This window comes from Desulfotomaculum sp. OF05-3 (assembly GCF_003435535.1).
GTDB classification, from domain to species: Bacteria; Bacillota; Clostridia; order Lachnospirales; family Lachnospiraceae; genus Pilosibacter; species Pilosibacter fragilis.
Genome location: NZ_QWGO01000004.1, coordinates 1 through 57,671 on the forward strand (window position 1 = coordinate 1; position 57,671 = coordinate 57,671).

Consider the following 57,671-nt stretch of genomic DNA (forward strand, 5'->3'; position numbering starts at 1 on the left):
GGGTTATCTTCGCACCCTTCCAGCACATCTAACCGTTCATATAATTCATCCTGTTTCTTCAATAATTTATCCAACATAAATATTCTCCTATAAATATCTCCAGGCTTTTACATCCAGATCTTTTGTTATCTTCCAAGTAAGATCCCCATCTTCATCACGCACCAGTTCATCTTTGCTGATGCTGTTGTCTTTGTGAAGGACTTCAACTTCATTATCGAATTTTGTAACACCTCATATGCCAGGTTCCACCCGGCACAATCACTCGTTGCTCCTTCAAATTGAGGCTTTTTATACGCCTCATCTATTTCTTCCTGTAGTGCTTCGCAAATTCTCATAATCTGTGAATAGCCGTCTGCCTGGCTCTCTGTACACCTTGAAGCAATCGCTTCAATATTATTTATTTCTCGTTTTACATAATCCGTCATATAAATGTTCCTTCCTTTAGGCTGGATATTAAATCAAGCTCGATCCAATCTTTCCTTCGATTTCTTCCAGTTCCTGTCAAATATTCTCAATCATTTCTTTGCATGCCGGATCATCTTCGCAACCTACCAGATCATCCAACATAGTATATAATTCTTCCTGACATCCTAATAATGCCTCCATCATGATTTCACCTTCTTTTCATTCCAAGCAAATTTTCTTCATCCTCAAGATACTTTTTGATTAAGCTTTCAGACTGCAAAAGTTTTTGCATGAATTCTATATCCTGGTACTCAGTACAGCAGAATTCATTATAACAAACGTACAAAGAACTCTCATATCCAAACTCTTCTCTATATGCCTCATAACCTATATAGCAGTGAGTATTATTTTCTAATGTCAGCAATCCATTTCTACAATGTGATTCAAAATCAACGTCATTAAGTTAAGAGAAATTTGAACAAACAATAACCCTCCCAAAACTCTGAAGAAGAGAAAAGGGAGGGTTGTTTTTATCCGATTTGCGCTATCAAAAGGATTACCAAAGCGATACTTCCGATGCCCGATACAACCATAATAAGTTTATCCAGTATGCATCCGAATGTTTCTGGTATTCCATGCGTTATTGCTTCTATAACGGACATTATAATGAGATAAACGATTGATACGGGTATCAACAACAGTGAATATATCACAATAAAGGCATATATAACAACTGTGAGGAACAATCCTAAAATTGACATGCCCGAACCAATCGTACTGCCAGACAATACACGCAGGTTATGTACTCCTGCGTACATATTGTACATTGTGACGCCTGTTGCATTTGCAAAAGCATCTCCTTCGTCCTGTCCACGTACAGCTTTGATGATGTAACCCATAACGATACCTATGCTTTCGCCACATATAATATACGCCAAACAGCCTATAGCATCAAAAGGCTCTTTAAAAACAGCATATATCAATATGTTCAGAATTAACGCTCCGATAATCCCACTCTTTAAGATTAAGAACAGTAAATCTTTAAGCATATACAGCAATGATAATAGGTATTTTCGGCTAGTTTTGTTATTTTGTTTTTGTTGCATTGTTATTTCTCCTTTTTCTATGTAAAGATTTGAAGATAGTCACATAGAATGGAGATTCGACAGCCTTATATCGCAAAAACTAATCTTTCTTTATAAACTTAATCCAAATACAATACGCACGTTTTGATAATTGGTATCAACTGAAAGCATATAAGGAATAGTTTCATTATAAAATTCACAAGCGATTTCGGAGTGCTTGCAATCTTCCTCAAAATAGTATACTTCCTTATCCCAGTCAAAATTTTGTATTTCATCTAATGATAAGTATGATGTAAAAGCTAAATCTTCTAACCAAAATGCAGTTTCTTTATCTATATCTAAAGGTAAACCTTTGCATTCACAAATCACAGAAAGTTCATTGAAATCGTTCTTGTTATAACCACACAAAATATGGAATAGACCATTATTTCTATCAATCGGAACCATATTATGGCTCCATTTAGAGTTTTTCACTAGATTCCACTTATTTGTCGCAGGATTTTTGTGTTCTATAAACATCCAAATATCAGCACCCATCAATCGCATCTCCTTTCTCTCATTATCTGCTCTGGATTTTGTTTCATAGTATCCATATACATTCGCAAAGCTCTCTCGGCAGCTACCGTTTTGGTTTGTCCAAGGCTTTCACAGAACTGCTCAAATTCCTCATGTAGAGTTCTGTCGAGATATAAGTTTAAATATCGCCCATCTTTCTTTGGTCTAGGCATCCATATCACCATCCTTTATGATTATTTGGATTTTCTTTCGGAACAATCCTTTTATACAGCAATCGCACACAGATTTATTCCATAGATTTTGTTTATTGGACAATTCCTCTATAGTGCCTATCCATAATGGTTCCCCCAGTAATGAGGAATTTGTTTTATTAACTTTTTGCTCTCCTTCCATTATAACTAATTTCTGTGCATCCTTATAAGCCATTCCTGCTTCATATAATAAATCCATTTTCTTGGACGCTATTCTATGTGAACGAAATCGCTTTGTTGTATGATTTGCATTTATGTATGCTTTTTGTGTCCAGAGTTCACACTTTTGAAATCCGCAACTTATTAACAAATAGACTATTTGTTTTATCGTAACATTTTCATCATATAGCATAATCTATTGGTTCTCCTTGTAGTAATGACATTTATATAACATATTATAACGCATAATTCGATATTATTCAACTCTTAAAAACAATAAAAAAATCAGTCTTTTCAGACTGATGAATAATATGTTATTTAGTTGATTTATGCGTTATAAAGCGGTATAATAATTATGTATAACTATAGACTAAGAGCGTCAGTGCTCCGACCAAAGATTACTGACGCTCCATTAACTCAACGATACTTACGTATCAATTCGTTATGTATTTTACAAAGATTATTCTAATACAGAGAAGTCTCTCTGTCAAGATGTTTCGCACCATCTGTACGTCAAAATTGCTCATAAATGAGTCGATTTGTCGATATTTTTCCTAAGCATAACCGATAAAACGTAAGACTATCTGTTGTTTCAGAAGGCAGGTGATGTTTTATGTCCTCTGATATACAACCATACATATTAGATGAATTAGATGCTGTTATCGACCAGACAGTAGCTAATATTGGTTTGTATACCAAAAATCCGAGTGACTTTACCAGAAACCGTAAGCTAAATGCTACGACAACCATTAAAGTCACTCTCAACATGCAGGGAAATTCTCTGAATGCGGAATTACTGGATGCGTTCCCTAATCTGGATGAACGTATGACTGCATCCGCCTATGAACAGGCGAAAGACAAATTAAAACCTGAAATCTTTGAGCATATCTTACAGGAATACAACACAACCATGCATAAGCCTAAGTTATTAGGTGACAAGTACAGAGTATTTGCCATAGATGGTTCTGATTTCACAACACCATACAACAAAGATTCTGCATTTGTGATGAATGTTCCAAACGGACGACCACGAAAAAACGGAGAACCTACGAAACCATATTGCCAAGTTCATGAAAATCTGTTGTATGACATTGAAAACCGTATTTATCAGGATTGTATATTACAACCAAAATCATCGGTAAATGAGCGTGATGCAGCCATTGATATGCTGAAACGATTAGATTGCGGAAAATACATTGTAATTATGGATAGAGGTTATGACGGATTTAATATGATTGAAACCTGTAACCGACTGTCAGATTGCTATTACATTATCCGTACAAAAGCAGGGAAGTTTGGTGGTATTCGTGAGATTACAAATCTCCCAGACAAAGAGTGTGATATGGAGATGACATTTAGAGTGACCACCTCTAATCATTATTATAATCAACATCATAATACGGATGAACCAAGCTTGCATCTTGTAAATCACTACAAAAGGCAATACAAATCTGTGCGTTCCAAGAATACCAAAGACCAGAGATGGGATTTTGAACAGTTTGTAAATGTTAAATGCCGTGTAGTGAAGTTTCGTATCAACAACTTCGATACTGGTAGGGAAGAATGGGAAGTGTTGCTTACGAATCTGAACCGTTTTGAGTTCCCTATTCTACGCATGAAAGAGATGTATCATAAACGATGGGATATAGAAACTTCGTTCCGTGAGCTAAAATATGCGTTAGGCGGCATCAACTTTCATTCTAAGAAGGATGATTTCATCAAAATGGAATTATTCGCACACTTCATTATGTTTAATGCGGTAAGTCGTTCTATTGCTTGTGTATCCGTACCACAGACCAATCACAAATATCCGCATGCGATTGATTTTAAAATGGCATGTCTGATTGTACGGAAATATTACAGGCTATACAACGAGAAACCACCAGATGCGATGTTTGCGGAGATATTAGCATACATGGCTCCTGTAAGAGCAGGACGCTCTGATAAGCGTAATCTCAAACCCAAATCGGCAGTCTGGTTCGTATACCGTGTAGCATAAGAATATTCGTAGCAGGAATATCAGTATTCCAAAACGAATAATGTAATTCCAAATAGAATAACTTTATTCAGACTGGCTGAGAAAATCCAGTTCTAAAAGCATGTGTATTTTTAGGACTAATGCAAATAAAAAATGCCTACCGAAGTTTTTATACCTCGATAGACATTTTCTTTTGATTTTATAATTCCTTAACTTAATGCCAGTTTTAAGATTTGTAGTCGTTTTTGAGTGTCAAGACCTCGAATGACTCTTATCTTAATGACATTGGATTCAAAATACTTTCTGTTGATTTTTACTGTTTTTTCCAGTTGCTCGGCATTTTGTGAATGGGTTTTCCCGGTTTGTAGGATTCATTGTTCTCAGAGATTCCAACGAACCGACTTCTATCTCCATTCAATTTTTCCTGAATGAAGTATTCTTTAGCCGTTTCTATATCGGCATCGGCATCAACAAGATTTGCGCAGCCAACTCCATTGCACATAAAGCTTACATTGTATACCATAATATTTTCCTCCTGTTTTTGTAGATCGGTCTTCTTTGACCAAATTCCATCATTATATTTTTCTTGTGTCAGGTTACACCTTCGGTGTTACTACCCTCCTTCTCGTTTATTTCAGCTTTTTATACAAAAAAGGTTCACAGTCCCTAATGAGACTATGAACCTTTCTTCCCTTAACATATGTACTGAAAAAACTGACATATACATTATAGCACTTGACTCACCGTTTGTCTACCATTTTGGCGAGAGTAACCTTAATCAATTTCTCCAGAATCATCATCCTGCCAATATTCTGTGAAATTTTTCAATTAGAAGTTTCTGATTTTTCTCGTACTTTTTAGCTTCCCCATTGGATAATTCTTTATTTGCCCTCTCAGGACGTTCTAAGCATACAATGTTATATTTATCTCTGATATCTTTTCTTGTCATGGTCTTAATCCTTTCGTGTCATTTTTCATATTATTTCACTGCATCCAATTCGGCAGCAGGAATTGCTAAGTGCCAGGCTGGGAACTGTATGCTGCATAGTCTGCCTTTATGTCTGGAAGATTTTCCTCCAGGACTTTAATATCCCAAATTCTTCTTCCGTGCTGTGCGCACCTGCATAATCCATTTTCAAAAACCCAGTCACTGGATCGTCCATATTCAAACCATCTGCCTTTAAAATCATTGGCGGCAGACACTTCACTGTTTGGCTTATCTTTTTCAATCGAGAAAAAACCGTCTCCATGAACGACCGTTGGAATTCTGATCTGTCCGTCACAGTTTGGGTGAATATAATGCTTAACAATTACAAATGTCATTTTTTTATCCATTGCGTCTTTTAACTGTATCAAATTATTGATCATATGCCTGCCCTCCATTTCATTGTTTCTTAGGCTTCACCATGTCAGCCTGTTCTTCGATTCATTTCATATAGAAAAAGGTTCATAATCTCTCCTGAGATTATGAACCTTCATCCTTTTACAATCAAACATGCTTTTCTGATAGCATCAGTATAACATTGTTTGACTTTCTTGTCCAGAACCTATTTTCTCAGGCATTCAATCGCCAGGGATCTCTATGCTCAAACCATCTTCCTTCATCTCCTCATACGAGGAAAAGCCATACTGACATGCCCTTATTTCTAAATAGTCTTCTAATGGCATACTTCCCATATTGGTTTGTACAAGTTTTTGAGTTTTTGTATTGTCCGTCTGGCTATACATATTCTTTTTCATATTCATATGAATTCCTTTCCTGTCTATTGATTTTTGGTTTGCGTTCTACGCTACTACCCTCCTTACCTTATTTTAACTGCACAAAAAATCCCCGGTACGATTGTCCGGAGATTTTCTCTATTCAGGGTACCAAATTGACACCCTGGCTTTTTGCTGATTCTCAGATATGTTTATTATAAGAGTACCAGTTTTTTTTCATTTTCTGGGTATGCTGTATATAAGATGAAGTCATCTTTGTCCGTTTTTAAAAACACCATGCAGACATACTTACATTCATTATACAGTATATTTTTTCCGTCCATCCGATAGCAATAGCCTATATTACTGTCCGATGGGTATGTCATGATGATTCTTCTCTGCTTATGGTATGCAGGAGAGGTCAACCATGTCTCCAGTCTTTTTCGTACAAGGCGATTTGTCAGTGCCTCATGAATAACGGCTTCTGGTGCTTCTTTTTCAAAAAAGACACTGATACACTTTTTTTGCGCAAGACTGGCTAGTGCGTCCTGTTCCGCCATAACGTGGTTTCGTATGTGTCCACCCATGGCATCATATTCTTCCAGGGTACAGCTTTGCAGCTGTTTTATTTTTTTCTCGATTTCGTTTCTCATTGATCTCCTTTCCAATATAGAAGGAGCCATGCATCTATATTGCATGGCTCTAAATATCAAGAAACGGACCATGCATTTTATCAACACAATGATCCGTAAACATTTTGTTCTTATAATCACTTTCCTTTATTATACCCAGAGCCGTATCAGAAATCAAGCATTTTTCTCATCTTGCGATCTTTATGTTGATATAATCACATGGGGCAAGGTCAAATGCCGCCACTGCTCTCTCGTATCTCTGCATCCATCTGCTTTCGACACCAATGTAGTCCGCAACTTCTTCTTTTTCCGCACCGCCTCTAAGCATCATCACAACAGCAAGGTTCCGGATATCCTGCAACGTAAATTTCCAGTTTTCTCCCTCCGATGCCTCAGTAACAATCCGCTGCATCCGGATCTGCAATACTCTTTTCGTAAGTGGATCATTCCTTCGGTTACAGAAAAGGAATTCCGATTTACTTTTTCTTATATGATTCACATAGTCATCGAGAATCATGCACACATCTTCCGGAATCTTGATATATTTATCGGCACTGCTCCGGAATGCAAAAAGCATCCCACATCGATTTTCTGCATCGATAAGAAAGTTTGCCAATTTTAATGAACAGATCTGCTCTACCGTGAGTCCACATTTGTTCACCAGGGAGATAATGCAATACATCATCGGATCCTCTGATGCAACTGTATAAATTTTATCCAGCTGTTCCAGGGTTGGCATGCTTTGCGGCTTGATATTTACAGATATCGCCGGCTTCGGGATCCTCACCAGGTGATTTTTATATCGCACTCCATACTTTGCAGCATGGGAAACGATATATGATGAAAAGCTGATAAGAACGGTATATTTTGCACTGATCGTTTTGTAGGATATATGTCCGGAGGCAGCCTTTTCCTCAAGCATTTCAAAATATTGCCGGAAGTCCTCATAATCTGCATCCAGATAATCCTTTCCAACGTCACGGCAGAAAGAGTTGATAATATAATAATAATCGTCACGGCTTTTTTGCTTCTCTAATGTTTTCGAAAAATCAGTAAAAATTTCAAGTGACTTTTCTGAAAGAACTGTCTTACTTTTCATATTATCTCCTCTCCTGTTTTCTGCCTTTATTATATCATAAAAGTAGGATCTTCTCAAGAAAAATATATACATTAAAAAATAACACTCTCGGTTGACAATCAAACAATCTCAATGATAAGATGGTAACGCAATGATTCAACATTTTGCAATCTTGCAGACTATATTTATTAGGAGGTTTTTCGATTGACTAAGAAATTATTGCAATCCGGTATCTTAGTTCTCCTTATTTTATCCATTTCCGGATGTCACAAAAAAAATCCAGATACGATAGAATCCTTGAGTGAGGCATCCGTTTCTGCATCCGATGAGACAGATGCTGCAGACTCTTCCGATTCTTCTGCTGATATTTCGTCTGAGAAAGAAACCCTTGAAACCACTGAAACAGAAACAGAACTTGTGCCGGAAACCACTCGCGTATCCAGTGAAAATCTGCCAGATACCGCAATCTATAATGATACCGTACTGGACAATTATACGCTGACGATCGATGCCGCACAGCGTTTTACAATCAACTATCCCAAGGACTTTTCTGTAGATAAAGAAGACGCATATAAGACTTATCTCACAAAAGATAATACACAGATTTTCATATACTGCGTCAATCAGGCTTTTGATAATTGCGATGAAGTATACTACTCGGATCAGATCCAGGATGCCTTGTACCGTATGCCCTATACAATTGATGGAGAAAACTATACCCTCTCCGTCATCGATCGGGATCCTGTGACCCATATCACAATCGGAGATAAAACGGTTGCGCGTGAAACTGCCACTGCCGAATTCTCATCTCATGATCTGAGTAAGCTTTCAAAACCTCTCTGTATATCCTACTTTACGGCTTATGATGATCGGGGATTTGCACTAATCGCATATAGCACAGATAAATCCTCTGAAGAGCTGGACAAAATTCTTACCGACATGATGTCTACCCTAGGGACTTATACGCCAAGCCGGAATGAGGCAGCCTTTGAATTTGCCAGTGATATATTTTCTCCGAATGATGGAACCGGAATCAAGCTTCCTTACCCGTCTGATTGGAGTATTTCTACCACTGCTGGATTTTCCGTTATCTCTGCTCCAGAAAATGATACCATCTATACCGGAGCCAAGATCATATATCGCTCGGATAAGGATCACAGCCTGGTAACGGATTATGCACAGTATGCAGGTATCACAGATGAAATCGCAAAAATATATATGAAGACTGGATATGAGCCAGATAAGATGAATAATGAATTCACGGTACTTTCCATGGACAGCAATGTTTCATTGAATGGTGCTCCGTGCTATCTCTTCCAGATAAAGGACAGTCTTCACCCACTCAATAAAACAAATGAATTGTTACTCCCCTCTTGCGGAGAAGACATCTACTCTTACCGCTATACATTTAACAGCAATGGGATCCCTGTCATGGTAAGTTTCCAGTACACAGAAGGAAACGAATACCAGGTACGTGACATGGCAGATCTTATTATGGAACAGATAGTTACAAAATAGTGCTTGAAAAAGACACACAGATACAGTATACTCGGAATATAGGTTTTTTTCTGTTGTGTAATTGGATGTGAGGTCATGGTATTATTTGCCATGACCTTTTTTGTTTATAAGAAAGGAGAAATGACATGACGTACTACAACAACGGAACCTTTGAAACCGAAGATGAAGAAACGATGAAGGAATTGCTTCGAATCATCGATGAGGTAGGTCTGGGAACTGCCACATGCGGTGAAGCTGATCAGTATCGGTTAGATGACAAATTTTATCTGGAACTTACCGACTGCATTGGTGATATCGAGGTTTCCTTAAAGGAAATCGTAGATGTCTGTGAAAAAGCAGATCTCAAAATCAGCTTCTTAATCACCTATTGTGGGGATGCTGAAGGAGCGTATTCCTATCTGAATGGAGTCTACGAAACGCTTGGTGAAGAAGAACTCCATCTGCGTAATGTGAGTAATGAATCATTGATCGCTGAAATCGCTCGGCGTGGATTGTTCCAGAGTGCTGAAATTATGAGAACAGATTATAACTGCGGATCCTTTGAAGCGGAAAGTGAAGAGGACCTGAAAAAGTTGATCCGGGTTATCAACGAGATTGGACTTGGTACTGCCCGGTACAGTGAAAATGACATTGATAACTGCGATGGTAAATGCCGCCTTAAGGTCTCCGGCTATATCGGCAACCTAGAGGAATCCTTAGCCAACATAACTGAGGTTTGTAAAAAAGCAGGTCTCAAAATCAGCTTTTATATCAGCTATTGTGGTGAAGCAGAAGGAGCATATTCTTATCAGAATGGTATCTATAAAGAAATCGCTGCGTATTAGCGAAGAAAGGAATTATATATGGAAAAGAAAATTTATGAGAGTAAAAGGAACGATTATATGGATCTGTGCGCTGCTTTTAGCGAGTTGCTGGAGAAATATAAAGACTACACCCCAGAATCCGCTACTGAGCTGGAGAAGACCATCACACGTGCATGTGCCAATAGTGCTGATATCCCAGGAGCCAATAAACTCTTCCGCCTGTTAAAGGGCTATATCCAGCACCGGTACAATGAGCTGGAGGAGTATCGGAAACGCCGGGAAACTTCCGAAAAAGAATTCTTTGGTGCATTACCTCAGCTGTGTGAACAGATCATAGTTGATGATGCCGATGGCGATAGCTGCACCATTATCTCCGATGCAGTGGACAAATATTGTCCACCTGACAACTATCAGCTGCTCGTCAGAGCATTCATCTCTGAACTTTCCACGCTCTAGGAGGTGTTCCAGATGGAAGAAAAGTTGAAGATGTTGGCAATCCAACTTAAAGAGACTGGCACCGATTTTGCAGCAGTAAGGAATTGCCTCGATGAGATCATTGGTGTGGCAAATTACTGTGTGGAATATTCGGATCCTCAAATCGTGAAAACAGAATCCAAAGAAAATTTTGTCGTCAAATGCAGAATCAGCATTCTTGACGATAACCGGTCAGTGATTATGGTTCGCGAATTATATTCTGCGAATGAAATCACATATAAGGACCAGGCTCCGGTAAACCTCACCAATGCGCTTGTCAGAGCGCAGGAAGAGGCTTTTAAACGCACCTGCCTTACTTTCTTTGCAGCAAAGGAAAGTGCTTCTAAAAAAGGCGTTCCGAAGCCCACGGCAAAACCAATTTCCACTGCCACAACAGCAGAGACAGCCAATGCAAATCAGTTTGTCCTGGTTTTTACTTCAAAGTTTGAACCAATGGAACATTATAACAATGCATTCAAGGCAGCCTGCCTGTATAATAGCAAACCAGCCGAAGCAATTTGCTGGTTCAAGTTGGTGCACAGCATGCGGGCAGAAGGGACCTGGGAAAACCTTATCGCTTCTCTCCCTGGTTCTACGCCGGTAACTGTACAAGCAAAGAAGGGCTTCTACCGCGGGGTCCTTCAATTCACAATTGAAAAATTCCTATAACATGAAGACCGGGCGATGATTTTATAATTGATCAACGCCCGGTCTTTTTTTGTTCACTCACTGCAATCAAAAAGGACTGCCTATAAGCAGTCCAGATTGGCTTGGGAAACAGACTAATGTTGTCTCTTGCGCTTGTATATATCGTATTATTATAGTAATTTCGGTTTTCCAAAATGTCAAGTGTCATTATTGCAGAAATCACGGAAAATATGTGATTTTTACAATTTTCGTTTTCTTTATTTCTCTCCCATGCTATAATGTTTACATCACACAAAAAACTGATGTTCGTATTTACTTGATAAGGAGAAAATTCATGAATTGTCCATCTTGCCATAAAATATTACCAGATAATACCGGTGTCTGCCCTTATTGCGGTACGCTTCTTCAAAATGCCGGTGACAGCGAAGCTCCACTTCCTAAGCTCACTCGCTTAAAAAAAATGCCCTCTCTCTCCAATGATGAGAGTTCATCCAGCAACAATGTAGCTCCGAAGCCACTTGGAACGATAGATCAGCCATTTATAGTTCCTGAGCAGCCGATTGCAAAGCCGCATAACAATAATGTTAATATTGCTAGACCCGTTACACCATCTGCCCCGGCAGCGGCTCCTGTGCGCTCTTTCCAGTCTGAACCACCTGCTGTTTCAGATAGTGCCAATACAGCCCGCACTAATCCAATTTCAGCTTCCGCTGACATCAAGCCGATAAACGAGGATATCACTGAATCAGTCAAAAAGGAAGACAAGGCTGGGAAAAAAGGATTTTTCTCTAAACCACTCTTCTCTTCTAAAAAAGGGGCAAAAAGCCAGGATTCCATTGAGGATTCACAGGCTGGAACTCCAGACTCAGCACCTATCGAGGAGAATCCGGAAGATATATACGACACGAATTATGACGGATATTATGACGATCTCATTCCGGATCTTGCGAAGCAGATCAACAAGATTCCACAAGAGAATGTTATAAAAGGGGTCTTATGTATTGTCTTCGGAATTATTGCGTGCGGCATAATTTTGGTAACCCTATAGCATTCTGTTGACACAATGAACCATTTCCATTATAATACAGATAAATGTTTGATGTATTGTATGTATATGGAATTTAGGTCCAACTATCTTTTCACGGATAGGTGGACCTTTTTTTGTCCAAAAATATATGCCATCAAACGGCAGCAAAAATATCCCGACATTACCTTCAAAGGGCTGTCGGGCATAAATCCCATATATTGGGTCGATGGAGATAATATCAAGAGTCGAAGGAGTAAAAATGAAATTATTATTAAATGCAGCCTTTGTGATTGCAGTTATCGCATTCATAAAGAGCAAAAAAAGCGGGAACAGTTTTATCTTTGAATACAAGTCCATTTGTCTTTGGATTTGTAATGTGATTATATCTTTCCTTAAGAGAGATCGATCTGGAGAAAGCACATCGAAACCGAATGATGATGCTGAATGTTTTTACAAAAAATTGAACATTCAGATTCTCAAGAATTTCGATAGCGTGAAAGGTTGGGAGCCATGTGCAGCAAATACCATGTATCTGGTGAAGCACAACCAGCCATTCCAGGTAAAAATTTACTTTCGGAATGGTCTACAGGCTATCGCCACTATCCACGTATTCAATGGAAAAATTGTTTCCGTTGAATCAGATGGATATAAGCGGAAAGCAGCTTCTACCGCTCCCGCCCCGGAACCTACAAAGACTGTGAGTCCGGTCCAGCAGCAGGTACAGCCTGCGGCAGCCGCAGCAACACCTGATCACAAAAAAGAGGAGAAAAAGGTTGATGGTGCAGCTGCATTCATTGCGAGCAACTATATTGCTGACAATGGAATTGAAATCAGTAATATTGCAAATGCTGCCGTGGCAGCAGGAAAGTCAAATTTCATTCTGTCACCGGGCGAAGATCTTCCGGTTCTTCAACTGATTGCTGAAAAGTTGGTAAACCAGTTGAAGTTCGCAGATGCTACAGTAAACGAAGCAGGAACCATCACTGTAGAAATCGGTCTCTGTGAGAATGAGTCAGCATTCGAAGAAGAGGATGGCATGAATGCAGCAGATGAATTTGACCTCGATGAGGATGATGTTGATTCTGACGAGCTTAATTCTCAATCGGACGCTGAAGACCTTGAAGACCTTCTGGATTCAGAAATCATCGATTCAATTTTACTCAATGGAGTAACGATTGTGGCAGATGATGATCTGCCGGATCCGGACGATTTATTATAGCGTGAATAAAAGGAGAGGATTTTCCTCTCCTTTTTGTAGAAGGAGAGACTATGAAATTAAAATGCGAAGCATTTCAGGGTGATTTTGCCCGGTGCTTTGTACTTGCTCAAGATAATCATTGTCATTGCGCCGTGGGTGATCATATTTTAACAATCGGCGCAAACGTGTTTATCGGATGTGAGTTTGATTGCACTGGCATATGGGAGAAAGAGCTTTTAAAGATCACTACATATGAAGTGATTCTTCCAAGCTCATATAACACTATTAAAAATTTTTTTCTGTCCTTTAATGGTGTTACTTCCCAGACAACTGAACTCATATATAAGAAGTTTCGAAACGACTCAGTTAAAATTCTGGATGAAAACCCAGACCTTTTCAAAACTGTTCCTGGAGTTCCATCAGAAATATTGGATCAAATCGAAACATCTTATATCAAGAGGCGATATTACCAGCACTTATCACGAAAATTTGCAAAATATAAATTTCCGGAATCTGCTTTGGAACAAGTATTCCAGAAATATCGCCGCAAAACATTAGAGATTTTAAATCAAAATCCATATATTCTTTGTGACTATGGTGTACGAATCGCTGATGTGGATCGGATAGTAAAAAATCCGCAGCAGAGCATACAGCGTTCCGCAGCAATCATACAAAATGTGCTTGAACAGTATGAGCATAGTGGAAACGTATGCATGCCTTACAGCATTTATCAAAAGACTGTAAAGCAGCTCTCCGTCTCCATGAAAGCCGCCCCTTCTACTTTATCTGAAGCAGAAGAACTGCTGTTGAATACCGAAGCAGTTATATACTATAACGGAGCTGCCTATCGGAAAAAGATGTTTGATTTGGAAAATAATATTGTCAAACAGCTCTACCGGATCTGTTCCAGTTACAAGACCCCTAACATCAATATAGATGAGGAAATCTGTAACTCAGAAAAACTGCTTTCCTGTCGGCTGCATGAGCAACAGCGAAAAGCTGTGAAGTACGCCATTCTGTCCGGTGTGCTTATTGTGACTGGTGGACCGGGTACCGGAAAAACCACTGTCATTAAGGTGATTGCCGATATTCAGGAACGGGTAATGCATAAAACCTTAACATTCATCGCCCCAACCGGACGCGCCGCATCACGGATGAAAGAATCTACCGGAAAAAACAGTTCTACGATTCACAAGCACTTAAATCTTGGCGTAGGATCTGATAGTTACAAGGCAAACACAGTAATTGAAGAAAACTGTGCTTTTGTTGATGAGGTTTCTATGTTAGATATTCAAGTGGCTTCGAAGCTATTTGAGAGCATTATCTCCGGAAACCAAATCATCATGTTTGGTGACCCAAATCAGCTTCCTTCCGTAGGTCCTGGAGCTGTTTTGAAGGACATGATTGACAGCGGGGTCATTCCCACAGTCTATTTGACAAAAGTCTTTAGGCAGTTCTATACTTCCAATATTTATCTTAATTGTCGCAAAATCATTAAAGGGAATTTATCTCTGGAATACGGCGATGATTTTGTTCTGTTGGAATCGTCTACATCTTTAGAAGCAAAGGAATATATTGTGTCCGCCTTTGTATCCGAAGTAAAGCGATGTGGGTTAAAAAATGTATGCTGCCTGACCCCTTATAGGAGAGGTGATACCGGATGCGATGCAATAAACAATCTATTGCAGCAAGAAGTAAATCCTCCCTCTGAGAATAAACCAGATCTCTATTATGCTCCACGCCACATTTATTTCAGGCTTGGTGATCGCGTGATGAATCTCAAAAATAAGGTTTCCGTCAGCAATGGAGATCTTGGTTTTGTCACAGAGGTCGATGATTCATCCATAACTGTTCGTTTTGATGATCATGAGGAAATCTATGCTGTTGATCAGCTAGGAGAGCTGGAACTTGGCTATGCTATGACAATTCATAAAAGTCAAGGCTCAGAATTCAAGGTTGTCATCTCTGTTCTTCTGACATCATACAAAGAGATGCTACAAATGAATCTTTTCAACACTGCAATCAGCAGAGCTAAAGAAAAATTCATATTAGCGGGGAACAAACTTGCTATAAACATGGCAATCAAAAATCGGTCTGGTAACAGAGATACTGGGTTGACTCAAAAGTTACAGTTGTTTTGGAAGAAAAAGGTGGCATAACAATGCTGCCTTTTTCTTATTTAAGAAAATTGTAAGAATTTTATTTCAAAAAAAGCGAGAGTTTTCCTGAAGAAAAACGTATAATATTATTATAAGGTCGCAAACCTAACTTATCATAGTCACTCGAAAAGGAGTGTTATGGAAAATTCTTATCTTCCCTATCGTTACTATACAAGTGTTGGCATTTATCAGGGATACAACTCTGATTCACGCCAACATTTTGTATTAGTACGCTCTTCTCAGGAAAATTTATGTGAGAACGAAAAGAGATATCATATTGTTTCACTGGATGAGTTCCAATTCATGATCTGGTATGCTTGTCATGGTGAAATCATTTCTGAAGATGATATGTATGAAATTGCCAGTAAAATGTGGGAAAAAGCTGACGGTCATAAAAAGCCGCTTCTTCGGTGCGTTCATGAATTAGAAGAATTACAGTTGCTTTCCATGAAGGAATCCGCCACTAAAGAAGAATGTATGCTGAATCTTGTCCAATCCATTCAACCATTTCAGCAATCTTTGTCGATGTGTCATAATTTTAAATCATTCGCTTCGTACATGCTGAAGCGAGTAAAAGTCTTTCTCGGTACCGTTTTTGCATCAGAACAGCAGCGCTCAATTATGCGTTATTTGCAGAATCATCCGTTTGCAACACTCAGGAATTATTTTCTGGAATATTTTATTATGCGATCTCAGCAAGATTATACAGAATTTCTTTGTGATGTCAATGTTCTCTTATGTAAAGGCTACATAATTCCGATCGGTTGGTCTGCCTCTACGCTACAGTAATCGCATTATATATGAAAGGTTGTTTCTTCTTGGATAAGCTAAATACTTTTTTCAAAAATTGTTTTTTTAAAAATCTACATAATTGGAATGCAGTCCCATCTGCATTGCGCATATACACTTATAAGTTTCTAGGCTATTCCGCATTTATTTTTGTAGTCGCAGTATTTTCTGGAGTTGCTTTGACCTCACTTTCGATTGCGCTGGTCGGTTTCATTATTTCTGCTGTACTATTAGTATATGCTTTATACCTGCTTCTACATTTTCGTTCTTCTGAGATTCTTTCCATTACTGGAAAATGCGTTCAAATCGAACGTCAAGGCTGGAGAAAGCAATATGTATGTGTCTATTTTGTTGATAGCAATAATCGTTTGTATAGCTATATCACAAATGCCAATTCGATGACTCTTCGGTGGAAAGGCGGAATTCAACCTGGCACAATGATAACTATATATCCAATAAATGCTTTTTCCATCATCAAGGATGAGGATACCTACATTATCAATCAATACTATCTTGTGAAGAAGAAAATCGCATAAGAAAGATATTGAAAATATTTTCATTCCATTGTATACTATTAGTATAGTATTTTTGTTTGTGTAAAAGGAATTTGAGGTCACATGATTTTTTCATGTGACCTTTTTTTGTGAAAAAGGAGGAAATTATAATGACTATCGTAGATATTAGAGATGCAATCGTATTAGGCAACGGACTCAACTGTTACACATCCGATACTTCCGGAAGTACAGTCGCTTCCTTTACAGTAGGATGCAAGGAGTACGATGCCAGGTATGAGAAGAATACTCGATATAATAACTATCGAATTTCGGTTCCATCAGAAATGGTGGAACACGTAAAAAGAATGAAGCTTCAAAAAGGAAGCATGGTGCATCTGTTGGCTACAATGGATTTGTCCATAAAAGTCCTTGAAGCAAAAGAGCAACAGGGTGATCCTGAGTCAGAATCTTATGGCAGAAGCCGTTCAATTCAAGGGCTTGTTCTTCGGCTCATGCATCTTGAGTATGCCGGTACAACCGGAGGATCATACTCTAAAATAAAAGAACAGGATGCGCAAGATCCTGAAAAAAAAGAGCCGAATGTTTCTGAAAAAAGCAATAATTCTGCGGATAAAACAGTAGTGAACCCAGATATCGCTGTTTCGAACTCCGAGACTTCCGTTGAGGAACAAATGGGAATTTCCACATTAAACCTTGACGAGAAAGATATCTTTTCGAAGAGAGAAACCCGCAGATTTTTCTAACAGGGAGGAATTTTAATGAATAATTTTCCATTCACAATGCTGGATATCTGCACATTGGAGGGAATTAGTATTCCTCCAGATGGGCGCGCGGAGTATGAAACCGTGTGTCCCATGTGCGGGAAACGCAGCCTGAATATAAATTTTCAGAAGGGTTGCTTCCAATGTTGGAGCTGTGAAAGTTCCGGAGGGTTGCTTGCCTTTTATCTTTTTTGCGAGGGGAAAGAAAACCTCAGTCTTAAAGAGGCAAGGAAAGAAGTCATGAGCCGATTGTATGGTACAACCCCTTCGGAACATGAAGAACGGGCAAAAAAGATTCAAGCCAGACAGGAGGAAATAAAAGCGTCTGAAGTGAAGCAGTGCTCGTTGCGCTCCGTTGAAGAACGTAACCTGACATATTCGGCTTTATTGGATATGTTAAGTCTGGCTGAAGACCATCATATGGATCTCACCCAAAAAAGAGGATTGAGTGATTTTACAATCACTTTACGGAAATATAAATCGTTTCCAGTCTCCTCTTTTGAGGAATATCCATTGAAGTTGATGGAAATGGGTCTGTATGTAGATGGCATACCAGGCTTCTACAAAACCGAGAAGGGTGTTTGGAGCTTACGAGGCTTCAAACGTGGAATCATAATTCCTATCTTGAATCGTAATGGACTTATCCAGGGCTTCCAGATTCGCAAAGACGATTCTCTGCTCAAAACTTTCTACAAGAAAGATGCAAAAGGGAATTATCTCCTTGATAGCAATAAAATGCGAATCATGGATAAGGAGAAAAAATACGGATGGCTCTCAACAAAGGGGCTGTCGTTTGGAACACCTGCAAATAGTTATATTCATTACGCTGCTGATTTTGTAATGGATCATGGCGCTCTTGTTCCCAAATTGACCCCCGACAAAGGAATTCTCCTGACAGAAGGTCCGTTAAAAGGAGATATTTTTTTTGAGAAGACAGGTTACCCCGCTATCTGCGTACCAGGAGTAAACTGTATCTTCCCACTGGAAACTGAGCTTAAATTTTTAAAGGAACTCGGTTTCAAAAAAATATATCAGGCTTATGACATGGATTACTTGACCAATAAAAATGTTGCCAAATATCTTGCAAAAAGTTATGATATAATAAAAAATCAAGGATTTGAAGTCGTTCGACTTCAATGGAACCCCAAATATAAGGGGATCGATGATTATTATCTTGCAAAAGAAAGGGGCGAAGTTTAATGAGTGATCTTACAAAGAGAATATTAGAAATCGGGAAACCACTCTTTCGCTTCCTAGCTCCTTTAGTAGGCTGGACAAATAATGACATGAAAGCAGGTGTCTTCGATATAGATATAGAAAACGCACTTGCGTCCATGTCACCACATGACTTTGCTGCAGTAGAAACCGAAGTCAATTCTTACCGAACATATACAGCACTATATGTTCAATACGGGTATAAACGGATTGAAGCTAAATGCCGCAAAGACGCTCTTGCTATGGCATCGAACAATAGATCTGGAATATCGTGGAATGATACTCCGTACTGTTTAAAAGCAGTCCGCAGCCGTTGCATCCACGAGTTTAGAATAACATCTGCTAGAACAAATATTACTCGTGTAGAGTATATTTCCGATGTTGCTCAGATGAACCAGGCAGATAAAAAATCGTTTGTAAAAAGCCTATCCTCAACGGAACCAGGTGTTCTCTATAATGTAGAGTATTATTTTATAAAGGATTCCTTTATCGTGGAGCAAAGCAAGTTTTCTGTTACGGTCACGAAATAAAAGAGGATTTATATAAATCCTCTTTTATTTTTTTGCAACATTAACATATATAAGCTTTTCTGTTTGAATACCGATTTATTTTCATAAAGGGTCTCAACTTGAGACCCCTTGTGTTGATTGATAAAGGGTCTCAAGTTGAGACCCTTTATCATAGCTTATATATAAGATTAACTTAAAAATATATTTTATGATAAAAAAAGGTCTCAAGTTGAGACCTTTTTTATCCATGTGTATTACTGAAACATATTCTACGAATTAAGAAGATGATCAATTTTTTCTGCCAAAGCTTTCAATGTCTCTCGGTCATCCTCTGTGAGTTCGTATCCTTCCAGTTCAAAAATATTTTCTATATTCTTTGTTATCTTTCTGAATGTTGCTTTTGGATTCACTGTTTTTCCTTTTTCTTCCGTAGAATCTGTTTTTCCTGCATCCACAGTTTTATAGCATGCAACGAGTTTTTCTATGTCTTTTTTTGTGATTATTGCCTCACTATCATTTTCCCTTATCTTATTGATTCCTTGAAGAACATGTTTCTGTAATGCCGCATCTGGATCGCCCTCAGCCGGATAGAGAGGTGAAACCGCATCTACTGATATAATTCCGTCTGCAATAAGTGCCTGCATGCTGTCATCGAGTTGCAACAATCTCAACAATCTTGAAACCTTTGCCGCCGAGCAATGAAATATCTCTGCAAGGATATCCTTTTTCTTTCCAGTCAAGTTTCCTGCCTCTCTCTGTTCTTGAATCCATGTTTCAGACAGTTCTTTCATCGAACGAGCAGTATCTATCGGAGTTAAGGTTCTGGATTGCATGTTATCCATAATGAGTTGATATGAACGCTCTCCCTCAGTTTTTGGGGCCTGTTTAACCACCGCAGGTATTGTTCTGTCTCCATTCATTTTTTTCGCTCTATATTTACGATGTCCGGCAATAATTTCGTAACGACCATTTTCTTTCTGAAAGACTAATATTGGCTGATAAAATCCCTTTTCCTTGATATACTTAGCCAGGTCATCAATTTTACTCATATTGAAGATTTTCTCGTTTTTAGGATTCTCGTCAATCAACGACATCTCCAGATTGACCGGTGTGCATTCAGTGATTCCCAAATTCATATTTTCAAGACCTGGACGATTTCCAAAAATATTTTTTGCCATTTTGCACCTACCTTATGTATTCTGCAAGCTGTTTAAACGCTTGAGCAACCTTAGAATTCGTGTTATACCACGCAAGTGGTCGATCAATCATTTTACTCCCCTTAACGATTCCAGAACTCGGAATACAAATTCCGGAGTAGCTTGGCATCGTTTCACAATAATCCAGAAACTCTTTTTCTGCGCTATATCCGGCATATGAAGAGATGTAAAATGACATTTTTTCTAATGTCGGATTATACAGTTGTTTTATAATTGACACATGTTTACTTAAGATTGAGAACCCCTTCAAGCTATCCGTATCCGTTGTACATGGTGTTATAATTTCATCACACGCGTTTAATGCCAATGAAGATAAACTGAATTTACTTTCTTTTCCATTTTCACCCACTTCCGCGTATGGTCTTTCGGGCGGAAAATCCATGATCACATAATCATATTTATCTGAAATACTCTCAAATGCTTTTCTCAACGCAAGCGGATCAGAAAAGAATTTAACATCTTCATTTTCCGGTGCAGGAATCATATCGATGTGAACTCTTTTCGGGCGCACTTTCGAGCTAAATTTTATATAGATCGGGTAACAAGCTTCTCCCACTTCACACTCTCCAGCCGCGACATTGATTATTGTTTTTGTTATTTCAGAAACACGGTCCTGCAACATCGCATCTGTGAAATTTCTCTGTAAATCCAAGTCAATTGCAAGCACAGAGTATCCAGCCTCTTCTAAGCAGGCTGCTACGTTGATTGCAGCTGTAGTTTTTCCAACTCCACCCTTCTCATTTGCGATTCCGATTTTTCGAATAACAGACATTTTTTCTCTCCCTTCCTATTTTAAATTCATTATAAGCTTTGTCCTATTTAATGTCAATATATTGTTTTGAATATCACGTTATGCTTTATAATTAAAACGTATTAACAAATATTTAGACCGTAATAATTGACTTTTATCATGGAATGTACTATAATTCGTTACAGAACATAAAAAGGAGGCTATTTTATGAATTTGAAACCTTTACAGGATTTCTCCGGAGAGGAGAGGAGTATTCTTGGTTTATTCGGAATTGATGTAGGCAATCACGATACTAAATCAAGACATACCGTATTTGCAAGTGGTTACAAAAAAGATTTGGTTCTGAATAAGCTTGCAACAGAATATATTGAAATTGAAAACAACGGTGTAACAGAATATTACACACCCACTTTAGAACCTTTTAATTTCGCTAATGACAAAACAGCTACGGATGAAATGTGGATCTTGAGTTTGTTTTCTATCGCGAAAGAGGCGATTGCAAGAGGTATTTCTATTAGCAATAAGGAAGGAATTGTTCTTGCAATTGGAATGCCTCCGGGAGATTTCAACGAAAAAAACGCAATTGCATATAAAGAATATTATCGTCCTGGTTCAGAGGTTAAGTTTTATTACAAAAACATTCCATTTGATTTTATCATCGAAGATGTTTTCGTAACCGCCCAGTGTTGGGGTGCGGCAGCTCAGTATAAGAGTCTTATTAAAGGTCTGAACGATGTTTACTTCATCGACATTGGTGGAATCACTACTGATGTAATGCGTATGGTCCGCAATCAAATTCAAAGCGATAGTATTGATAGTTATAAAGAAGGTGTCAAAAAACTTTTCATGCAGATTTCCAAGCAGCTTCGCAGCGAAACCGGCAACAATGTCTCCCCATTACAGATTGCTGATGTCTTATCCGGTAAAGATGAATCAAGTTCCATTTATGTAAAGTTCAGCACCAGGATTCACGAACTGGCATATGACTGGTTAAAAAATCTCTTTACTTCAATGATTACGGCTGGAGCCGAATTTTCCCTTACTCCAGTTGTAACATTAGGGGGCGGTCCGCTTTTGCTGGAAGATGAATTGCGAAAGGTTTCCAGTGATCTTGGCTTTTACGAGTGGAAATCCATTACAGATAATCGTGCGAATGCGATTGGGTATGAATCCATTGCCGCTGTTCCCAAATATAAAATTAAGAAAAAAGCATTAGATGAATATTGGGCTAAGTTTGACTGGGAACATAAAGAGTCAGCTGATGAAGAATAATTAAAGGAATGAGGGATGATATACTATGACTGATGCAAAACGCAAAAGAGCATCATCGACAATCAGTTTTGATGTGAATTCCGAAGACGCCTTAAAGGCGCACGATTATCTCGCATCATTTGGGCGTAGACAAGGGCGCTTTATAACTGCTTTGATTCTCTTTTACCTCCAGCATCAGGACAGGCTGTTTTATTCTGCTGAAAGCGGAAAAATATGGGATTTAAAGGCAATTGTTCCTTACATGAATAAGCTTGGATATTCATATGATGATGATCCAAAGCAAGCGATATCGCTTGTCGAACGAATAGAATCCCTTGATAAAGACATGATTGAGTTGGTCGGACGAATTGTGTCTTCAAACAAAGAGGAGATTGTTTCACCTAATATTTCCGGTGATAATCTTTCGAATGATGTATTTGACACTTTTCCAGAAAAGATCCAGTCTACAAATTCAAATGTTGTCGTAGCCAATGGCAATGCATCAAATGAAACTGCTCGAAGTAATACAATCGCGCAGCCATCTTCTCAAAGTTTGGCTAGTAATAGCAGTAAATCAGATATTGTTACCGCTAAACCAATGCTATCTGACGATGACGATGATGACGATGATGTAGGCTTCTTTACACAAATGTCATTCCATTAACTGTAAAATAAGAGGCATCTATTTCGATGCCTCTTATTTTTTTTAAGGGTCTCAATTTGAGACCCTTTAAAATTATGTGGTACAAACATCAGTTCTGATACATAACTACGTTTCTATAAAATGATGCACCACAAGAATGCACATTATTCACGTCCAAAAATGCCAATATTCGCATGTTTTTTCTGTTATTATTGACATTTTTTGTATGCACCAATATAATGAAAACATAAAACACTAAGAAAGGAGTGATAACATGAATACATTATTTGCACTTAAGTTTCAGATGAAGCTGTTTGAATTGGAGAGTTATATCAAAGATGCATTAAAGAGTAAAGTATACCGCTTATCTGCATTTGGCACAGCATTTATCGGATGTGCTTATCCAGTGTTTGCCGCTGCTAATGACAATATGTTCTCTGAGTTTGTAGACCAGCTTGTTTCTTTGTACAAATCAATGGTTCCGGTAATCAATGTATGTACTTTGATTTTCCTTGTTTTTGCAATTGCAGCACATTACCTCACAAGTGATCAGCAGAAATCTAAAATGTGGAAGGATGTCGCAATTAAAGTAGTCATTGGCTTTGCAATCATCATCATTGCACCTTGGATCTTGGTAAAAACAAAAGATTTCCTTGGCACCAGTATGACGAGCAAATCCATAACCGATGTTAAAAACATAAAATAGCATCATTAGCATCATCGATTAGGGCGCATTTATATATGCGCCCTTTTCACTAGAACAATGGAGGTCATCATTTTATGGGTGCTCTTGATTTTATATGGGAATCGTTGCTGTCATGGATTCAGACCACTGTTCTTAGTTGTGTCGATCTAGTCACCAAACAGCTAGTATATGCGTTTTCCCCAAATTTGATCACATTTGATAAGTACTTTCCAGGGGCAACCACCCTATGGAATATCGTATACACATGCTCCGCAGTTTTGATCATAGCTTTATATTTTTGGAAACTGTTTTCCAACCAGCTTTCACCATTTTCAAGAACGTATGAGTCTCCCATAACTCTTACAGTAAAGATGGTACTGGCTTATGTTGTGATGATAAATATCGGAGGAGTAATAAACGCATTTATGGGGCTTGCCGATACGGTTTATTGGAAAATTTTGGACAATGCCACCATTACAAACGGAACTGTGTTTTCCAATTTGTGTGATTCTGTTAAGAAATCATTTCTTGACAATGATTCTTCCGGAATGAACATTGTGGAAGCACTTGTTGCATTTATTTTGACAATCCCGATTGCATGGAACTACTTTAAACTCGTGCTTGAAATGGCAGAGCGCTATGTTGTCATTGGTGTTATGTATTATACAATGCCGCTTGCGTGCGTTCCAATTGTCAGTAAAGATACTGATGCAATCACACGATCATGGATTCGAATGTTTTTCTCAGAACTTTTGATTCTGGTTCTCAATCTATGGTTCATGGTAATTTTCCAATCAGCAATTATCGATAATCCTATGGAAAAATCCGTAACTGTAAATGGCTATACCTGTGGGGGAATCCTGTGGTGCTTCATTGCTTTAGCATTCTTAAAAACTGCACAAAGCATTGACTCTCACATTGCAGCTTTGGGTCTTACAACCGCACAATTAGGTCAAGGTGTCGCAAATACTTTACTTGCTACTGGAGCCGGATTAAGACGTGGCGCAAGAGCAGCACAGCATGCTTTCGGATTAAATCCAGCTACTGTTTTTGCAGGAAATGCTTCAAACGGGACCACAAGGACACAGAGGAAGGCAGCTCAAGGGCTGTCAAAACAGGCAGATTCAGTCAAATCTGTATCTGATCCTACACATGTAAAAAATATGGGACGTGAACAGTCTTATAAATTCATGAAAGACAGACCAAATTTCTCTTTGAACGGAGAGGCAGCTCGTGCCTACGCAGAAAAATTTCTTCCAGAGAATATGAAAGAGCAGCTTAGTAAAGGTGAATTTATGGGCGGTACCGCACAGAATGGTAATTTTGAACTTGAATACAAAGATCAAAACGGCAAGCTCTCTAAGATGAGCTATTCAGAAACACAGCCAGATGGAATCAGTCAAAAAGTCAGCTTTGGCGAAACAAGCGGCTTCTTGAAAAATACGGGTTCTCCATATCAAATGAATGATATTAACGATGGTAGCTCTTATAAAGAATTCGCGCAAGCTCACTTAAATGGTACTGATAATTTCCTCGATAATTCCGGTTTTGTTTCATCCGAGGAGCTTAAGGGATCCACTATCAGTCCTGCGGACGATGGAAGTGATTCTTTAATTTTGCGGGATGCAGATGGCTATGAGATTGCCAGAATTTCACCTTTTAATGATCAGCATGCGGACAACCTATCGGACAATACAGTTATTGGTGAAGGTTCAGACGGACTTTATCGTGCTGATTTCAATACCACGCCGAAAATGCCGCTTCCGGATGGATACGAATATGCCGGCGATGTATGCTTTGATGCCAACAATAACCCAGTACCTGAAAATGAAATTGCAACCACTGAGGGAACGCATTTTCAAGAATCCTACAAGACTCCAGATGGAAATTATATTTCTGCGAGAGAAATGGATGCCCTTATGCATGATCAATATATCTTCAATGATGATTATGCCGGCAATATTTCTTATGCCTCCAATGGCAGTGAGTCTGGATTTGTAGATGCAAATGGTAAGTCACTTGATCTGAGCAAAGCTGGATGGAGTCAAACTGAGGATCCTGATATTTATCAGAATGCATATACCGGATGCACTGCGACAGGAGAGCAGATTGCTGCAAACATGGCGAGTCCACAATATGCAGCTCAATCTTACGGTGGAATTGATAATGAAGGAAATCCAGTTTACTTCGATAATGCATCTAAGATAGCTGTCAGCAATGAAGCTATGGAAAACGCTCCAAAATATGGCGAAGCTTCCTCTATTCACGGATTATATAATTCGGAGACTGGTAGTTTTGATGCTAATGGGATTGGGAAAAATGTTGAGGATCTTCTTGATAAAGACTATTCATTCTCAGGATCTGTTGGAGCCAATGTTTCAAAAGCATATATGCCTGAGTTGAAAAACGAAGCCATTGAGTCTGCTTCTCTGGATAAAGATACTCTTACTGTTCAACGAAAAGTTGACTTGAACGGTAACGAGGGTATTAAGACAGACCATTATTGGAGCAACATTGCAGACGGATCTACAAACAAGGTATTCCAAAAAGTCAACAGCGCAGGTTCCTCAACCTGGTATAAGGTTCCAGATCGCCAAGGTGATACCAGTTATCGCGAAACTCCTTATGCCGCTACTTCATCAGAATCTAGCGGTACTCGTAGATCTGATAATGGGCGTTCAAATCCAAATGAACACTCCGTATTTAATGGCAATTTAATAAACGATAGGCACAACGGAAAATCCCAGTCTGAACCATATAATAGTTCAGATAATGCCTATGCAGGTGGGAATAATCGCTTCACTCCTAATCGAAACAAAAAGAAAGGACTTAGGAATAACAAGTATAAACCCAGAGAATAGCTTGTAATGTGAAAGGTATATTATGGCGGAACACGAAAATAAGGACCATGTTTCAGACACTCTTGAAGCCGGTATGGACACAGCCGGCGATATTGCCAATAACGCATATAATCACTATAAGGATCGGCAAAATGTAGCCTCTGGAAATACTCCGCAAAGGAATAATTCTTCAGGCAATTCTACCAAAAGCAAGGATTCAAATAGTCCTTCTAAAGTTCCGGATTCTCCTCAACCAACAAATAATACTTTTTCATCCAGCCCTAATGTCAATGCCGGAACTGCGGGAGCGGCATCCGGCACCGGAACATCCGTTGGCACATCCGGTGCCAGTTCCGTTGCCGGTACAGCTGCGGGAGCCTCCACAGGCACCGCAGCTGGTGCTGCGACCGGCGCGGCGGCAGGTACCGCAGCCGGTGCTGCGGCTGGTGCCGGTGCTGGTGCTACAGCCGGAGCTACAATAGGAACCGCTGTTGGTCCTTTGGGTACTGTTACAGGAGCTGTGGTAGGCGGTGTTGCATCGTCCATTATCAAATGGATTGTTATTTCAAGCCTTTTATTTCTTTTTTGTATCGCCGGTATTGTTGAAGAGTTGGTGCCAAATCTTATTTTAAAGCCGGTTGGAGAAGCGGTGAGCCTCATTAAGGGCATTGTAAGTAAAGTCACCGATGCCATTCACAACTTTATAAATTTTTTTACTGGAAATGATACGGACGATACGGAGATGGTGGAAACCCTGGAAGATGCCACACAGTATTGCGTAGATGTCATTGATGAGATGCTTGAAAGTGCTTATGAAGACGCAAGAGAAGAAGTGCAGAAATTATGTGAAGAAAAAGGATATGATTACCAGACATCTATTGATTCTCTAGGCTCAGAAGGTGGCATGTTTAATACGACAAACTACGCCTTTATCATTTCCACATACTCAGTTACCACTGATTTTAACAACGTAACCATAGCAGACTTCAAATCACAGCTTCGTAAAAAGTTGAAAATCACTTATACACTTTCAACGGAAGAAAAAGAAAAAGAAGAATACGATCCTGTTATGATTCCAAAATATGAAGCAACTACTGTTCGTATTTGTGTAGATGAGGATGAAGATGAGGAAGGTAACACGGAACACGATTATGCTAATATTACCGTATACAAAAAAACAGATGAAGTTGATAAGCGACCGGATGGGACCGGATACTGGATCAGTAATTTAGATGGAGAAGAAGTCACTAATTATGTACCCGCAACACTATACCCAAACAGCGGACATGATGATGATATCCTGGAAGACTATTATATTTTAGGATCTACAGTTGATCTCGCAGAAAAAGTCTTAGTAAAGCCCACAGTCAGAACTGTCAAATATGCCGATGTTACTCTATCTCCGTTTAAAAATGAAGATGTCTATACAATGTTTGGCGTAGATCCTGATGGAATCTATATGGACGGATATGAAACGACCAACCGTCAAATCATCGAGGCACGTATGAGAATGATTGAAAATATTGTCAACGACATTCTCACCACTGCACATTCATCCTATGGTGGACAAGGACTGACTCAAGAAGAAATCGAACAGTATCTTGCAAATCTTCCTGAAGGGACATCCGGTAATCGAAAAGAGGTCATCAAAACAGCCCTTACTCTTGTCGGAATGGTTCCGTATTATTATGGTGGAAAAGCACATAATACCGGCTGGAACGATGACTGGTGGAGTGATTGTGCTCCAGATTTAAAAGGGCGTACCAAATGGGGACTTGATTGTTCCGGATATGTTCAATGGTGCTTTGCGACTGCGGGATTCAACGGCGGCAGCCTTGATTCCGTACTAGCTTCTACAGCCTCGATCAGTCAGCTCCAATATATCGAAAAAGATGATTTACTTCCTGGTGACATTGGGTTGATCTACCAGGGCGATTCAAAGCATACCGGCATTTACATGGGAAACGATACTTGGATCCACTGCTCCAGTAGTGGAACAGTCGTAATATCGCAAAACTATAATTTCCCTATATATAAGCGATATCATCCTTCTGAAATGGGGCAGGACAATTATTATAAGAATACAATCAGCTTATATAATAATACATCATTCTCTTATAGTGGTGACCAGTGGTATTTCATTGCACAGGTTATCTTGCAGGAATGCTCAACAAATACAGAAGGTACCATTGCCGTTGCAGAATGTGTTCGTTATCGTTGTCTGAGTTCAAGCTTTCCAAACGATCCTGTTTCGGTTCTTACCCAGGCAAAGCAATTTGAAGCATACTCAAGTGGTGCATATAAAAAGCGAATGCCAACTTCTGATCAAATTGATCTCATCAAGCAGGTAATTGGCGGGACAAAGAGTGTGTTAAAAGATGGGCGTGTTTTATATTTTCTATCTTCATCGGCACATCGATCCACATTTCTAACGGGAAAGAGCTGGCTTGCAAAATCCGGCTATAACTTTTTTGGTGAATATGGAGACAATGCTTTTTACTACAATCCGAGGCTTGCCAAACCAGATATTTCTCTTTCTGTTGATGTAGGCTCGTCCTCAAAAGTAAATGCCGAAACCAAACACATACCGAATAACAGCAGTAACAATGGAGTCGTATACTTCGGACAGTCCGCAAGTGCCGGAGGCGGTGAATGGGCGCGCGTTCCATTTGGGGATGCTGATATTGGTAAAAGTGGCTGCAGTGTAACTTGTCTGTCTATGGTGATCAGTTACTTTCGAAGCGGTGCAGCATCTTCCGGATGGGTATATCCAAACGATGTCGTTTCCATGATTCAGAACAAGACTGGAAACTACAACTATTTCCATACAAGCGGCGGACAGTCCTGGGATATTTTCAGAAATGTAGCTTCTTGGTATGGATTAAAATGCAGTGCTATTGCTTCAAATAGTATCATCTTAAGTTTACAGCAGAACCGCCCAGTGATTATGTCCTGCAAACCTGGTGAGTTTACTAAAAAGGGACACTTCATTGTCATCACAGGCATTGACAGCAACGGATATTGCTGGGTTAATGATCCATCCCACCCAGAAAAGAGCTACAAACCATATACAGTAGATGCTCTTATCCGGGAAGGAAAAGGATTTTGGACTTTCTATCAGTAGAGCGAGGAAAAATTATGAACAGAAAGATTTTTTTATTAACTCTCATGAGTGTATCCCTGTGTCTTACCCCCTGTGCGGCATATGCCGCACAGGGCGAAACAGACATGTATGGGAATCCGATTGATTGGGATGAGAACGGAATTGGAAATGAAGATGATGACGGATCTGATGACACTTTCTCTGAAGATTCACTTATAATTCCAGATAACGAAGAGAAGAGTAGTGCTCCATCTGACGAAACATCTGGCGGGCATGAATCTCAAACAGACATTTACGAAACGACCGCACCTAGAGAAGAAGCACATTCAACTGATTCTGTCAAAGTCGGTACCGTAATTGTCAAGTTCAGTGTGCCGGATAACTGGGGGCGAGACGATATCATCCTTGGACTTTACAATAAAACAGAGGGAGAAAAATATGATATTTCTTTATATCATGATCAAGGTTACAAGTCCGAAGCTCTTCTTCCTGTCGGAGCCTACGAAGTAAGAGGGGCAAATATTTCCGGTGATCAAATCAATGCACAGCCTATTTATTCGGATACATCTGACTTTGAACTTCAAGAAGATGATCCACAGTATATATCGCTTCGTCCAGCACAGCTTGAAGTTTCTGACGAATCAAGTATAGAAGAAACTCACACTGATGACGCGAATGATGCTCGCAGCGATTTTTCAGTACGTAAGATGCTACTTTCTCTTTTGATTGGTATCGGTATTGTCGGTGGATCCGGAATAATTGCATTTAGATGTTTCACACATAAAAAGGAGTAATGCTCTATGAATAATATCGAAGACGAAAATTTAAATACATATATTATTCCACTGAACTACAATGTACCAGGCAAATGGCATAACATTTCCATTCCGAACTTAATTGAAGGCGCTATCTTAGCAGCCATCGTTGATATCCCGATATTGTCCATTCCATTTACTTTTCAATTCAAGTTCATTTTATTGATATTATGTAGCACTGGCTTAGTTGCTTTTGCATTGGTCGGCATTAACGGAGAGAGGATTTCCTCGTTTATGTTAGTAGCTCTCAAATATCTTCTGAAACTTCTGTCCCAAAAAACAGTATATCATATGCGAAAGGTAGGCGTACAAAGCATTGAAACATCTCAGAATAGAAATACCGGAAACACGTCCCGTGCGGAGAAGCTTATCTCTAAACTCAGGCAAATCAAAAAGTCCTCAAACAAAGAGGGCAGTAGTAAAGAGCAAAGCTGAAAATTACGTCCAGGACTGGCTTCCATTCGAGAAAATCATATACAGTGCTGGACTGATCAAGCTTAAAGATGGGCGCTATATCAAGATACTGGAGATTGATCCACAAAATTTTGATTTAAAGAAGTCCAAGGATAAGAATTCTATCATTGCAGAGTTTCAAAAGTGGATCAACATATCTCCGTTTTCTTTCCAAATAAAAGTAATTACCGAAAGAACTGATACTTCATCCATGTTCGAGAGATTAAATCAGAAGACTCAAATGGAATCTGATGAAAAAGTTTTGGCTGCAAAGAAAGACTATACAACCTTAGTGAAGAGTATTGCCTCAAAAGAGGCTTCTGGAAAGCGCTTCTTCCTCATCATTGAATATGAGGGAGACCCTTATGATAATTATAAATCATCCTCTAAAGAGAGCAAGATTATCACTGACATGAATAATGCAATTGATATTATCAGTAGGAAATTCAATGAAATTGGAAATCCGATCATAAAGCATGAATCTGAAACATTATTTCTTGAAGACTTTTTATATCATTTCATTTGCAAACGGTCTTCCAGAGAGAATACGCTTAAGCAAAGGAAAGATCGACTCATACGCGATATGCGTTTCGTACAGTCCATGAGATATCCAAATGATATTTCCTTAGCCAGCCAGATTCCACAATTGCCCTTATCCTCAGTTATTGCACCAAAGGGTATGAACTTCTCAACTCCAACGTATTGTGTGGTAGACGGTATATGCTACACATTTCTATTTATAAGAAATAATTCCTATCCAAGAAATGTATACGCTAACTGGACCAGTTGTTTGAACTTTGGTGAAGGTGTTGACATTGATTTCTTTTTCGAAAAGTTGGACCGTGAAAAAACAGTAACCAATTTAGGACGTGTATTAGCACGAAAAGGCGGAGACCTTCAGGATTCGCGTGAAAATGAACGCTATGAAGTTGAAGAAGTGATTCGTGCCGGATCAGAAATCCAAAATCATATGCGTGCCGGAGAAGATCTGTTCATGGGAGTAACCATGATAACCATCTGGGACTACGACCTGCAAAGCATGCGGCAAAAGAGAGGACGAGTGATCAATATTTTAAAGTCAAATCAGATTAAAGTTCTTCCTGCCCTCACTGAGTGCGAAGAAGCATTTAAAATGACACTGCCGATCCTATATATCAACAAACATCTATTCACAAAATTTGAACGTAACTTTTTATCTTCATCATTGTCAAGTATATATCCATTCAATGAGCTTCGCTTACACGATGAAGATGGTTTTGTTCTCGGACTGTGTGGTGAATCGATTGCCGTATACAATAATTTTGATAGTAAACGATATATCAATGCAAACATAGGAATTTTTGGTCCTTCCGGTAGTGGTAAAACTTATCTGAACCTTACCCTAGCGCGTAGACTTCGCCTCAATGATGTCAGTGTGTTATTCATTCTTCCGTTAAAGGGCTATGAATATAGAGAAGCGGTCGAAGATATTAACGGTGTTTTTATCGATCTGTCTCCTGGCTCAGGCATCTGCCTAAACATCATGGAAATTCATGCAGAGGCAGAGATTGATAAAGCGATCCTGGCTGATGCAGAAGTCACGCGTAGAAGTAAACTGCAAAACCAGATCACGCAGATCATCACTTTTCTCCAGCTTTTACTTCGGGATGATAAGCTTTCCGCAACGCAGGAGAGTGAATTGGATTCAACGCTGAGTGAACTTTACAGCGACTTTGGAATCACACACGACAATCTGTCTCTGTATGATGCGAACGGAAAAATCAAGACCATGCCAACTATACAGGATCTATATGACAGATGCACAAAAAATCCAAAGCTTGAATCTATTGTCTCGATCCTGTATCCGTTTGTATCCCCGCAAGGCAACTGCCGAAATATGAACGGACAAACGAACCTAGATCTCAAAAACCGGGTGATCGCATTTGATGTATCAAATGCCGGAGATCGTCTGTTGCCAGCCTTTATGTACCTTGCACTTGTCTTTTGCTACGACAAGATTAAGGAGAATACTCATGATAAATATACCATTTTTCTGGACGAAGCCTGGAAATTTATGATCAACGAAATGGCAGAATCCTACGTAAACGAGCTTATAAAAATTGTTCGTGGATATGCCGGATCAGTCGTTTTCAGTACCCAGAACATGGCAGATGTCATCAAAGGAGAGTACGGAGAATCCATTCTCGATAACTGCGCAGCCAAGTTCCTTTTAAAGGCAGGAGAGAAAGAAGCCTCAATTTTCCAGAGCTTATTTAATCTAAATGATACCGAAATTAAATCAATCATGAAGCAACAAAAAGGAGAAATAACGCTTCTTGCAAACAGGGAAAAAATCCCTATTTTAACAAAAACATCATCCAGAGAACATGTACTTTATACCACAGATCCGAATGAAAGAAAGAAATTAAAAGAGCATGGGACACTGGCTTAATATTTATAATACATATACGTTTGATTTTATATCACACATCATATTTCTGTAATGCGTATTATTTATTGATTATTACATGGTAGATAAATTTATACTTGCATCGTTAGAGATAATACATAATAAAGTCAAATTATAACGTAATACGAAGGAGTTATGTCATGTATAACATTGGAAGATCTGCATATCAGAACCAATTAGCAGAAACAATTCGTGAATATGCGCGAATTTGTGGCTGTTTTACGAAGGAACAAGCGTATTTAATGTTCCTTGATAAGCATTATGAAACGATTGATAAACTGTTAAATACAATGTGTCAGCAAAGAGTTTTATTTCGAAAAGATGAGCGTTATTACACTCTGAATCCTGCCATCAAATTCGACTATGATATGATGAATTGCTTGTGGATTATGCTTGATTTAAAGGGAAGTAGCCTCCCAAATATGAACGATTTTTACTTCACAAGATGCACGAAACCAGCCTTAATTGCCTTTATAAAAAATGACACTTTATATGAAATTGTGCCAATTAACAGTTCCAGCGCAGAAAGCATTATTTTCCTAAATCGCCAGTATGAAGCTGAAACCATGGGTGGTTCAAATGGATTGCATGAGTATATTTTGGTGGTACAAAATACAGACATCGTAGACGATCTTCCACCATTAAATGCTCCGCATATGTTCGCTATTGTAAACGATATGCCCTATTCAGAAATGAACTATGAAGCAAAGAAAGTATGCAAAATCGATTATTACAAAGACGAGGAATAAGCCTATGGAAGAAGAAAACTCCGGCAAAAATTTTGTTGTTTTTAACTCATGGAAGCAGCGTTATCACTCCGGTAGTCATAGCCTCCCAAATATCCTTAATATGCACGATAGGGATGCTGAATTTTCGAATACTCTTGTTGAGGAAATTATAACTTTTATTCAACGCGCATCCTCCATTTTAAAGGTTGCCATGAATAAAGGAATATATGAAATTGATGATTTATCCTGGTCTGCAAATCTTTTGGAAAAAGCTCTGAATAACATCCGATTATTGTCATATGCAATAAAAGATGATGCTCCAAATTCGGATCAATTAAGCACAGATAGATTATTCATTTCCCCGACATCAGTAAAAATGACTGATACTTATATAAAGTTTGATTTTCCAATTTTAATGCGAAAGCGGAGGGCTGGTACAAAGACTCATTACTATGATTTATCATTAAAAGAGGCGCTAAATGGAATGACTATTCCGTCCCAGTATACTTCCCAAAATATCACCATGATTTTTCTTCATTGCTATAAAAAAGAGCATGTGAACCTGGTGCGAAAAGATCACGATAACATTGATTTAAAATGGATCATCGATGCATTAAATAATTATTTTTTCATCGATGACGGTCCGTTGCGTACATGTTTATTTCAAAATTCCATCGTGGATGACTCGGATCATACGATTATTTATCTTGTTCCAACCAGTCATCTCGGAGAATTTTTAACTGAGAAAATTCCGGAATGGGAGCGAAGAAGAGAAGTGACCGATTCATCAGAATCCGATCCTAATCTTCTTCCAAAAATTCAAAAATAATGCACCATTTTCCGATGTTGAAAACCCGGTATTTTTCCGACTGAGTTATCCACATTTTTTTACCGGGGTGGAAAATTCGAGAAAATTCAGATTTTATAAGGAATTTACGACAATTAAATGACCAAAAATCATGGTTGATTTATGTAGTGGTGCATTATTTTTGCATAAAGAACATTGTGAAAGATTTCATGTAGGATTTGGATTATCTTGCATTTGATAAATTGTGAATTAAAGAGGGTAGCGATGAAAGTAGAGTACGGGTCGTTTAAATACAAATTGCTTGTTGCGATGATGCTGGCGGGTGAATATCCATATAAATCATTGGATTTATGTCGTGAAAGTGACACAAGGAAAAAGAACAGCATATCAGAATTAAAAAATGCGGGAATCATCACAACAGCAACTGCTTATGATATCAAGCGAATTCGTTTTAAAATGTTTAATAAACGAAAAGGTGAGTTTGCTGATGAACTATTTGATGGTGGAGCAGAATATAAACCGGATATACATGAAAATGGACTTAGCCGCTTGGAAAGGAAAGATCGAATAGCTGAAATAATAATTATGATGTTAGAAGCCGGAATAAATGTGACTCCAGATTTAAAACCAAAACCGGATTGTGAAAAAGCCTTAGAACAAACTGCATCCTGTTTACCATATTTTATAACAAGCAGAGAAGCCCGAGAAGCAATCACTATTAAAGAGGATAAAGGAAAGGGAGCCAGGTTTCATGGAACACTCGTAAGTGCTGGTGGAATGTATAACATATACAACATGGGTTCTATTAAAATGGGATGGATTCGACCTGCCGAAAAAACAGCAATTGACTTCAATGAGCAATATCAAAAGAGAATGATTCCATGGGGCAATAACTACGCGGAATGGTATGGGAAAAGCGCAATCATCTTATCAAGAAATCTATGTTACATAAATGATTTTATAAAAGGGAAAATTGATTTAAGAGGCTGTGACAACATTTCCAGTAGAAACAAAGTGGACATCAATGATTATTATGAGCATACCTTTTATCTCCCGCTTTCAAGACAGGGACAGATAATGCTCAATATTATGTGTCACAGGAAATGGCATTATTATCTAACGGGATTATTCTTTGAAAAAGAAGATCTTGCACAACCAGAGATAAAGCTTTCTATTGCCTGTGACGCAGCAACAAGAGATGGCTATTATTGCCTGGTGTTCATGGATGGTGATATTGGACGTTTGAAGCGTTTTACCGAAATGTCTATTTCTCCAGATGATTATGGGAAATTCAAAATCATCTGTTACGACTTCCAGAAAGAAATTGTAGAGTCAGTTGCACCACAGGGGATGGATATTATTTCCTATCCTTTTGAAGATGTCGTAAACGCGTTTTATGGAGTATATGACCAGTTTGAAAAAAAGGAGGAGACTGGAAATGAATAACAATGGGTTTTCAAAAACGCTTGAACGTATAAAGTATTACTGTTTAAAAAATAAAAAGCAGTTCCATTTACAACTGATTGTGACTGCTGCCATTTCAATCATCCTGATCGGGCAATTAGGAGCATCAAGAGATTTCATTACTGGCGTAACAAAACGTATAACCAAAAATCCGTTTATGATTTTATGGCATGCAATTACCATGTTTCCCTTGACCTTTGGAATATTCCTGCTGCTGAATATCGTCATCCTCGTTCTGTTCACGAATATGAAAGATAACCTCTACGATAATGAACGGAATTTCCAAATATCCGAAAAAGGAACCATGGGTACTGGTGGATTCATGAAAGCCGAAGATAAGCAAAACGCATTGTACATGGATACCATCGAAAATACGAATGGCATGATCCTTGGAAAAGATCCCGACACTGGGTTGATCCTTTCCCCCCGCGAGAACCTGTTCCTCAACGGACATAAATATGTCTGTGGTGGATCCGGTGCCAGAAAGACAACCACGCAGGTAATGAACGACCTTTACCAGTATCTCAAAGCCAATGAGTCTTTCATGGTGACGGACCCAAAGGGCGAGATCTATGGAATGCTTGCAGCAATGTGTAAAAAACACGGCTATAATGTGAAAGTCTTGAACCTGGTCAACTTCATCAATTCGGATGCCATTGATTTTGTAAAATGCTGCCGGGATGATAACGGGAACCAGGATGTAGAAGTAAAAAATGTCATGACATTGGTTGCCGTCATCATGGCAAACACATCCGATGAAAAAGAAGCAGGATTCTGGAAGGATCAGCAAACCGGACTTCTGACTGCTGCCATCCTGTATGTTATGTACGATCACACGGGACTTACAGAGCCGACTCTGGGAGGAGCCTATAATTTCATCATCAACAATCGTCTGTCGGAGCTGGAGCGTAAATTCAGAAACCTCGACCCGACACATCCTGCCAGAATCCAGATCAGTGATTTCCTGGACTCCAAAGAGGAGATTCAGTCCAGTGCCAAACTCGGACTTAAGCAGAGACTTCAAATTCTCCAGCTCAACTCCGTCCAGCAGATCATCTCCAGGGATGAGATTGATCTCGTTGAACCTGGAAGAAGCAAATGCGCATACTTTATCATCATGTCCGACCAGGAGAGAACCTTTGATTTCATATCAAGCCTTTTCTTCTGTATGTTCTTCATTAAGATCGTTGCCTACGCGGATTCTACAGATGAGCGAAAGACTAAGGTTCCGGTTCACCTGGTAATGGATGAGTTTCCATCCATCGGTACGATTCTGGATCTGTCCCGTAAGTTTGCCACACTTCGTTCCCGGCAGATTCTGATCACCATCATCTTTCAGAACATCGGGCAGGTCATGGATAAGTATGAGAAGCATGAGTGGCAGACCATTCTTTCCAACTGTGATATCGGAGTATATCTCGGAGGAAACGATTCAGAAGAGACTGCCAAATTCTTTTTGAATCGTATCGGAGAACTCACTGCTGTATCAAAGGGAATCCGAAAGGAAGAGAGTATCTTTTCCCCAACCGGGAACCGCTTTTATCCGACCAATACAGTGACCGAGTCTGAAACAAAACGTCCGGTCATGACGGTCGATGAATTTATGCGACTCCCACTGGATGAAGCCATTGTTCTTCTAAAGTCGAACCGACCGCTTAAAGTTTTAAAGTTCGTCCATACCGAGCATCCGTACTCCAAAGAGATCGTGGAGCTTAATGCGGTCTTCCATATCCCGGTCTGGAGACGGGAAAATGAGGGATATCCGCTTGAGTTTACCGATAATGAGCTGGCACCGCTTATACAGGAGATGCTTGCAACCCGGCAAATGGCACAATACCTTTCGGATCGTAACGCAGACCGGACCTACGACTTTATGACCTACCTTGCAGAAAACCGTCCGGATATCTTTCCGACATACCGGGATATCTATATGGAGCGGATCCGGCAGGAACAGGAAGCCGCCAATGAAAGTAACATTCGGAACACAGCCACTCCGGCAGACGGGTACACGCAGGAAAATGCAAATGCAGAATTCTTTACCCAGGAAAATACGGGCAGTGCGCAACAGGGATACGAAAGGGACCAGCAGGATGAGAGCCTGGGAACAAAGAGACCTGCTGCCTCATCATCCGATTCATCGTCTGCTTCATCCGAACCATATGAATCATATGACTCATACAGTTCAACCGTAACTCCCGCTGCCTCGTTCACCGCTCCCGGCACCTTCGCATCATCCGGCACCGCTCCGGCAGACGCAGGAAACACCAAACATCCGGCACCCCCGCTTCCGACTATGCCGCCGCTTGCATCCGGATATGCATACGGGCAGTCCGTGGAAGCCGGCTCTTTTGGAACACCAGGCACCGGAAGGAATGGAATGCCAAATACAGGAGACCACAATGGCATCGCGCACAGAGGATCAGACAACATCGGAAGTGGCAATCCAGGACAGGCTTCCCCCGCCGCTTCCCCGCAGACAGTCGAATCCATGAGAAGTTCTGTTTCTGCTTCTGCTGCCGGACCGGCAAATCCGTCCCAGGCGGTTTCCCAGAATAACGGAAGAGCTGACGGAATTACGGGAACCGGCAACAGACCTTTCCTATCCGGAGCAGACACTCCCGCGAATCCTTATGCCGCATCCGGTACAGGGGATCCCGGTATGGGAGCATTCGGAGCCGGGAACAGCTCCCCCCGCCGCTCCCAGCGTCCTAAACGGACCTTTAAGAAGGTTGATCTGAAAGCGGAAATCGAGGAAGCGGAAGAGAACCAGAAAAAGCAAAAAGAGCAAAAGAAAGAAGCAGGTAAGGTTACGCAGACTGCGAGTCCTGCTGCCAAGAATGATCCTGGACCTTCGCCTAACATCACAGGAGAAACCTCCAATGCTTCCGCTACAGGAGTCACACCATCCGGATCAGCATCCCAGATCGCCGGATATGCCGCAGATGCAGAGATCTCTTCCCGGGAATCCGCAAATCCATCTGCTCCGCTCCCTGAGAATGCAGAGAGCACAAATGGACTGGATTCCCATAGAAACGATCCGAGCGATCAGTCGGATCCTTCTCCCGCGAAAGAGGCTGTACCGATAAACACACCCCCCATGGACCAGACCACCGCCTTAAACGGCAAAGACCACGATCCAGGACAGGAGTCCGGATGTGAAACAGAGGCAGCGCCGAATCCGGGAAGTGTTATTCCTCTTACAGATGCAGATATAGCTCCGGATACAGAAGCAGGATCAGAAGCATCCGGACTGTCCAGGCATCCGGACGTGGAACATAAAGGAGCGGCAGAGACAAGCGCACAAGAAGATGAGCATGCAATAAGAGAAGGAGTTGATCCGGCAGCAGAAGACCGGACAACAGAAGCGAAGGATAAGGCATCCGTAGAGGAGCAGCCAAAAGAGCATCGGGCTGAAGGGCAGCAGACTGGATCAAATCGTAGCGGGGCAAAAGCCTCCTCCCGCTCCCTAAAGCCTGTGCATCCGAATCTGGAGCGGGAGACCACAGATTCTATCATCCAGGAACATCGATCTCCGGACACACCTGCTGCCGGATCAGGCGATCGATGTGAACGCGGAAATGGAAACGGATCCAGGACCGGATCTATTTCCGCACCTGATACCAGACCTGCAGCCCCGTCCGGATCCGGAAAGCCTTTATCCGCCCCCGCAGACCTTTTCGGACCATCCAGCCAGGGAACAGACCAGAATGGAACCGGAAACCGCTTTACAGCTCTGAGCGCGGATCCAAGCCGGGAACAGCCGCCCATTCCGCCGCACCCCATTACGAAGACCAATTTCCGGGTGTTTGACATCCATGCCGCATCCCCTTCCTCCTCTCTTGAAAAGAGTGCGGAAGCTGCATCCCCAGCCATCCAGCATGAGGTAGGGATCAAGCGGAAGGGTGACACCCACAAAAAGGGATTAAAGAAGATCACGCCATCCGATGAGTAGGAAAGGAAGACAAAAAAAGGAGAATGCACCTGGAAAGCAGATGCGTTCTCCCGGACCAGCCGGAGAGCAGTGTACTCCGAAGCATCCGGTCACAGCCGCACACTTATGAAACCTGCAGCCAGGATCTTCATCGATGCCAGGCAAGACAAAGAGACCCACTCCCGATCGGAGCCGTGAGGCAGCAGGACCCTCTCCGATCCCGGAACGGGATTCGCGTCCTGCTGCCTAAGAAAGCCTGTCTGTCCGTTTTGCTGCTCCTTTATATCAAGAAGCATGAAGCAAAGAAAACGCTCCCAGGCTCCCGGCACGGAAAAGATGCATTCCAGGGATCACTTTCCCAGGATCCAGTCCCAATCATTCCAGGCTGGACCTCATCCGCCCCTGGCGATTGCCATCCAAATAACCGTACCATAAGCACCACATTCCAACCGAAGCACAGAATCGATACGCAGAATCGAAACACAGCGCCATAACCATCACAAAAACCGAAAGGAGCATCCTCATGATTTCATATCATACTGATTTCATCCACCCTCCATAAGCATCCGGATTGAACACCCGCTATCTAACGATCGTGTGATGCCCTCTATGGAGAGCAATCAAATAATGTGGAGAAAAATAAAAAAAGAGAGGTACCGATTATGCCGAGAAGAAAAAAAGAAGAACTTGTTAATGCACTTGCAGACGCAGACCAGGAGTCCTTACAGAGCATGTCCGGAGAGACAGATGATGATTTCGTCATCGGGAACCTGGATGCAGAAGCCCAGAATCAGGCAGCAGACTTTTTAAAGGCAATGGATGAACGCCAGAAGATCACCGCATCCAAAGCGAAGAAGCGCGGCTTATATAACGATGACAGAAACGCGACCATCGCCATGGACGATGCTGATCTGGAAGATCTCATCACTGATGAGGACATCCGTTGGGAGACCTATCAGAAACTGAGCGCATCCCTCCTCAGCGGAAGCGTGCAGAAAGGAACCGTCTTCAAAGCTGCCGTAAGAAGCAGAGAGGAAGGAAAGCCTGGTATGCCGACTGCCATCATCACGATGGATGATGATAACTACTTCAAGATCAAGATCCCGTTCACAGACTTCATTCCGAAGGAGCGTATGTCGGAAGTTCGTGGTGAGACTCCGGCAGACAAGTTAAACTACATGGATCTCATGATCAATAAGAGAACGGATGCACAGGTATACTTTGTCGTAAAGAAACTGGATGAGGAGACTGGTGAAGTCATTGCTTCCAGAACAGAAGCCATGGCAAAGATCTCCCGCTCCAAATGGTTCGAGAGAACGCGTGACAATAAATATACCATCAATGTCGGCACTCCGGTCCTCGGCATTGTCCAGTATGTAGACCGAGCTGCGATCTGCGTGGATGCCCTTGGCGTTGAGAAGGTCATCGATGTCAATGATGTATCCTGGATCCGTTATAGCGACTTAAGGGATGCGCCGTTACGCCGTGTCGCTTCAAAGACAACCCGTACATACGAAGAGGTTCCGTATAAGCCTGGAGATCCGATCCGTCTTATGGTTACCGGAATCAAGCGTGTATTCACAGATGCAGAGGGAAACACCTATGTGGATGATGAAGCTCTCGGGAAGAGAGGATTACGCCCGAAACAGCTTGGTGTGGCTTTAAGTGTCAAACTCTGCGAAGAGAATCCGGATAAGCGTTACTACAACGATTTCGAACTGGGGGATAAGGTCTCTGCAGAGATCACATACGTAAACGATCGCGGAATCTTCTGCAAGATTGCCAACAAGAGATCTGCATTTATCCGCTTTAACGCAAACTCCACCGCACTTCCGTTAGTCGGAGACAAGGTCATCGTCCGCATTACCGGAAAAAACGATGAGAACTACCAGATCAACTGCGATATCGTATGGACCCGTTAAGAAACGAACGGATCCCAGCATAATAAGAACTCCCAGGGGGCTTTTTTAGGCTCTCCTGGGAGTTCTTGCATGTCATATCGGAAGGTCCAAATACCAGGTTGCATCGGCAGCAGGAGCGAAAAAGAACCAGCCTGGACAATCACCTTCTCACCAGTCTCAACAGAATCAAAAAGCGTAGACCTGACGCAATCAGGCAATCATCTCAAATCCCGTTTGAGAAGCCATCGAACATTCACCCACGCCCATGCGGTGCAGCGGCTCCTATGGACGTGGTACTCTGCCTGAATTTATAGATTTTACTGTCCACGCTTCTGTACGCGGCAAACAGATGATTACAGTGGTTATTAAAGAACCAACTCCAGCCTTCAAACAAATAGGATTACTTCCTGCAAGCGCTTTCCACGAGGGGATAAATCTGGAGGAATCCGGAGGAAAACGTAGATCCATTTGACATCATAGGCGCTGTCCTGTACAATAAATGCAACGGACCGGGAAGTTGATCACAAGTGAATCGTGCGAATCTCAAGTGCTCAGAATTTCCCTGAACGATTCGCACCAGAAAAGGTGAAATATCGCCCGTTTTTTATTCATCTCGTATGTTTGGATGAGAAAATAGAATATACTTACGCGAAATGTAGTCTTTTTACATAAACGGGCACTATATTTTGCGGTCGCATCTCGCAAGGGATGCGTGGATTTTAGCACCCTTGATATGGACAAGGTAATAACCGTCCCCCGTCGCATCTCGCAAGGGATGCGTGGATTTTAGCATAAAGCAGGAAAGTGTAAATGTATCAATTAAGGGGTCGCATCTCGCAAGGGATGCGTGGATTTTAGCTCCATTTGATATAATTTTTTTCTTCTTTTTCCACGCCGCATCCCGCAAGGGATGCGTGGATTTTAGCATATATGTTTTTCAGGAGTATTAGAAAAGAGTCGTCGCATCCCGCAAGGGATGCGTGGATTTTAGCATAACCATCTCCGGAACCGACACTTCCATTAAGCCGTCGCATCCCGCAAGGGATGCGTGGATTTTAGCGACTTATTTTACAAACGTGAATGGAAAAATAGTGGTCGCATCCCGCAAGGGATGCGTGGATTTTAGCTTTGGTACATATGAGACTGAGAAAGAGCGTGATGTGTCGCATCTCGCAAGGGATGCGTGGATTTTAGCACAGGAAAAACTCAAATTGCAGCAGGAGATATTGTCGCATCTCGCAAGGGATGCGTGGATTTTAGCATCGTAGGCTTTTCTATAAGTTGTGTAAGATGTTGTCGCATCCCGCAAGGGATGCGTGGATTTTAGCGAGCGCCCGATCGACCATGAGTTATTTGACCTTGTGTCGCATCCCGTAAGGGATGCGTGGATTTTAGCAGTCCGTTATTTACCGGACGGATGGGGAAGATCTTGTCGCATTCCGCAAGGGATGCGTGGATTTTAGCAATATCTATAATATTTTGAATAATCCGGAACAGTGTCGCATCCCGCAAGGGATGCGTGGATTCTAGCACTCCTGGCTCCCATTTATTTCCAAACATCCAAGGCAACAGAAGACATCTGCTGTCTTGACTATATTCTCATCTCGATCTTCCCCCACATTGCCATTTGACATCCAGCCTATACAAATGATATGATTGTTGCACGGATGTCACAGGCATATGTTCGACAGGATTCAGACGGATGAAGCAGCACATATCACGAATAGATATAAATACAGCAGGCGCAATAAGCTTTTACTCGTTTCATTGGGTCTGCTATCGCATTTCCAGTAAATGCGTGGATTCAAGTTGGGATACTTCCAAGATCATCAGGTGTCTTTTATGTATGCTCTGTCAGAGGTCAGAGCATACATACTTTTCAATTTCACGTTTTTCACAAAATGTGTGGATTTCAGCATCCACCAGGCTTTTACGCTTATCGAATGCAAAATAACATTACCGCAATCAGTGCGTATTTCGCGAAACCTCTATTCCTACTCCTTCTCTCTAATGACTGCTGCCCGGCAAGTCTTGACATCCGAACTTATTCACGGACAAGCGCAACCGTCACTTCACACATTCTTATGCAATCCCCTGTTTTCTCCTTTCCCTTGACTCTTTATCCAATATAATATATCATAATATAAACAAATACATATATTTCTTTGTGACTCATTCCTTGCGGGATTCATCCATGTACAGTGCAGCTATCCATCGCACGGTGTGAGAAACAAACAATCGGAGGCATCAATGTCGCAGCACAAAACAATACCAAAAAAGATCAGACTGGAAGTTTATGAGAAGTTTGGTCATCGATGCGCTTACTGCGGATGCGATCTTGCATATAAAGACATGCAGGTGGATCATTTACACTCGGTCTATGTGCACACAGACCTTCACCAGTCCATGGCAGAAGAGGATATGTATTCGGTCGAAAATCTTATGCCAGCCTGCCGGCAATGTAATTTGTATAAATCCACTCTGCCGTTGGAAGTATTCCGGGATCGGATCCGCTCCGTCTTATGGGCGAACCTAAAGAAAGAGTTCAACTACCGGCTGGCACTAAAGTATGGATTGATCGAGGAACACGATGTACCGATTACCTTTTTCTTTGAAAATTTTTGAGGTACAGAAAGATTCCTGTTTCATGCCAACAATAAAAGAGGTGAAGTCATGTCAGCACCATTGAAAGGGCATCTGCGCAATCTTTCCACCGAGAGAGTTGGCGTAAAGGTGCGCAGGATCAAAAACACCTATACATTTGAGCTGTGTACGGACGAGGGAGTACTCCTGCTGCCTCCCGGAACGCCTGTCATCTATCCTGAAAAGCCCCTTCGCGTCATGTGCAAGGAAAAAGAAGTCCTGGCAGCAGGAACCTTTGTGATCACAGCAGAAACGATCGATCCATTTCACATCATCCTGGACATGTTCTAATGATGCCAGCCTCCGGAATGGATCGCCATCCCGATATAACTCGGTCACTTGCAAAATTTTCACAGAAAGGAGAGCGCATTCCACTCTCGATTCATAGAGATCAGAGTCCCCCGCGCAACATTTTTACATGGATAAAAAATTTGACAGCTATAGACTCAAACAAGAAATCATCCTTTTTCTGGAAGTAGCTTGGGATTTCATTTTGGATTGGTTCCCAATCGTTCTGACAACCCTAAGTGCTTGTTTCTTTATGACCGCTAAGGATGAAGACGATTTCGATGATGGAATTGACTAAAACATTCCGCAAAAAAATGTTCTCATTGTGATTATGCAGATGCTGGGATCCTCCTGCTGCCTCCGGATGCTATCCCACGGAAAGCCTATCCTCACAAAAAGTCCCCTGTTCGGTAGACTCTGGAGCTTTTCCAAGATATCGATCAGGGGATTATGTTTATCAAATCCGTGCCAATAATTCTGAGTCCTAAGCGTTTTAGAGCGGCAGCAGGAGGATTTTCATGCATTTTTGCTATTTCCTATGTCATACTTTGCAAACATTTTTACAACGCTCTCGTAGATAAAAGCATGACATTCATACCATCACTTCTCCCATGTGCCAATAAGGAGACAGTTTAGATATTGTTGATCCTTTGAGAGGATCTTTAATTTCGCGCCTTTCTGGACTACGACCTCATAATTCTCCTGCTCATCATTTACATTTCCAAGATATACAACATTGGATCCTTGAGGAACAAAGATCCGAAGTCTGGTATCATACGCATATTCACAGCCTTTTACCAAAGACGTACACAGGAACCCTTTCTCATACAGATCACAGTCTGGAACATCCTTCGCATTTTTCACCATGCCCTGAAACACTCCATCACATACTCCCCGATATAAGATCAGGTCTCTTTTACATGAGTGGGCGGCTATCATATCAGCAACTTGTTGATCAATATCTGCTTTCCCTGCTTTCTCCTCCTGTCTCAAACGCTCATTGATGCTTTCTGCGCAGTGTGCAATCACATACTCCATTGTTCGGTGCAAGGTCCCTTTCTGAAATATTTCCGGCTCTTGATTGACATAGCGATGTCCAAATTCTATCGCATGTTCCTTATCTGTAGCGAGCTTATCCCAATTTCTCCCATAATGAAAGCATAATTCACAAAATCGATAATAGGTGTTAATTTTCATAATCATCCTCCTACAATGGCTAAGACCAGTCTTGATGATCATTTTACATCATTTACAGTAAAATAGTGTGAAATTCTTGCGTTCACCATATAATGCCATTTACTGACTTTTCAGAATGGAGACATATCTGCCGCCGACAGCAATCGGTACTATGAGTAGACCCAAGAAAGCCAGCGGATTACAAGCCGCCACGCGAAGTAGAAATTGTACACCTCCTACATAGATCTGTATACGATAGATGAAAAATTGGGGAAAAACCGCGTCTACAGGAGTTACATAATGCATGAGTAGAACACTCACCATTTTCGCGATAGGTGAAACGAAATATTACTAAGGCTGGAAGAGGAGAGAGGCAGCAGTATTTCTGACTTCTTTCCTTTTCTTTTCAGCTTGCGCTTAAAAAGAGCAGATGGATCCTTTTGTTATCCACCTGCCCTTATTCTGCTTTGGCTTTTGCTATCTGGTCGATCTGCGACCATCCGCATATCCATGTTCATTTAACCAGTCTTTGTACACTGCCTTGAACCCGTTTTTACTGAATCCCAGGCACATGGAAAGATCCTGTCCATTGATCGGAGATACCAGGTCTCCAACTGCGTCTGTCACTTCAGCATCAGGTCTATCTGATTTTCCCAGTCTCGGAGAACGATATCCTTTCAAGACAAGTGGAAGATCTTCCCCGTAAACTGCTTCCATCTCTTTCCAGTCTTCAAATCGAATCTGATAAAAGATGGTGCATTTTGTACCAGTCAGATCATCGATCGCCTCACTGAAAACTCCTTTTCTCGTTAAGCTCTCGGAAACATTGCGATTTAATACCTCGTCTACTTCCTTCGGCTTATACTTCCCCTCAATATGTTCCAGGATGTTCTTTTCCGCAGCGTTGTCTATCCCTGGGATCCACAGATGCTTCTTTGCATACTCCGCTTTGCAGATCCAGTCAAGCACACGTTCCTTACGGCTCCTTAAAAGTCGCTGCCAGAACACCTTGATGCTCTCATTCGGGTGGGACCGGTATTCAGACTGTATCTTGCGGTCTATATCTTCCGCCAGGTGTTTTCTGATCACACGGTATACTTCCCGATCCATTCTCTCTGCCGGTCCGATGCACTCCGCGTACAGCCAGAGATCCTTTCCTCTGTACTCAAAAGGGCGAAGTGCAGACTGTACATAATCTACATCTGGAACATAGTCACTGCAGTAGAGATTCATCCAGAAATCTCCCCGGTGATCCATTCCAAACCGATCATTATATTCCGATGTGCTTACCGCCACTTTAGGATCAATGCCACACTTATAAGTCTGGTTCCAGGCAAAGATCTCACTTTTTTCTGCTTCGAGAGGGCAGCAGAACCATGTTCGGCAAGATAGTTGTCCTTCATAAGAGAATTGATGTAGATGGGTTCCTGAGCTACTTCTTTCCCTTCATATTTCGTCTTTACCAGATACATATGTACCATAAGGGAGAAGGCTTCGTCCGGTTCCAGACTCTCAAAATCCATTTCAAGTCCTTCTTTTGGTGCTATATTTCCATCTTTATACAGGAACCCATAAACCGCCCTATGGGGAAATCCAAGCGTATAATCGGAACAGTAGGAAAGCCAGCCATTAGGTGCTCCATATCCAAATTCCGGCACATCCTCACGATTATGAACTGATACCAGAGTTCCATTGCTTTTTACGAAGATGGAAAAGTAGCTGAGTGCGGCAAGATTTTCTTCGTGCTGGGTAATATAGCATACATAAACTCCATCGACCTGCTTTTCCAGATATAAAAGACATTCCGACATGCGAGTGAAGATCAGGATCTTCGGATTCAGCCGAATCAGCTTTCCGATCGGTCCTTTTTTGATATATACGTCTGTCCGGCATTTATTCAGACTCTCTGCCGCTTCCGCGACAGAGTGTACATAAAGCAGCGGGAACTGTTTCATGCAATTCTCATTAAATGCGCTCGGATAGACCTTATTTTCAAATGCAGCGACAACCTTCTGCATGAAATTACTTTCATTCCAGAGCACAACACGGCTTTTCAGACTCTCCCACACTGCTTTATCGTATGCAATTTCCGCTCTCACATTTACATTTTCAAAGTATGTAAACAGATCCACCTGGCAGCATTTTAAAAGCCGCTTCATGAACTGTCTGGCACAGATGGTCGATATCGCTCTCGTAGGATCATAGCCGTCTTCCAGCCAGTCAAGGAAATCCAGGATCTGATTAAGACTTTCCCGCTTCTCCTGCGGGATAACTCCAGATGACTGGCATTCGGATTCCTGCCGGAACCGCTTTTTGACAAGTTCTACCTTCTGAATGACTTCCTCAACGTATGATTCGTCTACCAGTCTGTTTCTACTTTTTTCGTTTGCATCCGCAACCGCTTCATCAAGACTGATAATTTTCCTGTCTTTTTCGATCATTTTGGAATGATACCTCCATTTTTTTCAGTTCTTTCCCGGTCCTTTTCCATATAGTCTCGCATTCTTCTCAAGCAGCATACCCGGTATCTGACAATGTGCTCAAACTTCATCTGGTGATCCTCTTTGTACAAACCTGCAGCATGTTTCTCCCAACCAGTATACTCTTTCTCCCAAAACAAGGGGTAATTTGGGAGAAAAAGGAGATTGTTGGGAGATTTGAACAGAAATGTTGTTTCGATATGCCATGATCAGAGACTTCTTGAATCCTTGTGAAACGGTTGCTCTTCCTACGAAGCCCGCCTGGAAGCATCAATGACTGCGCAGTAACGAGCCGTCAGCTCCCGGTGTTTCTTCCCATGCCGCCATACAGTAAGATGTGCGACTTCATGCGCGATCACCGACTCCAATGTCTCAAACGAGAGGTTCCATCTACCGTGGAACTTTGCCTCATAGCATTCATGGATAAAGTATGTGTCAATGGTGATATACGCTTCTTTCGGAGCCGCAGTAACCGAATCCGCCATCTTCCAACAGATTCCCAAAGCATCCTTACTTTTGCCCATGAGCAGGTCATGCCGGAGTGCATAGACCGGGATCTCAACTCCAAGTGCTTTCAGACAGTCCTGGCATGTTGTAAAAAACCAGTTCTTTTCTTCCTCTGTAAGCTCCTGCAATTCATCATCCAGATCCAGATAAGTATACATAGACTTCATGGTAACGACCTCTTTTGATTGATGGCAAGAATATATCTATTTACATATATTATTATAATTGATATTTTCAAAAAAGTCAAGCAAAATAAGGGTTTTTCAGCTTTTTTGTGGTTGGGAATCTTTGATGATTTTTCGTTAGAAATGCGCTGGAAAACAGAGTGCCTGGTAGAATATTGCCAAAGAATGTATCCTGATATAAAGCATTCCGGACCTCCAGCAGGAAGGAGGTCCGGTCGTGTGAGAGACGATATCGTCACATTTCTTATCTCTGTTATCGCCGGAGTAATCAGTTCCTACATATGCAAATGGCTGGACGGAGATAAGTAGGCAGCGACAGCCTAAAAGGAGTAGTTCGCTTAACGAACAAGAAAACCCCAGAGGTAGCCCCCTCTGGGGTTTTCATTTTGTCGCGTGGAAATCGTCACATTTCTTAGCTGCCTACATCATATTCTATTTTTCGTGAAATGTCAATATTCCAAAAATCCAGCTATTTTTTCGCAATCACATATATCCGATGAACATGATCTGATAAACATCCAGGAACAAAAGAGTAGACAAGGAAACTATCGTCTGCTATAATAGCGATAACAGTTATTAGAAATTTTTTTGTTCATGGATATTGGGTTCACAGTCTTTGGTAGATTGTGGACCTTTTTTTGTTCATAACTGGAATCATTATGAAAGGAGGGTAGCAGCGTCAAACACGCAACCAAAAAAGAAGAGTAAGATTTCTGTAATCAATACATGTCACAACTGTATTATTTCCTTCTGTGATCACAGAAAAAACGTGCTCGAAACACTCAGACTTTGGATCGGCTCCATGATCGACCCAAAACTACAACATCAAAGGCTGGATCAGATATCCAGCCTTGCATCAAAAGGAGAATAATAATGACAATTGATAAAACTTTAAACGACATCCTGAACCACTTTGCAGAATACGCCAAGTACGATCCGGATCAGAAAAGATTCAACCTTCTGTCCGATAACTACAAATTTCATCAGGCTGGAAAAGTAATGGAGATGCTTATCTCCGAGTATGATCCCAGCGGTGTTCTCGCTGTCATGTATGCAAAGCGGGAATTTTTAAACAGCTTGAAAAAGCGGGTCGATCTGGGAAGTCTGATCTTTGCTATGGCAGGTGATGATCCAGAATATATGGACGAGTTGCAGCGGATTTTAAGTATGTATCGTGACTTCAATTCTGATGCATATAAACAGGCGGTTACCGGCTATATCGATGATATGAACACCTTGATCCAGCAGGTCTCCAAGATGAAACTGATTGGTGATCGGAACAGTGGAATGGAAGAGGATGAGTTCATCTCTACCATTATGCAGGTATCTGATGATCTGAAAAAGCTGCGCCTGGATCTGTACCAGACATCCGGAAGACCGGTTGCAAAGATCGAGAAGTTTACTCCTCGTATATTGGTATTCGAACGGATGGCAGATGCCATTTTGCATCTGGAGCAGATGCCGGATGCCATTTATCTCTGCTATATCCGGCAGCAGAACACGGCAGATGGATATTTTGCTTTTGTCTTCAAAAGCAACGGGAACCTCTTTTCCCTGAGCGATCGGGTCCCGGAGAAATATATCGGACAGCATCAGTACAGTAGAAATGGACGCTGGACAGAAGACCACGCAGATTCGATTTTTCCATATGAGTTCGTTTTTTCATACGGGGAGCACGATTGCAAGGGATATGCATCCAAGTATTTTATTGATGACGAGAAACTGGAGTTTTCCCAGATGGGAGCAGCTGCATACCAGCCTCTCTTGATCTGCATGCTCATATTAAGAAATAGCTATGAGAATAAAATCCTGAATGCCGAGCCTGTGTATCTGAACAGCTTGTTCCGCGATAATTTTATTGGGACACATTCTGACACCGAACTGGCGATCCTGAAAAACAGTCCACTTGCACTCCGACATTCCGAATATCAGTGCGGGATCGATCCAGGAAAAGTTCTCACGGAAGAATACAATGAAAAGTTCCATCTTCATCGCATCGGAGCCTTCTGGGTCAAATTATACGGAGATGGATTTAAACCGGATTTCACCGATCTGCTGACTATAAAAAAGCCGAGAAAGCTCCTGAAGCAGTGGCAGATTGATAATGGAAAAGAGCAGCCGGAACAGGAATACTATCCGGAGTTCATCGGTACGAAGGATCAGATGGATCGAGAAGTGTACTATAAGATCCGTATTCAGCTTGCAGAATACATAAAGGATCGAATGAAACAGGAATATGCGGAATGGGGAAGTGAAAAACTCTACAGCTATGTAGCTGACAAACTGAAAGCATCCAAAGAAGCATTCCTTGATCTGGTTTTTCAAAAACACTTTCTCGCAAAGCATCCGGAATACATAGATGACTTTGCAGAGACCGATCCAGAATCGGACAGAGCCTCTAATCCAGATCCGTTGATCGCATTGCATCCGTTTGTGTCAAAAATGGATCTCGTAAAACGGATTCAGCTTGAGGACAATGGCAGCCTCGTCTCTTTTCGTTCCGTGATCTTAAACAATGAGGATACGCTGACAAGAATCTACCGCGGATATGCGCCACTTAAAGACGATAAAACAGGAAAGAACTGTACCCTGTACGCCTCATTGTCGTTCACAGATTATGCTCAGGTGGAAAAAATGATTGGAGAACCGCTCCCACGCATTTATCAGGGATGGGGAACTCACTGCTATAATGGGAATTCAATCTTGGATGTCACGGACGCTGTTGGAGACTTGCGCGGAATATTAAGCAGTCAGATTTTTTCTCCAATAGTCACCATGGGATTTTCCAAAAAATCGTTCCAGAAAAGCTATGAGGAATGGATGAAAATTCATGGATATGAATCCGTATTATTAAAAGAAAAGGAAGAAGCGGAGAAGAAAAAAGAAGGGAAAAGACTGGAGGAGTTGGAAAGGAAAAAACTTCCATCCGTTCCATTTGAAGAATCAGAGGCATATAAGCACTGCCAGGGTATGGCGATGGAATATAAAAATATGTTAGAGGTTCTGCATGCGGCAAAGGAGTTATATCAATTTTTTCCAAATGCCTCTATCACGCAATACGCGTGTGGAACAAAAAACGATGGCGATCGTTATGCATACCACGTTTCCACCAATATTCCAGAACGAGGGAATGCAGATAAGATCAATACCTTAGTAAATCTTGGATGGCAAAAGGATGGACGATCCAAACGGTATGACGGGATGTACATTCAGATGCTTAAAGTCCTGCCATTGCAACCCTAGATGGACTGTTTCAAAGTAACATATAGACCAGCATAAATTAAAAGGAGAGAATTATGTGGAAAAATTTAACATTGTTTTGAAGGAAAAACATTTCTGTGACGGATTAAATAGAGATGACATCATGGAGATGCTTCCCCTGTTAGAAGCAGATGAATTCTTACCGATTGAAATTGAGGCAAATTATCAGGAATACTCTGCAATAGGCTTTATAACAACGGAAGCTGCAAACATTCTGGATTTCGATTACGAGGAATCCGGTTTGAACGACTTCATTGCAATACTCCTGGATGATCGTACTCGCAACGCAGAAACAAGAGAATATGATTTTCGAGGAATAAAAATTTATTTATATCGATAGAAGGAGAAGGAGGTCTTCCTATGAGCTTCGAATTTTTTGTGCCTTTAGCAGCCATTCTTGCCGGTTTACTTTTGTTAAAAGGTTGGTTTGGCAGAAAATAAAAAAAGCTATTTAGCAAACGAAAAAGCGTCTGATCACTACATCATTGCGTGATCAGACGCTTTTTTCAACAGATAGCTTAACAAAAGTAGATTTGCGCTACCATACTAGATGCCACACATCCCATATAGGATGCGACCATCACACAAAAGCACATATGGCAACCACGAAGAAGCTCAAATCCACGCATCCCACGGGAATACGACTCAAATCATTATATTGGTTATAATCGCGATAGACTGCTCAAATCCACGCATCCATCACGGGATGCGACTCTGGTTCGCGTATGCGAGATCCTGAAAATAATACGCTTAAATCCACGCATCCCTTGCGGGATGCGACACCTGTCTGTCCTGGGAGAGTGACGACAGAGGTTGCTAAAATCCACGCATCCCGTGCGGGATGCGACATATACTAACATCGAGAGTATGAGAAAATCTCTGTAAATAAGATTCTTCTATGATAATTAAGAGCGATAAGCTTGTGAATCAGGCTTGTCGTTCTTGTTTTATATATAACAGTTGCTTACGGGCATGTCAAGAGCAGGCGGTTTCCCGCCTGTCTTCTTAACCCTTCTTTTGCTTACTCGGGTAAGCGTCCCTCGTACATAATGCTCAGTTCTCCATAAACCTGAGCCCAATCACGGATGGTGGTAGTCCATTTTTTCGTAGCCTCAAAAGTAGCCAGATACAAGGCCTTTAACAGGGCGGTATCGCTTGGAAATACGCTTCTCTGACGGTTCAGCTTCCGGTATGTGGAGTTCAGTGATTCGATCGCATTGGTTGTATAAATGACCTTCCGGACAGTGGTTGAAAATTTAAAAATTGGAGAAACAGCATCCCAGTTGTCTTTCCAGCGTTTCATGGAATTCGGGTATTTCGGAGTCCATTTTTCAGTTACACGTTCCAAGGTAGCCAGAGCCTTCTGCTCATCAGCGGCCTGATAGATGGTTTTTAAATCTGCAGCAAAGGCTTTTCTGTCCTTGTCCGGAACGTATTTCAGGGTGTTTCTTACCTGATGGACAATACACCTCTGGTATTCTGTTTTGGGAAACGCAGCTGAAATCGCTTCTTTAATGCCTGTAAGGCCATCGGCACAGATGATCAGGATATCTTTTACTCCGCGATTTTTCAGTTCGTTCAGGACTGACAGCCAGTATTTCGCACTTTCATTGTCACCAATCGTAATCGTCAGGACTTCCTTTTTCCCCTCCGCATTAATGCCAAGAATAACATAGGCTGCAAGCTTACGAATGACTCCATTATCCCGCACAGAATAGTGGATCGCATCGATGTAAAGGATTGGATATACCTCATCCAATGGGCGGTTCTGCCAATCTTCAATCTGAGGAAGTATCTTATCCGTCACATCGGATATGAAACTTTCTGATGTTTCAAAACCATAGATATCTTCAATCGTTTCCGAGATCTGGCGAGTGGTCATTCCTTTGGCATACATAGAGATGATCTTCTGATCAATATCAGAAATATCTTTCTGACGCTTTTTCACCACCTGTGGTTCAAAGGTCGATTTCCGATCCTGTGGGACCTCGATTTCCATAGAGCCATATCGACTGTTTACCTGCTTGCGTTTATAACCGTTACGATAATCGTCATTGTCAGAACGCTGGGATTTCTCATATCCAAGATGGTCATCCATTTCAGCCTCCATCATTTCTTTAATGGTGCCGCCCAGAAGATCTTTGAGTGCATCCTGGATATCTTCTGCGGTCTCGATATCGTATTCTTCGAGAAGCTGGCGGATGATGTTCCTTTTTCCTTCAGTCATTTCAACTCTGTGAACTGGTTTCTTTTGTTTTGCCATAGTAAAAGGCCCTCCTAATGATATTTATTGTATCATAGAAGGACCTTACTTAGGTTATTTTACAGAAAAAGTTTCACAGGCTCCTAACATCATAAGCAATGCATTGTTTATAGCTTAAATCCACGCATCCCTTGCGGGATGCGACTTTGATCCGGATGTCTATATTGATGAGATAACAATGCTTAAATCCACGCATCCCGTGCGGGATGCGACCTATGACCCATACTCCATTTACACAACGAACAATGCTTAAATCCACGCATCCCGTGCGGGATGCGACCGCAAAATATAGTGTCCGTTTATGTAAAAAGACTACATTTCGCATAAGTATATTCTATTTTCTCATCCAAACAGACGAGATGAATAAATAAGCGGTTGAATCTCTCATTTTTATGGTGCGAATCTCCCGGAAAAACCCTGAGCACTTGAGGTTCGCACATTTCACTTATGATCAACTTACCGCTTCTCTGTGTTTATTGTACATGACAATATTCGTGTTGTCAAACAGATCTCTTTGGGACCACGCTTTGGTCAATGAAATTTTCTTTCCAGGTATCTTGAAAACAATTTCCGCATATGCTATAATGCCGTTAGGCAAAAAAAGATATCAGTATCCACAGTGATGCAAAGCGAAAACCCCAGGGAGTCGTGATCCCTGGGGTTTTCTTCTCGTTTTATGTAGTTGAGCATCTACAGGCTAGTTACCGGCTATTTGTCACCATCTAACCATTTGATGATATAGTGGCAAGCTACACCAGCCATGACAGCGACAATAAAAGACATCAGATTTTCCACAATTGATGCACCTCCTTCCTGTCACCAGTTTGGGAGGCGGTAACATTGGAATTATAACACACAAATCTGTTTTCTTCCATTTATTTCGTCATTCTTCGTTACGACTGAATGCTCATACAGGGACCACGCTTTGGCTGCGAAAGCAGTGGACAAACTCTAAAATGCCTGATATAATATAGCTATCAGTTTTTTGTATCACATGTAAAGGGAAATTAGGTTCATAGCTCCATCAGGAGCTGTGGACCTTTTTTTGTGCAAAAAAAACTGAAATAACTATGAAGAGGGGCATGACGTTACCACGTAATCACCCCTCCATAAACGAAAGGAGAATGCAGATGAGTAAGAAAATTCGTCTCACAAAATCATAAACAAAAAAGGTAGATTAGAATTCAATTTCTTTATTTCATGGGAAGGGTGGTACTACAAATGATGTTATCAAAACAATGTAAGCAGTGCAGATGTTGGAATTGCCGTTGGTGTGGTACAGATAACTGTTATTGCGATACAAATAAACCGTGTTGGGAATGTAACGGAAAAAGACACGAGAGAGACTATATACAAAATAAAATTGATACTTGCCTAGGATGGGAATTAGCATCACAAATAGTTATAGAGCATCGCGGGTAAGAAATACGTGTTTCAATTGATTCAGAAAGAAGAGGAGGAATAAATATGAATAGTACACTGATTAACGACTTCGGAAAGAAAATCGGAGGAGCAAGAAAAGATACCTGGAAGGGACGCGGATTGAGTCTTAGCGACCTGTACGAGATGACCGCAGAGGAAAAGAAAGTCTTCGTAAAAAAGGATAATGTCTGGGAAAAGCCAGACTGGACCTCACTTATCGCAGCTGGAGCAGATAAAGCCGTTTCCTTCTGGAAAAACGAGGTCCGTAAGTCTCTGCCAAAGGATCCTTCTTCCATGCTGGGCGAAGACCGTAATGAACGCTATGTGGCATTTGTCCAGGCAGTCCGTGATCATGTGATGGAACTCACATCCATGAATGAAACAAGGAAGATCCTTACCTGGTTAAAGACGGACGGATACCTTGTACCGATCACGCCCTATTACTGTGATGTTCCGAAAAAATGGGAAGGGGTCATCAACAGATCATTTTTTAAAGCAATCCAGAAAAACACGTTTGATCTGTGCCGCGAAAAGTCATATCCGCTCTTTGGTGTAGCAAAAGAGGATGCGGATTATGTTTTAATAAAGAATCGCCTGAAGATCTATTTCTATGAGGGCGAAGATGTTGCGTTTAAAACAGAAACTCGCGGGACATCGATCCGGAAATATCTTTCGATTCATGAGGGCTATGCCACCCATTTCTACTATCCTGAAAAGATAGAGGAATATGAAAAGACCTGGATAAAAAATAGCTGGATCATCGTTGACAGTGGATCCAGGGACATCATTGCCTATAATCTCTGCACGGAAAAGGAAGCGGCAGATACGGTTGAGAAAATCGCAAGAGCGGCAGCAGAGATTGCTCCGAAAAAGACTGCAGCACGGGCTTCCAAGACAATATTCCACTATCCACAGCTTTCCTGGGTGGAACGGAAAGGTACAGACTACCGGAACGGCTTCCATGCAACACCGGAACTTCTCATGGATAC

48 protein-coding genes and 1 CRISPR repeat array (1 of these 49 running past the window's edge) are annotated in these 57,671 nt (G+C 41.1%); of the genes, 31 read left to right on the forward strand and 17 right to left on the reverse strand.

The genetic code is table 11. The features are described from left to right. Positions 1 to 125 precede the first annotated feature (125 nt). The 4 genes from DXA87_RS03320 to DXA87_RS03340 form a co-directional block, all read right to left on the reverse strand. Positions 126 to 425 carry a hypothetical protein gene (locus tag DXA87_RS03320; protein ID WP_117503228.1) on the reverse strand — a complete coding sequence of 100 codons (300 nt, stop codon included), beginning with the start codon at positions 423 to 425 and terminating at the stop codon, positions 126 to 128. Between the two features lie 510 nt (positions 426 to 935). Next, on the reverse strand, positions 936 to 1,511 hold the full coding sequence (locus DXA87_RS03325) for a hypothetical protein (RefSeq protein ID WP_117503229.1): 576 nt from the start codon (positions 1,509 to 1,511) through the stop codon (positions 936 to 938). Between the two features lie 90 nt (positions 1,512 to 1,601). After that, positions 1,602 to 2,027, reverse strand: coding sequence for a hypothetical protein (locus tag DXA87_RS03330; RefSeq protein WP_117503230.1), 426 nt, complete (start codon positions 2,025 to 2,027; stop codon positions 1,602 to 1,604). A gap of 183 nt (positions 2,028 to 2,210) precedes the next feature. Beyond that, a complete protein-coding gene (locus tag DXA87_RS03340; RefSeq protein WP_117503232.1) occupies positions 2,211 to 2,609 on the reverse strand; it encodes a hypothetical protein in 399 nt (132 codons plus the stop codon). 420 nt (positions 2,610 to 3,029) lie between these two features. Here DXA87_RS03340 and DXA87_RS03345 point away from each other — a divergent pair, with 420 nt between their 5' ends. Continuing rightward, positions 3,030 to 4,415, forward strand: coding sequence for an IS4 family transposase (locus DXA87_RS03345; RefSeq protein ID WP_117503233.1), 1,386 nt, complete (start codon positions 3,030 to 3,032; stop codon positions 4,413 to 4,415). Between the two features lie 292 nt (positions 4,416 to 4,707). Here DXA87_RS03345 and DXA87_RS03350 read toward each other — a convergent pair whose 3' ends face one another. The 6 genes from DXA87_RS03350 to DXA87_RS03370 form a co-directional block, all read right to left on the reverse strand. Then, the gene (locus DXA87_RS03350; RefSeq protein WP_117503234.1) at positions 4,708 to 4,917 is read right to left on the reverse strand and encodes a hypothetical protein; all 210 of its coding nucleotides are present in this window, start codon (positions 4,915 to 4,917) and stop codon (positions 4,708 to 4,710) included. A 273-nt stretch (positions 4,918 to 5,190) separates the two neighbouring features. Continuing rightward, positions 5,191 to 5,343 carry a hypothetical protein gene (locus DXA87_RS17885; RefSeq protein ID WP_158553003.1) on the reverse strand — a complete coding sequence of 51 codons (153 nt, stop codon included), beginning with the start codon at positions 5,341 to 5,343 and terminating at the stop codon, positions 5,191 to 5,193. A gap of 65 nt (positions 5,344 to 5,408) precedes the next feature. Further along, complete coding sequence (locus DXA87_RS03355) at positions 5,409 to 5,762, reverse strand: peptidylprolyl isomerase (RefSeq protein WP_199537899.1); 354 nt, start codon at positions 5,760 to 5,762, stop codon at positions 5,409 to 5,411. Between the two features lie 195 nt (positions 5,763 to 5,957). Next, positions 5,958 to 6,140: a hypothetical protein gene (locus DXA87_RS03360; RefSeq protein WP_117503235.1), complete on the reverse strand. Its 183-nt coding sequence runs from the start codon at positions 6,138 to 6,140 to the stop codon at positions 5,958 to 5,960. 167 nt (positions 6,141 to 6,307) lie between these two features. Further along, positions 6,308 to 6,745: an RNase A-like domain-containing protein gene (locus DXA87_RS03365; RefSeq protein WP_117503236.1), complete on the reverse strand. Its 438-nt coding sequence runs from the start codon at positions 6,743 to 6,745 to the stop codon at positions 6,308 to 6,310. A gap of 166 nt (positions 6,746 to 6,911) precedes the next feature. Beyond that, positions 6,912 to 7,823 carry a site-specific integrase gene (locus DXA87_RS03370; RefSeq protein ID WP_158553004.1) on the reverse strand — a complete coding sequence of 304 codons (912 nt, stop codon included), beginning with the start codon at positions 7,821 to 7,823 and terminating at the stop codon, positions 6,912 to 6,914. Between the two features lie 183 nt (positions 7,824 to 8,006). Here DXA87_RS03370 and DXA87_RS03375 point away from each other — a divergent pair, with 183 nt between their 5' ends. The 12 genes from DXA87_RS03375 to DXA87_RS03430 all read left to right on the forward strand — a co-directional run bounded on the left by DXA87_RS03375 (position 8,007) and on the right by DXA87_RS03430 (position 19,439). Next, on the forward strand, positions 8,007 to 9,320 hold the full coding sequence (locus DXA87_RS03375) for a hypothetical protein (RefSeq protein ID WP_117503238.1): 1,314 nt from the start codon (positions 8,007 to 8,009) through the stop codon (positions 9,318 to 9,320). Positions 9,321 to 9,445: 125 nt separating this feature from the next. After that, entirely contained in the window at positions 9,446 to 10,144 is a 699-nt protein-coding gene (locus tag DXA87_RS03380; RefSeq protein WP_117503239.1) for a hypothetical protein, read from the forward strand. An 18-nt stretch (positions 10,145 to 10,162) separates the two neighbouring features. Further along, positions 10,163 to 10,579: a hypothetical protein gene (locus DXA87_RS03385; RefSeq protein WP_117503240.1), complete on the forward strand. Its 417-nt coding sequence runs from the start codon at positions 10,163 to 10,165 to the stop codon at positions 10,577 to 10,579. A gap of 12 nt (positions 10,580 to 10,591) precedes the next feature. Then, positions 10,592 to 11,266 (forward strand): hypothetical protein, encoded by a 675-nt coding sequence (locus tag DXA87_RS03390; RefSeq protein ID WP_117503241.1) that lies wholly within the window; start codon positions 10,592 to 10,594, stop codon positions 11,264 to 11,266. A gap of 313 nt (positions 11,267 to 11,579) precedes the next feature. Then, positions 11,580 to 12,293: a zinc ribbon domain-containing protein gene (locus DXA87_RS03395; protein ID WP_117503242.1), complete on the forward strand. Its 714-nt coding sequence runs from the start codon at positions 11,580 to 11,582 to the stop codon at positions 12,291 to 12,293. Positions 12,294 to 12,531: 238 nt separating this feature from the next. Then, entirely contained in the window at positions 12,532 to 13,491 is a 960-nt protein-coding gene (locus DXA87_RS03400; protein ID WP_117503243.1) for a hypothetical protein, read from the forward strand. A 50-nt stretch (positions 13,492 to 13,541) separates the two neighbouring features. Beyond that, positions 13,542 to 15,629, forward strand: a complete 2,088-nt coding sequence (locus DXA87_RS03405) for an AAA family ATPase (protein ID WP_117503244.1) — start codon at positions 13,542 to 13,544, stop codon at positions 15,627 to 15,629. A gap of 138 nt (positions 15,630 to 15,767) precedes the next feature. Then, the gene (locus DXA87_RS03410) at positions 15,768 to 16,418 is read left to right on the forward strand and encodes a hypothetical protein (RefSeq protein WP_117503245.1); all 651 of its coding nucleotides are present in this window, start codon (positions 15,768 to 15,770) and stop codon (positions 16,416 to 16,418) included. 29 nt (positions 16,419 to 16,447) lie between these two features. After that, positions 16,448 to 16,954, forward strand: a complete 507-nt coding sequence (locus tag DXA87_RS03415) for a hypothetical protein (protein ID WP_117503246.1) — start codon at positions 16,448 to 16,450, stop codon at positions 16,952 to 16,954. Positions 16,955 to 17,082: 128 nt separating this feature from the next. Then, on the forward strand, positions 17,083 to 17,676 hold the full coding sequence (locus tag DXA87_RS03420; protein ID WP_117503247.1) for a hypothetical protein: 594 nt from the start codon (positions 17,083 to 17,085) through the stop codon (positions 17,674 to 17,676). Between the two features lie 15 nt (positions 17,677 to 17,691). Beyond that, positions 17,692 to 18,894: a DUF3854 domain-containing protein gene (locus DXA87_RS03425; RefSeq protein WP_117503248.1), complete on the forward strand. Its 1,203-nt coding sequence runs from the start codon at positions 17,692 to 17,694 to the stop codon at positions 18,892 to 18,894. Then, the gene (locus DXA87_RS03430; RefSeq protein WP_117503249.1) at positions 18,894 to 19,439 is read left to right on the forward strand and encodes a hypothetical protein; all 546 of its coding nucleotides are present in this window, start codon (positions 18,894 to 18,896) and stop codon (positions 19,437 to 19,439) included. The genes DXA87_RS03425 and DXA87_RS03430 overlap by 1 nt, the downstream gene beginning before the upstream one ends. A gap of 248 nt (positions 19,440 to 19,687) precedes the next feature. On the opposite strand, the gene DXA87_RS03435 is transcribed toward DXA87_RS03430, so the two are convergent. Next, positions 19,688 to 20,596 (reverse strand): ParB/RepB/Spo0J family partition protein, encoded by a 909-nt coding sequence (locus DXA87_RS03435; protein WP_117503250.1) that lies wholly within the window; start codon positions 20,594 to 20,596, stop codon positions 19,688 to 19,690. Positions 20,597 to 20,603: 7 nt separating this feature from the next. Continuing rightward, positions 20,604 to 21,407 carry an AAA family ATPase gene (locus DXA87_RS03440; protein WP_117503251.1) on the reverse strand — a complete coding sequence of 268 codons (804 nt, stop codon included), beginning with the start codon at positions 21,405 to 21,407 and terminating at the stop codon, positions 20,604 to 20,606. A 186-nt stretch (positions 21,408 to 21,593) separates the two neighbouring features. Here DXA87_RS03440 and DXA87_RS03445 point away from each other — a divergent pair, with 186 nt between their 5' ends. From DXA87_RS03445 to DXA87_RS03525, 15 genes are all read left to right on the forward strand, one after another. Beyond that, positions 21,594 to 22,658 carry a ParM/StbA family protein gene (locus DXA87_RS03445; RefSeq protein ID WP_117503252.1) on the forward strand — a complete coding sequence of 355 codons (1,065 nt, stop codon included), beginning with the start codon at positions 21,594 to 21,596 and terminating at the stop codon, positions 22,656 to 22,658. Positions 22,659 to 22,683: 25 nt separating this feature from the next. Continuing rightward, a complete protein-coding gene (locus DXA87_RS03450; RefSeq protein ID WP_117503253.1) occupies positions 22,684 to 23,301 on the forward strand; it encodes a hypothetical protein in 618 nt (205 codons plus the stop codon). 253 nt (positions 23,302 to 23,554) lie between these two features. Continuing rightward, on the forward strand, positions 23,555 to 23,986 hold the full coding sequence (locus tag DXA87_RS03455; RefSeq protein WP_117503254.1) for a hypothetical protein: 432 nt from the start codon (positions 23,555 to 23,557) through the stop codon (positions 23,984 to 23,986). Between the two features lie 74 nt (positions 23,987 to 24,060). Further along, positions 24,061 to 26,826: a hypothetical protein gene (locus tag DXA87_RS03460; RefSeq protein WP_117503255.1), complete on the forward strand. Its 2,766-nt coding sequence runs from the start codon at positions 24,061 to 24,063 to the stop codon at positions 26,824 to 26,826. 22 nt (positions 26,827 to 26,848) lie between these two features. Further along, on the forward strand, positions 26,849 to 29,929 hold the full coding sequence (locus tag DXA87_RS03470) for a C39 family peptidase (RefSeq protein WP_199537900.1): 3,081 nt from the start codon (positions 26,849 to 26,851) through the stop codon (positions 29,927 to 29,929). Between the two features lie 14 nt (positions 29,930 to 29,943). Further along, complete coding sequence (locus tag DXA87_RS03475; protein WP_117503258.1) at positions 29,944 to 30,702, forward strand: hypothetical protein; 759 nt, start codon at positions 29,944 to 29,946, stop codon at positions 30,700 to 30,702. A gap of 6 nt (positions 30,703 to 30,708) precedes the next feature. Then, positions 30,709 to 31,158: a hypothetical protein gene (locus DXA87_RS03480; RefSeq protein ID WP_117503259.1), complete on the forward strand. Its 450-nt coding sequence runs from the start codon at positions 30,709 to 30,711 to the stop codon at positions 31,156 to 31,158. Further along, positions 31,079 to 33,607: an ATP-binding protein gene (locus tag DXA87_RS03485; protein WP_117503260.1), complete on the forward strand. Its 2,529-nt coding sequence runs from the start codon at positions 31,079 to 31,081 to the stop codon at positions 33,605 to 33,607. Before DXA87_RS03480 ends, DXA87_RS03485 begins: the two co-directional genes overlap by 80 nt. 158 nt (positions 33,608 to 33,765) lie before the next feature. Continuing rightward, positions 33,766 to 34,374, forward strand: coding sequence for a DUF5697 family protein (locus DXA87_RS03490; RefSeq protein WP_117503261.1), 609 nt, complete (start codon positions 33,766 to 33,768; stop codon positions 34,372 to 34,374). Positions 34,375 to 34,378: 4 nt separating this feature from the next. After that, positions 34,379 to 35,182 (forward strand): DUF6100 family protein, encoded by an 804-nt coding sequence (locus DXA87_RS03495; RefSeq protein WP_117503262.1) that lies wholly within the window; start codon positions 34,379 to 34,381, stop codon positions 35,180 to 35,182. A 243-nt stretch (positions 35,183 to 35,425) separates the two neighbouring features. Further along, positions 35,426 to 36,607 (forward strand): hypothetical protein, encoded by a 1,182-nt coding sequence (locus DXA87_RS03500; protein ID WP_117503263.1) that lies wholly within the window; start codon positions 35,426 to 35,428, stop codon positions 36,605 to 36,607. A gap of 199 nt (positions 36,608 to 36,806) precedes the next feature. Continuing rightward, positions 36,807 to 40,577 (forward strand): VirD4-like conjugal transfer protein, CD1115 family, encoded by a 3,771-nt coding sequence (locus DXA87_RS03505; protein WP_158553005.1) that lies wholly within the window; start codon positions 36,807 to 36,809, stop codon positions 40,575 to 40,577. Positions 40,578 to 41,218: 641 nt separating this feature from the next. Beyond that, positions 41,219 to 42,478 carry a hypothetical protein gene (locus DXA87_RS03515; protein ID WP_147326509.1) on the forward strand — a complete coding sequence of 420 codons (1,260 nt, stop codon included), beginning with the start codon at positions 41,219 to 41,221 and terminating at the stop codon, positions 42,476 to 42,478. A 670-nt stretch (positions 42,479 to 43,148) separates the two neighbouring features. Beyond that, positions 43,149 to 43,988: direct repeats of the CRISPR family, unit length 33 nt; unit sequence GTCGCATCTCGCAAGGGATGCGTGGATTTTAGC. Positions 43,989 to 44,707: 719 nt separating this feature from the next. Then, positions 44,708 to 45,082: an HNH endonuclease signature motif containing protein gene (locus DXA87_RS03520; RefSeq protein WP_117503267.1), complete on the forward strand. Its 375-nt coding sequence runs from the start codon at positions 44,708 to 44,710 to the stop codon at positions 45,080 to 45,082. 48 nt (positions 45,083 to 45,130) lie between these two features. Next, positions 45,131 to 45,391, forward strand: coding sequence for a hypothetical protein (locus DXA87_RS03525; RefSeq protein WP_117503268.1), 261 nt, complete (start codon positions 45,131 to 45,133; stop codon positions 45,389 to 45,391). 597 nt (positions 45,392 to 45,988) lie between these two features. Here DXA87_RS03525 and DXA87_RS03530 read toward each other — a convergent pair. The 4 genes from DXA87_RS03530 to DXA87_RS03545 all read right to left on the reverse strand — a co-directional run bounded on the left by DXA87_RS03530 (position 45,989) and on the right by DXA87_RS03545 (position 49,718). Next, positions 45,989 to 46,585 carry an ADP-ribosyltransferase gene (locus DXA87_RS03530; RefSeq protein ID WP_158553006.1) on the reverse strand — a complete coding sequence of 199 codons (597 nt, stop codon included), beginning with the start codon at positions 46,583 to 46,585 and terminating at the stop codon, positions 45,989 to 45,991. Between the two features lie 456 nt (positions 46,586 to 47,041). After that, positions 47,042 to 47,797 carry a hypothetical protein gene (locus tag DXA87_RS03535; RefSeq protein WP_117503270.1) on the reverse strand — a complete coding sequence of 252 codons (756 nt, stop codon included), beginning with the start codon at positions 47,795 to 47,797 and terminating at the stop codon, positions 47,042 to 47,044. A gap of 53 nt (positions 47,798 to 47,850) precedes the next feature. Next, complete coding sequence (locus DXA87_RS03540; RefSeq protein WP_117503271.1) at positions 47,851 to 49,005, reverse strand: hypothetical protein; 1,155 nt, start codon at positions 49,003 to 49,005, stop codon at positions 47,851 to 47,853. Between the two features lie 287 nt (positions 49,006 to 49,292). Further along, positions 49,293 to 49,718 carry a hypothetical protein gene (locus DXA87_RS03545; protein ID WP_117503272.1) on the reverse strand — a complete coding sequence of 142 codons (426 nt, stop codon included), beginning with the start codon at positions 49,716 to 49,718 and terminating at the stop codon, positions 49,293 to 49,295. Positions 49,719 to 50,609: 891 nt separating this feature from the next. Here DXA87_RS03545 and DXA87_RS03550 point away from each other — a divergent pair. Beyond that, positions 50,610 to 52,979 carry a hypothetical protein gene (locus DXA87_RS03550; RefSeq protein ID WP_117503273.1) on the forward strand — a complete coding sequence of 790 codons (2,370 nt, stop codon included), beginning with the start codon at positions 50,610 to 50,612 and terminating at the stop codon, positions 52,977 to 52,979. Between the two features lie 55 nt (positions 52,980 to 53,034). Then, complete coding sequence (locus DXA87_RS03555; RefSeq protein WP_117503274.1) at positions 53,035 to 53,337, forward strand: hypothetical protein; 303 nt, start codon at positions 53,035 to 53,037, stop codon at positions 53,335 to 53,337. A 681-nt stretch (positions 53,338 to 54,018) separates the two neighbouring features. Here the strand turns inward: DXA87_RS03555 and DXA87_RS03560 are convergent. After that, positions 54,019 to 55,260 carry an IS256 family transposase gene (locus tag DXA87_RS03560; protein ID WP_066548922.1) on the reverse strand — a complete coding sequence of 414 codons (1,242 nt, stop codon included), beginning with the start codon at positions 55,258 to 55,260 and terminating at the stop codon, positions 54,019 to 54,021. A 1,467-nt stretch (positions 55,261 to 56,727) separates the two neighbouring features. On the opposite strand from DXA87_RS03560, the gene DXA87_RS03565 reads away from it, so the two are divergent. Then, positions 56,728 to 57,671: the 5' portion of an LPD1 domain-containing protein gene (locus DXA87_RS03565; protein WP_117503275.1), read on the forward strand. Its footprint extends 709 nt past the window's final position; the window shows 944 of its 1,653 coding nt (coding positions 1-944); the start codon lies at positions 56,728 to 56,730; its stop codon lies off the right edge, out of view.

What these genes read in the sequence shown, in the direction of transcription:
- DXA87_RS03320 (WP_117503228.1), bottom strand. Translation starts at nt 425, where the DNA reads ATGACGGATTATGTAAAACGAGAAATAAATAATATTGAAGCGATTGCT.
- DXA87_RS03325 (WP_117503229.1), bottom strand. Translation starts at nt 1,511, where the DNA reads ATGCAACAAAAACAAAATAACAAAACTAGCCGAAAATACCTATTATCA.
- DXA87_RS03330 (WP_117503230.1), bottom strand. Translation starts at nt 2,027, where the DNA reads ATGGGTGCTGATATTTGGATGTTTATAGAACACAAAAATCCTGCGACA.
- DXA87_RS03340 (WP_117503232.1), bottom strand. Translation starts at nt 2,609, where the DNA reads ATGCTATATGATGAAAATGTTACGATAAAACAAATAGTCTATTTGTTA.
- DXA87_RS03345 (WP_117503233.1), top strand. Translation starts at nt 3,030, where the DNA reads ATGTCCTCTGATATACAACCATACATATTAGATGAATTAGATGCTGTT.
- DXA87_RS03350 (WP_117503234.1), bottom strand. Translation starts at nt 4,917, where the DNA reads ATGGTATACAATGTAAGCTTTATGTGCAATGGAGTTGGCTGCGCAAAT.
- DXA87_RS17885 (WP_158553003.1), bottom strand. Translation starts at nt 5,343, where the DNA reads ATGACAAGAAAAGATATCAGAGATAAATATAACATTGTATGCTTAGAA.
- DXA87_RS03355 (WP_199537899.1), bottom strand. Translation starts at nt 5,762, where the DNA reads ATGATCAATAATTTGATACAGTTAAAAGACGCAATGGATAAAAAAATG.
- DXA87_RS03360 (WP_117503235.1), bottom strand. Translation starts at nt 6,140, where the DNA reads ATGAATATGAAAAAGAATATGTATAGCCAGACGGACAATACAAAAACT.
- DXA87_RS03365 (WP_117503236.1), bottom strand. Translation starts at nt 6,745, where the DNA reads ATGAGAAACGAAATCGAGAAAAAAATAAAACAGCTGCAAAGCTGTACC.
- DXA87_RS03370 (WP_158553004.1), bottom strand. Translation starts at nt 7,823, where the DNA reads ATGAAAAGTAAGACAGTTCTTTCAGAAAAGTCACTTGAAATTTTTACT.
- DXA87_RS03380 (WP_117503239.1), top strand. Translation starts at nt 9,446, where the DNA reads ATGACGTACTACAACAACGGAACCTTTGAAACCGAAGATGAAGAAACG.
- DXA87_RS03385 (WP_117503240.1), top strand. Translation starts at nt 10,163, where the DNA reads ATGGAAAAGAAAATTTATGAGAGTAAAAGGAACGATTATATGGATCTG.
- DXA87_RS03390 (WP_117503241.1), top strand. Translation starts at nt 10,592, where the DNA reads ATGGAAGAAAAGTTGAAGATGTTGGCAATCCAACTTAAAGAGACTGGC.
- DXA87_RS03395 (WP_117503242.1), top strand. Translation starts at nt 11,580, where the DNA reads ATGAATTGTCCATCTTGCCATAAAATATTACCAGATAATACCGGTGTC.
- DXA87_RS03400 (WP_117503243.1), top strand. Translation starts at nt 12,532, where the DNA reads ATGAAATTATTATTAAATGCAGCCTTTGTGATTGCAGTTATCGCATTC.
- DXA87_RS03405 (WP_117503244.1), top strand. Translation starts at nt 13,542, where the DNA reads ATGAAATTAAAATGCGAAGCATTTCAGGGTGATTTTGCCCGGTGCTTT.
- DXA87_RS03410 (WP_117503245.1), top strand. Translation starts at nt 15,768, where the DNA reads ATGGAAAATTCTTATCTTCCCTATCGTTACTATACAAGTGTTGGCATT.
- DXA87_RS03420 (WP_117503247.1), top strand. Translation starts at nt 17,083, where the DNA reads ATGACTATCGTAGATATTAGAGATGCAATCGTATTAGGCAACGGACTC.
- DXA87_RS03425 (WP_117503248.1), top strand. Translation starts at nt 17,692, where the DNA reads ATGAATAATTTTCCATTCACAATGCTGGATATCTGCACATTGGAGGGA.
- DXA87_RS03430 (WP_117503249.1), top strand. Translation starts at nt 18,894, where the DNA reads ATGAGTGATCTTACAAAGAGAATATTAGAAATCGGGAAACCACTCTTT.
- DXA87_RS03435 (WP_117503250.1), bottom strand. Translation starts at nt 20,596, where the DNA reads ATGGCAAAAAATATTTTTGGAAATCGTCCAGGTCTTGAAAATATGAAT.
- DXA87_RS03440 (WP_117503251.1), bottom strand. Translation starts at nt 21,407, where the DNA reads ATGTCTGTTATTCGAAAAATCGGAATCGCAAATGAGAAGGGTGGAGTT.
- DXA87_RS03445 (WP_117503252.1), top strand. Translation starts at nt 21,594, where the DNA reads ATGAATTTGAAACCTTTACAGGATTTCTCCGGAGAGGAGAGGAGTATT.
- DXA87_RS03450 (WP_117503253.1), top strand. Translation starts at nt 22,684, where the DNA reads ATGACTGATGCAAAACGCAAAAGAGCATCATCGACAATCAGTTTTGAT.
- DXA87_RS03455 (WP_117503254.1), top strand. Translation starts at nt 23,555, where the DNA reads ATGAATACATTATTTGCACTTAAGTTTCAGATGAAGCTGTTTGAATTG.
- DXA87_RS03460 (WP_117503255.1), top strand. Translation starts at nt 24,061, where the DNA reads ATGGGTGCTCTTGATTTTATATGGGAATCGTTGCTGTCATGGATTCAG.
- DXA87_RS03470 (WP_199537900.1), top strand. Translation starts at nt 26,849, where the DNA reads ATGGCGGAACACGAAAATAAGGACCATGTTTCAGACACTCTTGAAGCC.
- DXA87_RS03475 (WP_117503258.1), top strand. Translation starts at nt 29,944, where the DNA reads ATGAACAGAAAGATTTTTTTATTAACTCTCATGAGTGTATCCCTGTGT.
- DXA87_RS03480 (WP_117503259.1), top strand. Translation starts at nt 30,709, where the DNA reads ATGAATAATATCGAAGACGAAAATTTAAATACATATATTATTCCACTG.
- DXA87_RS03490 (WP_117503261.1), top strand. Translation starts at nt 33,766, where the DNA reads ATGTATAACATTGGAAGATCTGCATATCAGAACCAATTAGCAGAAACA.
- DXA87_RS03495 (WP_117503262.1), top strand. Translation starts at nt 34,379, where the DNA reads ATGGAAGAAGAAAACTCCGGCAAAAATTTTGTTGTTTTTAACTCATGG.
- DXA87_RS03500 (WP_117503263.1), top strand. Translation starts at nt 35,426, where the DNA reads ATGAAAGTAGAGTACGGGTCGTTTAAATACAAATTGCTTGTTGCGATG.
- DXA87_RS03505 (WP_158553005.1), top strand. Translation starts at nt 36,807, where the DNA reads ATGTTTCCCTTGACCTTTGGAATATTCCTGCTGCTGAATATCGTCATC.
- DXA87_RS03515 (WP_147326509.1), top strand. Translation starts at nt 41,219, where the DNA reads ATGCCGAGAAGAAAAAAAGAAGAACTTGTTAATGCACTTGCAGACGCA.
- DXA87_RS03520 (WP_117503267.1), top strand. Translation starts at nt 44,708, where the DNA reads ATGTCGCAGCACAAAACAATACCAAAAAAGATCAGACTGGAAGTTTAT.
- DXA87_RS03525 (WP_117503268.1), top strand. Translation starts at nt 45,131, where the DNA reads ATGTCAGCACCATTGAAAGGGCATCTGCGCAATCTTTCCACCGAGAGA.
- DXA87_RS03530 (WP_158553006.1), bottom strand. Translation starts at nt 46,585, where the DNA reads ATGAAAATTAACACCTATTATCGATTTTGTGAATTATGCTTTCATTAT.
- DXA87_RS03535 (WP_117503270.1), bottom strand. Translation starts at nt 47,797, where the DNA reads ATGAATCTCTACTGCAGTGACTATGTTCCAGATGTAGATTATGTACAG.
- DXA87_RS03540 (WP_117503271.1), bottom strand. Translation starts at nt 49,005, where the DNA reads ATGATCGAAAAAGACAGGAAAATTATCAGTCTTGATGAAGCGGTTGCG.
- DXA87_RS03545 (WP_117503272.1), bottom strand. Translation starts at nt 49,718, where the DNA reads ATGAAGTCTATGTATACTTATCTGGATCTGGATGATGAATTGCAGGAG.
- DXA87_RS03550 (WP_117503273.1), top strand. Translation starts at nt 50,610, where the DNA reads ATGACAATTGATAAAACTTTAAACGACATCCTGAACCACTTTGCAGAA.
- DXA87_RS03560 (WP_066548922.1), bottom strand. Translation starts at nt 55,260, where the DNA reads ATGGCAAAACAAAAGAAACCAGTTCACAGAGTTGAAATGACTGAAGGA.